Here is a 57,671-nt window from a genome sequence, read left to right as displayed (position 1 = left end):
TGAATCTAGAGAAAAAATATCAGTGAAAATACCTAGATTGAATGCAGAATTAAATTTAGGACATTATTTGTAATGGCAAACTGCGAGATGATACGGAAAGATAAAAATGCTATTTCGAGGTGTTTTAGTATAAAAAGTTGAAAATATTGCTTTAAAAACATTCAAGGGTTTAATAAAAATTCCGTTTTCAAAAAAGAATATAAAGTATCAAAAGTGCGGTGAAATTATAGATATTTCTGCATTTCAAAATCATACCGACTCACCTGCTCCGCGGTTAATATGCCTTGTTCCAGCAAGCGTTCGGCGACCCATTTCCAATCCACGTAAGGACGATGAAAACGACAAGGCACTTTTTGAATACCAAGTGCAATGTCGTCGATAATCAAATCGCCGTAAGCTTTCGGCGAATCGGTAAATTTATGCTGTTCCGGATTTACATTGACGCCGTATAGCGTAATTTGATTTTGCTTAAACCAATTTAACGCGCTTGCTAAATAACAACTTTCCGAGCGCATTGTGAATAAAATTAATCGATGCCCATTTGTGACGATGTCACGCAAAACTTGCGCTGCACCGACATCTTTTCCCACATAAGGGAATTCGTGCGTGACGCAAGTACCGTCAAAATCGATTAAAATATTCATTATGTCCTCTTTAAGCTAAAAGTCTGGCGCCATATTCATAAACTTGCTGCAATAACGCCAATTTTTCCGGATTATTTTGATATTCCTCGGCTAAATTCTGTAAACTTTGTTCAAATTGCACCGCACTTTGTGCCAGTTTACGTTGACGATATTTTTGCCATTTGATTTGTTCCGCGCGGTTCAACGTTTTATAAAAATATCTTGCTCGGTAATGAAATAACAAATCGGCAATGCGCGGGTCTTGGAAAGATAAGCCGTGTTCCGCTAATTTTTCCGCCGGTAAATCGCGCAAAATCGCCATATTATTTTTATCATTCGTGCTAAAAAAACCTTGATATAATTCGGTTTCGACATTATCACTCGGCTCGAATATTCGCTCTTCCGTAAAAATTTCAATGACTTTTTCACGAATATCTAAAGATTGACGTAATTTTTGCAGATTTTGTAGGCAAAATTCGCGATCTATGCCTAATCGTTCGGCATTTTCCGGTAATAAGGTTCTTGCCGGCGCAAGAATCGGACATTTATTGATATGCACTAATTTAAGCGGAACGGGTGAAATTCCCTGTTGTTCCAATTCGGTTTTCGGCGTATATAAAATTCGGCGCAATTCCACCGCACTTTTTGTCAATAAATCTTGCGTATCTTTCGCCAAATCGCATACGATAACGGCGTTTTGATTGGTAGGATGCCAAGCCAGCGGCGCAATCCAAGTGGTGTTACCGCGATAATTGCCCAACATTCCGGAAACGTGAACTAAAGGCGTCATCGCTGCCGTATCAATAAGTTGTTCAATGCTTTTTTTACCACGATTTTCAAAGAAATATTGAAATAATTTCGGTTGTTTTTGCTTAATGAGTTTTGCCATTTCGATGGTGGCATAAACGTCCGCCATTGCATCGTGCGCGTTGCTGTGCTCTATTCCATTGACTTGAGTGAGTTTTTCTAAACGGAACGACGGCATACCTTGGTCGTCATATGCCCAGTTGATCCCTTCCGGGCGCAAGGCATAACAGGCGCGCACCAAATCCAACAAATCCCAACGAGAATTGCCGTTTTTCCAGCTGTATTCGTAAGGATCGATAAAATTGCGATAAAAGGTATAACGTGTCATTTCATCGTCATAACGAATGTTATTAAAACCCATTACGCAAGTGTGCGGACGACTGAATTCTTGTAAAATTCGAGCGGCGAATTCCGGTTCCGGCAAGCCTTTTTCATTACATTCCTGCGGCGTAATCCCTGTGATAAGCACGGCTTCCGGCGACGGCAAATAATCGTTGGTTTGTTTACAATACAGCATTACCGGCTCGCCGATAATATTGAAATCGGCGTCCGTACGAATACCGGCGAATTGCGCCGGTCTGTCGCTTGCCGGATTAACGCCGAAACTTTCGTAATCGTAAATAAAAAAAGAAAAATCGTTTTGCATCGTTTTTATCCGAATAATTTATCGAAATAGAATAAACACAGAATGGATGAAATACCTAAACATACGCCCAATCCGTTGATTTTACTTATTTTTTCTTTAAAAAGTAATGCGCCGGTAATTGTGCCTAAACAAATCACGCCGACATTCATTCCGGCAAAGACTAAGGTCGGATTTTCGCTGAAACTTTGGTGCGCTTTGATATAGAACAAAATATTCATAAAATTCAATCCGCCCAACAAAATACCGCCTAATAAGCTCGGCGTCGTCCAGCGAGTTTTTTTGAACAGCAGATACATAAACATCACGCAAGCCGCTAGCACAAAGGAAATAAACAACGTGGTCGAAAATGCTGCGCCCATTTTTGCCGTTTGTTTAAATAAAATATCGATTACTCCGTAGCCGAGCCAAACCAATAATAAGCTGATAATGCCCTTGAATCTTCCCTGCTCCATTTGCTGTGTCGGTTTGCTGATAAGGCAAAACAAGGCGCTAAACGCCAAAATAATGCCGATTAAACGGGATTGGTTCAGTTGTTCGCCGAATAGCAAAAATGCCGCTAAAATCGGCAAAAATAAGGAAAGTCGTTGGGCAGCGTCGGAACGCACGATACCGGCATATTCAACGGCTTTCGACATAATAATAAACACCGTCGGCAATAAAATCCCTAAAGCAAAAAAGATCGGCGAATGTTCGCTTTGTACGATAAAATCGGTGAAACCCAGTCCGTTAAAGTTCGGTTTTAACAAAAAATAGGCCAAGGAAAGCGCCACGATATAATTAAAGGCGATGGCTTGTTCGATAAGAATATTTTTTTTGCGCGCAATTTTTAACAACACGGAAACCGCCACGCTACAAAAAACGGCAAGAAGTAGATAATGCATTATACTGCCCTGTTGACTTAAAATAAGTTGAATAAAGGGCGTATTTTCTACGCCCTATGACTACGATATTATTCCGTTGCGCCGAATCCGCGTAAGCCCACAACGTGAACTTGTTCTTGATTACCCGAAATTTTACGCACCAATTTATATGTCGTCCCTTTTTCCGGACTGATATTTTCCGGTGCGGCGATCAATAATTGCATATCCAAACGGGCGCAAAGTTCAAACAAGGTGGAAATGGATTTGGCATCCAAGCGCGCCGCTTCGTCGAGGAACAATAATCGACAAGGCACAATGTCTTTACCGCGAATACGACGACTTTCTTCTTCCCAACTTTGCACCACCATTAATAAAATCGACATCCCCGTACCGATGGCTTCACCGGTGGATAACGCCCCGCTTTCCGCGCGCAACCAGCCGTCCGCGCCGCGATACACTTCCACTTCCAGATCAAGATAATTGCGGTAATCCAACAATTCTTCACCGATGGTTTGCGCCGTGCGCTGCCCCATTTCGATATGCGGATTTAAGCGTTGATACAGTTTCGCCATTGCTTCCGAGAAGGTCATTCGATTATCGCTGAATAGATCTTGGTATTCCGCTTGATTGCCGGATAAGGCGTCAAGCAACATTGCGTGCGTATCGCGAATGTTCACCATTAAACGCACGGATTTCACCTGACCGAAGGCGATATTTTGCAAACCTTGGTTCAACATACGAATCCGGTTTTGTTCGCGCTGAATAGTTTTACGCATAATGTTCGCCACGCTTTCGGAACTGATCGCTAATTTTTTCTCGCGACCGGTTAATTCCTCGGTTAAGCGCGACAATTCGATTTCCATTTGCTCGATTGCATCGATCGGATCATCGGTTTTAATAATGTCTTGACGAATACGTTCGCGCAAATGTTGATATACCGCAATAAAGAACCGCACTTTGTTCTCCGGTTTACGGTTATCTTCGGAAAGTCGCAAAGCGTCGCGCAAATATTCGTTATCCGCCACTGCCGTGCGCAATGCGCCCAAGGCTTTATCCGACATCGAACGTAAATCATCGGCGGACAAATATGCCAATTCGCGGCGGTGCAGGCGTTTTTCCACATCGCTGTTACGCGACAGGCGCAACACTACGCACCAGCTTACTTTCGCCGCCACGATTAATTCGCGTTGGGTTTTATAATCGCGTTCCGCTTTACGAATACGGCGGCTTAAATTCTCGCTTTCGCTTTCGATTAAGGTTAATTGTTTTTCAATATAAGTTCTGCGTTGACGGCTGTTGGATAATTGTTGATAAAGCTCGTCGCGACGCTCGCGCGCACGTTCTTCCGCGCCATCATCCACGCGCACGCCCAACTGACTGATTTCCTCAATTAGTTCGTTCAACACTTTATTTTTTTCGTCAAACGCACTGCGTAATTCAATATAAACTTGGTTGAATTGGGCGAATTTGACTTGTTTTTGACGCAATAATTCGCGTTGTTGCTCGCGTTGTTTTTGTACCTGTTCCAAACGTGCGCGTAATTGTTCGTTCAATTCGGAGGTTTCCGCGCCGACGCTATCTTCATAGCCGAAGTGCGCTTTGCGCTGAACCACATCCGCCAAGGCGAACACGCGTTGCTGAATTTGTTTTTGTAAACCGACCTGTTGTTCGTAATCCGCTTTTAAGCGGTCGTAATTTTCCGGATCGCTTTGCAACGTTGAGGCAATCGGTTCCAACTGTGCCAACATTGCGCCGTATTGGCGAATGAAAATTTCATCTTGTTCCGCTGCATCTAATTGCTCGCGACATTCTTCCACGCGATCAATTAAGTTTTCATCCGCGATTAAACCGAATTGCGGCACCAATTTGTTTAATGACTGAATTTTTTCTTTCGCGTTATCTAATTGAATTCGTAGCTGTTGTTCATCGCTGACGAATTGATTTAACTCGCGTTCGATCTCATTACGTTCACGATTAATTTCTGCCATTAATTCTTCAGGATTCGGTTGGAACGCCAAGGCTAAATGCAAGCCGACGAATTGGCTGAAATGTTCGTGCAAACGTTGACATTTCTGCACATCGAAAGCTTTTTGCGCATATTGCTCGGCAACTTCGTCGCGTTGAATTTGTAAGTCTTCCAAATGTTTTTCTCGCGCCGCGCGACCGAATAACGGAATTTCAGGGAATTTCGAATAGCGCAATTCACGATCGGAAACTTGCACCACCACGCCCAAATTCAATTCTTGCGCCGATAATACGCTGTCATCAAAGGCACTCGGATCCCCTTCGATTAAATACAAATCGTCCGGACAATCTTCTAAGCCGTTCAGCTGTTCTTTCACCGCATTTAAATCGCGCACTACAATGGCGTAACGCGCCGGCCCGTATAAGGCGGAGAAATAAGGCGCATCTTCAATCGGCACATCGTCATAAAGTTCCGACAACAATACGCCGCCGAAACGTTCCGCCAACATATTTAAACGCGGATCTTCCGAGCCGTCCGGTTGGCTTAAGCGGGAAATTTGTTCGTCTAATTGACGACGTTGTTGTTCAAGCTGATCCCGTTGAATGGTAAATTCCCGCTCTTTCACCAACTGCGACTGCATAAAATTCATCACGTCTTGGCTATCGGAAAATCGCTCGCCGCTTTGTTCTTGTAAACGTTCCAAGGCGGATTGCGCGGTCAACCACGTCGGTGCTTTGCGCGCATTTTCATCGTAAAGTGCGGTTAATTGTTCGCGTTTTTGGCGCAATGCGGAACGTTGTTCCACTTGATCGGACAAGGATTCGCTTAACTGTTCGACCAAGGCTTCTTGTTCCGCGTAAAATTCTTCTAACTCCTCCGCCGTTTCAAAACTCAATCCGGCACGTTGATTAAAATCTTTTAATAAACGCACCGCACTTTGTTGTTGCGCATAGCGTTGTTCTAATTCGTGTAATTTCGCGCGAAGTTGCGGTGTTTGTTGCGCTTGCAATTTTTGCGTCGGATATTCGCGCAATAAGGCTTTTGCGCTTTCCCACGCGGCGGAACGCGGCATTTCGCCGGCAATTCGGCAGACTAATTGATAGGCTTTATCGAATTGCGATTTCGCCGCTTCGGAAACCGACATTTTTTGTTCTAAATCAAGCACTTTTTCCGTGATTTCTTGCGCTTGGGTTTCAAATTCCGCGTGATAATCTTCCGCATTTTTCACGGCTAAATCCGCCAAACCGCATAAATGTTTGGCTTTTTCCAAGGCTTGAATCGCTTGTTGATATTGCAACGCACGCGTTTGGCGCGCATCTAAGGCTTGCTGATAATCCGCCAGTTGATTACGCAACTGATCGGCTTCCTGTTCTATTTGTTCAAGATCACGTTGACCGGCTTCTTGCTGTTCGTTCGCCTCCTCGACCGCCATTTTTTGTTCTTCCAGTTTTTCACGCAAAGCAGCAACATCTTCGTGATAACGGGAAATTTTTTCTTGATGGCGTAACGCATTCAGCACTAAATTCAAATGATCCACAGCACTTTGGTGATCGATTTCCAGCGTTCGCTCGTTTTCGCCCAATTCGGCGGCTTCGCGGCTTAAATCGATTAAACGGTGTTGCGACAAGGTTTGTTCCGATTTGGCTTTATACCAATCGCGACGGAAGGAAAGTGCGGTTTGAATATTGCCCAAACGTTCATTGGCGTTGCGCATATAATCGGAGGCAACGTAATTGGTGGTTTCGGTAATTAAATGTTTAAACAAATCGCGATCCGCTTGCGTGACTTTAATCGCTTCAAGGGTCATTCGGTTTTCGCGCAAGGCGCTTTCCATATCCTGAAATGCTTTGCGCACGCCGAGATTTTCCGGCAATAAATAATCGCGTAACGAACGCGTGATTGCGCTGGAAATCCCGCCGTAAAGAGAGGCTTCGATCAGTTTGTAGAATTTACTGCGATCCGAAGAAGAACGTAAACGTTTCGGAATAATCCCCAAATCGAACATCATTCCGTGATAATCCGCAATGGAATGATATTGTTTGAATTGCGCGCCGAGATTTTCAATTTTGTCTTTTAATTCGTTTAAATTCAACACGCGCGCTTGGCGTTCGCCGACGGTTTCGGTGAACACGGCGGTGGGATTAAGCGATAAAGATAAGCCTTGTACGGAGAAGGTTTTGATATCGACTTTTTTATCTCGTCCGGCAATTTGTTGCAAACGCACGCCGACCAGCACGCGCTGATGACGCGAGTTGATCGTATCTAACGCGGCATAACACACGCCAGGACGCAATTTTCCGTGCAAGCCTTTATCGCGTGAACCGCCGGTGGAACCGGCTTCCGTGGTGTTACGGAAATGCAATAAGGTGAGATCAGGAATAAGTGCGGTAACAAATCCCGCCATTGTGGTGGATTTTCCCGCGCCGTTTCCGCCGGAAAGCGTTGTCACCAATTCGTCCAAATCGAACGTGCGGGCGAAAAAGCCGTTCCAGTTGATTAAGGTTAAAGAACGGAATTTACCGCGTTCGACGCCGTTATTAAGCGGCGCGAAATTCGCTGCCGGCTCGTCGGTTTCGTCCCGTTTGATATTCATTTCGTCATTTTCAAGGGATAAGGTTTCATTTTCCAATTCAAATACATCCGCCATTATTCTTCCCCTTCTTCTTGCATCATTTCGTCAAATTCTTCCGATTCTTGTTCTTTTTCCACCGCACTTTTTTCTAATTGTAAGGATTCCGGCGTGGCGGCTTCACCGTCGCGAATCAAGCGTAATTGCGCTTCACGCGGATCATCGCCCGAACGCACTTCCGCGCCGAAACGAAAGACGGATTCGGTGATGGTAAATTTTCCGCTGTTCGGTTCGCCCACGGTATAAATCATTCCTAAACGGCGTAAACGCCCTAATGCGGCACGCACTTTTTCCGCTAATTTTTGTTTATCCAAATCCGAGCCGGAAGAACGTTGATTCACCGCTTTTAATAATTTGCTTTCGTCGGCGAGATTCAACAATTCGTCATAAACTTCTTGCGTGGTGAAAATGCCCTGTTGCGCCAAACGTTCCGGACTTAAATATAAATAACACAACACTTTTCCTACCAACATTTCCAACTCGCTCAATACCGAACGAGCAATTAACGTCGTGGCTTTCGGGCGCAGATAGAAAAAGCCTTCCGGCGCGCGAATCAATTCGACGTTATAACGGCGATAAAAAAGATCCAGTTCGCTTTGAAAATCCATTAAAAAGGCGTGATTATCCAAATTTTCAATGCCGATATGTTTGCCCGAACGCAGCCGGCTGTCCACTTCGGGAAACAGCGGATTGGCAATCGCTGCGGCAAGTTTAACGGAAATTACATCTTGAAGATTGTCTGTCATTGGTTGTTCTCTTGTTATTTATATTCATCAATAATATGCGCCTGCACTTCTGCGCCGCGATGATTGATCGCTTCCCATTGCGGATATACGCCGGCTAAATCGGCGCTCGCCATTCCTAAACGCACGGCTTGATCCACGATAATGCGCGCCACGTCGAAATGGCGGGACAACGGATAATGTTCTAATTGTTCTTTTAATACTTGGCTGAGGTTAATCGGGCGATGATGCTCGCGATAATCGACTAATAAGGCTTGCATTCGTTCCACGATTTGATCGTGCAAATCGGTTAAACTTTCGTATTCCAAAGCCTCCGGCAATTCGCCCAAGGCATCTTCTTCGCGCAAGCTCGGTTCTTCGTCACGCAAATCGATTAAACGATCCGCTTGGGTCGTCCATAAGAACCAAGGTGCATCAAAATATTGATGAATGGAATTGCGCAAGCGTTGCGAAAAGACGCGATTTTTATCCATATCAATAGCGGTACGGATAAATTTATGAACGTGGCGATCGTAACCGATCCATAAATCAATGGCTTGTTGTCCCCAGCTGATAATGCGGTCGAGTTTTGCCTGCAAATCGGTAATTAATTGATCGATAAAATACAACTCGTCGCGCCCGATTACGCAATCTTGAATACGCAATAATTGCGCTTGTAATTTATCACCGGCGGCATTTAAGGTATCTTGTAATTCGCGTAAGTTGCCGGAAGTTTCGTCTAATAATTTTTCACAGCTGCTAATGGCAGCTTGCCAATCTTTGGTCAATAAATCCGCAATTTCGTCTTTAATGGTTTGTTGATTTTCATCCATTACGCGTTGGGAAAAATCGATACTGTCGAAAATTTCCGCCACGGAATATTTAAGTGGTGCAAACACGTTACGACGCCAATGATGTTCATCACCGTCCTCCTCCGCCGCTTCCGACGCGCGTTGAATTTCATCGGCGACAATGGAAAGCTGCACGGACAAACGCAAGGCGGAAAATTCGCGTTGGCGAATATAATAATCGGACACGCCCACACCCAAAGGTGTTAAACGATAAATCGCCAATCCTTCGGTAAATTCGCTGCTAAAACGGTTTAAAAAACGCTGTTTAACCAATTCGTTAATCGCATTATTGGCGCGCGTGGCAATGGTTTCTTGGGTTTGTTCAAAGGCTTGGGAAATATGACGGAAAATATCCACGAGATCCGTTTCCAACATCTCGCCGTCCAAGCGTTCGTTATTATAAATGGCAATCGCCAATAAAAAGGCTAATCGCTCCGTGGGCAAATTCAACGAAAACTCACGTTCTCTCGCCCAAGAGACTAATTCGGGAATGGTTTGTGATGTTTCAAGCATTAAAAAATCTCACCACGAAAAATAGACATAAAACTGCGGTCGATTATACAGGATTTTTGACGGATCTTGTAGAGTTGATTTTTTGGGGAAACGTTTGGAAAAATGACCGCACTTTTAAAGTGCGGTTATAATGGTATCTACGAATCGTGCTTTAATAAAAAATGGTTATTTTTTGCCAGTTAGTTTTACCGCTACAAAACCAAGTACTACACCAACAATACTTAAAATAATATTAATTAAAAAATTGCTCCATATAATTTCATAGGTATCTGTTCGATCTATAAAGAATTTTTCTTCAACTAAATAATCACAAATTACAGTAATGCCGATTACTCCAAAATACACTATTTTTGAATTTTTACTGCACCATCTTTGCATAAGAGTTAATATAACTATTGCTATAAATAATCCTAACAAGATTGAACCCAAAGGAGTTTTAGCAATTTCACAAAGATCATTTAATGTTTCCATAGTTTAAATTTCCTTCTGTGATTAAAAAAATTATTTAGATAAAGTCTGATAGGTTTTACAACCTATTTCACTACCAAAATCACAAGCCTGTTTAAAAAGCACTTTTGCTTTATCAATATCTTTATTCACACCTCGTCCATTCAAATACAACATACCTAAATTGGATTGAGCGTCGGGAACTCCTTGTTCAGCAGATTTTTCCCACCAATACTTAGCTTGTTTATAATCCGCTGAAACACCTAATCCTTTGACAAACATAAATCCTAAAAGATTCTGAGCATATCTATCTCCCTGTTCAGCCGACTTTTGAGTCCAATAAACGGCTTGTTTATAGTTTTGCTTAACTCCTTGCCCCTCGAAATACATAACACCTAAACTTCTTTGAGCTGTTGAATGACCTTGCTCAGCGGCTTTTTGATACCAGTAAAATGATTGTTTATAATCTTGAGTAATTCCTAATTTTGTTCCTGTTTTATATGCTAATCCCAATCTAAACTGAGCCTCTAGATGCCCTTGTTCAGCTGCTTTTTGATACCAATAAAGCGCTTGTTTATGATCCGGGTTATCTCCATAAAAATAATGCCCTCCTAAACGATATTGTGCTTTAGCATCCCCTTGTTCAGCTAGATATAAAAATCCTCTAAACGCCTTATCATATTGTTCAGCGTCGTAAGCCTTTACTGCCTCATCATAAGACATCGGCTCCACAGTTCCACTTGCCTGAACAACACCGCTAAAACACATCACCGCTAAAGCGGTTAAACGAAAAATACGAGAAAATTGCATAGAAAACTCCTGTTTAGATAAGATTAAAAAACAGGCTTATTTGAGCAAAAAAAAACAAATGTCGAGTGTTTTTTGTACGCCGATAGGAAAGGTTGGATAAAAAAGACTGTTTAAATAAACAGTCTTTTATGTTAGAATTTTTCGCGGTTGGTCGGGTGTTATATAGCTTTCCCGACTGGTACTCGGGTTAGCTATATCCTCCCAAATCTTACCGATCTAAGGAGGTGATTATAGGTGCGATATTTTAGAATTCTCTTAATCCTAATTATCATTCTGTTGCTAGCCGGCGATACCCCTATCATTAGATAGCAACCCAACCAAGGGTGGACATTTGTTCGCCCTTTCTTGTATTATAGGGTTTTCAAAAAGGTATTTCAACTCTTGATGGTATATGACACGGAGAACTACATTATAATCGGGTTAAAGCTGTGTTATACGCTTCGTTATCTTCTCGCTTTCCAACGGTTAAAAGCAAGATATAAATTTCATCATCATTAACTTGATAAACAAGGCGAACACCCGCTTTTCTTAATTTAATTTTGTAGCAATTATGTAATTCGCCACTTAAACGATTTTTAGGAATATGCGGATTTTCTATGACTTTATCCAATTTTTTACGCAACTGTTGTTTAATTGCCGGATCGAGTTTATTTAATTCTTCCACAAAATCATTATGAACTTTAATTGAATAAGCCATAAAATCTCCTATGAGAAAAGCTCATCAAGTGTCGTATTTTTGATTTTTTCCGGTTCGTTTAAGCGTTTTTTTACGATTTCATATAAATCGGCATCTTCTTCAGACACAATAATTTGCTTAATTGGCATTTTTCCGGTGTCCGCAACATAGGCTAAAAATGCACGAATAGCATCAGATGGTGTTATACCTAAGTTATCAAAAGCCAAAAATGCTTGTTGTTTGATTGCTTCATCAATACGAATATTTAAGTTTGCCATAGTTTCTCCTTAGAATTTAAATCTATTGTAAAACAAATGTAAAACACAGGCAATTATGATTAAGAAAAAACCGCACTTTCCGACATTTCTATTGGCAAAAATCTCATTAAGCCTTACTATACGCAGACTTTTATTTTATGGATTTTTACAATGACGGAAAATAGCAGCGTTCAAACCGCAAAAGAAAAAAAACAAACCTATAATTTCAATAAGTTACAAAAACGTTTACGCCGTAATGTGGGCAATGCCATTGCGGATTTTAATATGATTGAGGACGGCGATAAGGTGATGGTCTGTTTATCCGGCGGGAAAGACAGTTATACGTTACTTGATATTTTGTTAAATTTACGCCTCAATGCGCCGGTGCATTTTGATATTGTGGCGGTGAATTTGGATCAAAAACAACCGGGATTTCCGGAACATATTTTGCCGGAATATTTGGAAAGTATCGGCGTGGAATACAAAATCGTGGAAGAAAATACTTATGGTATCGTGAAAGAAAAAATTCCGGAAGGCAAAACCACTTGTTCTCTTTGCTCGCGTTTACGTCGCGGGATTTTATACCGCACCGCAACGGAACTCGGCGCGACAAAAATTGCCTTGGGACATCATCGTGACGATATGTTAGAAACGCTGTTCTTAAATATGTTTTACGGCGGCAAATTGAAATCGATGCCGCCGAAATTAATGAGCGATGACGGCAAGCAAATTGTGATTCGTCCGCTTGCCTATTGCAAAGAAAAGGACATTGAAAAATACGCGGCGGCAAAAGAATTTCCGATTATTCCTTGTAATTTATGCGGTTCTCAGCCGAATTTGCAGCGCCAAGTGGTCAAAGAAATGCTGCAAACGTGGGATCGCCTTTATCCGGGTAGAATCGAAACAATGTTCAGCGCGATGCAAAATATCGTGCCGTCGCATTTATGCGATAATCAACTATTTGATTTTAAAAACATTCGCCACGGACAAGCGCTTGACGGCGTGGAAGGCGATATCGCATTTGATAAAGCGGATCTGCCGACTGCGCCTTTATTGCTTGACGACGAAGATGATGCGCAGGATTTCAGTAATGCCGATTTGATTCAAATTAAAAAAGTGAATTAATTCGGGTCATAAACAAAGTGCGGTGAAAAAATCATAAGTTTATCACCGCACTTTTGTATTATTGTCACCTTAAATTCGTCTCGTTTGCCAATAGGCTTTTTGCCAATACGGGCTGTTCATCGAAGAATAAATCACCCCGCCTTTTGTGGATGCGTGTAAGAATTGATCGTTTTTAACATAAATGCCGACGTGATAACCGTTCGGCCCGCGTCCGGTTTTGAAGAAAACCAAATCTCCGGTTTGAATATCGCTTTTACTCACTTTTTGACCGTGATTAGCTTGTTCCGCGGTAGTTCTCGGCAGTCGAATACCGAAACGATCCATAAACGTCATTTGCACGAAACCCGAACAATCCACGCCGCGACGACTTTGCCCGCCTAAAACATAAGGCGTCCCCGCCCATTCGTATTGTTGTTCGCTTAATAAGGCGATAACCATTATGGGATCGTTTAATTGACCTTTGTATTTTATGGAAGAATAACGAGGACTTGACGAACACGCCGCTAAAAAAGCAATGCAGCTAATCGTGAATAGAATTTTCATTAAACGCATTGGCTTTCCCTCTTGGAATAGGAAAATAACCTTGTCCGCAAGACAGGTACGGACAAGGTTGATTCGGATAAGAAAATTAACCTTTTGGTTTGGTTTTCTCTACTCTGGCGCGTAATTTCTGACCCGGTTTGAACACAACCACGCGTCTGGCGGAAACGGGAACGATATCGCCGTTTTTCGGATTTCGTCCCGGACGGGAAGCTTTGTCGCGCAATTCGAAATTACCGAAACCCGATAATTTTACGTCTTCACCGTTTTCCAGCGCAATTCGAATTTCTTCAAAAAAACTCTCAACCAATACTTTGGCATCGCGTTTATTTAAATTGTGTTTCTCAATTAAGCTTCCGGCGAGTTCTACTTTGGTCAGTGTCATAATTTAATCTCTTAAGTATGCATTAAAACGTTGTTCTAACTCGGATAATACAACAGAAATTACCGCATTTATATCTTTTTCTTCCAGCGTTTTCTCAGTGTCTTGGATAGTTAAACTTAACGCTAAACTTTTCTTACCTTCCGGTAAATTCGCACCTTGATAAACGTCAAATAAGCTGACATTAATTAAACGTTGTCCGCCTGCGCGACGACAAGCTTCCAGCACGTCTCCCGCCGGTGTCGCACTATCCAATACCACGGCGATATCGCGTTTATTGGCAGGGAAACGGGAAATTTCTTTCGCCGCAGGTACATTGCGCTCAACAATGGCAGTCCACTCGATTTGGAACACAACCGGTTTACCTGATAAACCTAATTGTTGAACGACTTTCGGATGAACGGTACCGATAAAGCCGATTTCTTTGCCGTCGAGCATAATTGCTGCAGATTGCCCCGGATGCAACGCTGCATATGATTTTGCAACAAAACGGAGCTGATTTCCAGCTTTTGTTAAGGATAAAATACGCTCCAAGTCTCCTTTCAGATCGAAGAAGTCCGCATTTTCGCTCTTGTGTTCCCAATGCACCGGACGTTTATCCCCGACAATCGCCGCGCCGATAACGAATTCTTGACGCACGCCGCTTTCCGCTTGGCTATCCGGTACGAAACGTAATCCGCATTCAAACAAGCGCACGCGGCTTTGTTGGCGGTTTTGGTTATACGCTACGGTTGTTAATAAGCCCGGTAATAAAGATAAGCGCATTGCAGACATTTCGCGCGAGATCGGGTTTGGTAAAACTAAGGCTTCTTGCTCCGGATGTAGCAATTCTTGCACTTCCGGATCAACGAAACTATAAGAAACGATTTCTTGATAATCGCTGTCCACAAATGCAGTACGAACGCGCACCATATCTAACAATTTTTCCGGCAACTCTTTCATTTGCAAATGTGCCAACGGCGCATTGTTCGGAATGTCGTTGTAACCGTAAATTCGGGCGACTTCTTCGATTAAATCTTCCTCGATTTCAATATCAAAACGCCAACTTGCGGAAGTTACCGTCCAAACGTCATTTTCATAACTGACCGGTAAACCTAAACGGGTGAAAATATCCGTAACCGTTTCGGTTTCGATATGATGACCTAATAATTGATCCAATTTGTGACGGCGTAATGTTACTTGTTTCACTTTCGGTAAATGCGCTTCGCTGACCGCTTCACAAATTTCACCGGCTTCCCCACCGCAGATTTCTAATAAAAGTGCGGTCGCTCTTTCCATCGCTTTGTGTTGCAGCTCAAAATCGACCCCGCGCTCAAAACGGTGAGAAGCATCGGTATGTAAACCGTATTGTCTGGCTCTACCGGTAATGGCTAACGGTGCGAAAAACGCCGCTTCAAGAATTACGTCTTTGGTTTGCGCATTCACGCCGCTGGCTTCGCCGCCGAAAATTCCCGCCATTGCAAGCGGCCCTTTTTGATCGGCGATTAATAAAGTATTCGGTTGTAATTTTGCGGTGGAACCGTCTAATAAAACGAGTTCTTCCTCTTCTTTCGCCATACGCACTTGTACCGGCTGTGCGATTTTGTCCGCGTCAAAGGCGTGCATCGGTTGACCTAATTCCAACAAAATATAATTGGTAATATCCACAATCGGATCAATCGAACGAATATCGCAACGACGAAGTTTTTCTTTCATCCAAACCGGCGTCGGCGCATTGACATTGACGTTTTTGACTTTACGCAATAAATAACGCGGGCAAGCTTCCGGTGCGGAAACGTCGATTTCCACTTTATCGGCAATCGTTGCGTTAACTTTGTTGATTTGCGGTGCAATCACTTCCGCTTGGTTAACCACACCGATTTCGCGCGCAATACCTGCAATACTCAAACAATCGGCGCGGTTCGGCGTTAAGCTGATTTCGATACTCCGATCATCTAATTTTAAATAGTCACGCAAATCCGTACCGATAGGCGCATCGGTAGGAAGTTCGATAATGCCGCTGTGATCGTCGGAAATGCCTAATTCGCTGTAGGAACACAACATTCCTTCGGAAGGTTGTCCGCGCAATTTGGTTTTCTTAATTTTGAAATCGCCGGGTAATAACGCACCGTCCACGGCACAGGCGACTTTTAATCCTTGACGGCAATTCGGTGCGCCGCATACGATATCTAATAAACGATCCGCGCCGACATTCACTTTGGTCACGCGTAATTTATCCGCGTCGGGATGTTGCGCACATTCCACTACTTCGCCGACCACTACGCCGGAAAAATCGCCCGCGACTTTCTCAACGCCGTCCACTTCCAAGCCGAGCATTGTAATTTGTTCGCATAATTGTTCGGTGCTCACTGCCGGATTAACCCACTCACGCACCCATAATTCACTGAATTTCATTGATTATCTCTCTAAAAATGGTTGAATCTTATTTAAATTGTTTCAAGAAGCGTAAGTCATTCTCAAAAAACGAACGTAAATCCGTGACGTTGTAGCGTAACATTGTTAAACGCTCTACGCCCATACCGACGGCGAAACCGCTGTATTCTTCCGGATCAATGCCCACATTGCGTAATACGTTCGGGTGAACCATACCGCAGCCCAACACTTCCAACCATTTGCCGTTTTTCCCCATTACATCCACTTCGGCGGATGGTTCGGTAAACGGGAAATAAGACGGACGGAAACGCACTTGTAAATCTTCTTCGAAGAATGCGCGTAAAAAGTCGTGTAATAAGCCTTTTAATTCGGTGAAATTGGCTTTTTTATCCACATAAAGCAATTCGATTTGGTGGAACATCGGCGTATGGGTTTGATCGTAATCGTTACGATAAACACGACCCGGCGCCATAATACGAATCGGCGGGCGCATTTTTTCCATTGTCCGAATTTGAACGCCGGAGGTTTGCGTTCTTAATAAACGTTGTGCGTCAAACCAGAAAGTATCGTGATCAGCACGCGCAGGATGATGCGCCGGAATGTTTAAGGCATCGAAGTTGTAATAATCGGTTTCCACTTCCGGGCCGATTTCCACGGTAAAACCTAAATTAGAGAAGAATTTCACCACGCGTGCAATGGTGATGGAAACAGGATGCAAACCGCCCAATTCGGTTTTACGTCCGGGCAAACTGACATCGATGCTTTCTTTCGCTAATTGCGCGTTTAGAGCTTCTTGTTCCCATTCGGCTTTTTTCGCGTTTAAAATATCCAATACTGCTTGTTTGGCTTCGTTAATTTTCGCGCCGATAAGCGGACGTTCTTCCGCCGCCACGTCGCGTAAACCTTGCATTAATTGGGTGAAGTGCCCTTTTTTACCGAAATACTCGACGCGAACGGCATCCAGTGCTTCAAGGCTTTTATCGTGCAATTCAGCGATCGCCTTTTTCGCCTGTTCCGTAATTTCTGTTAGGTTTTGCATACCTGTCCTCTGTTGATTTCTGAAAATTCAATTCGTTCTTAAAAAATGTCATCAATAATAATACTAACTAGTTAAAAAATCACGTTTTTATTATAAAGTTTATTAAATATTATAGATTTATACGGATAAAATCCCCTGTATTACGGAATTTCGTTGAAAAAACTCACCGCACTTCGGCATTACGCGTAAAGAAATCGGTTCGTTTTGATATTGAAAGGTTAATTGATAAGCGTGCAAATAAGTGCGGTCGGATTTTTCCGCGTTTCCGCCGTATAATTCGTCGCCCAAAATCGGGCTGCCTAAATTTTTCATTGCAACGCGCAACTGATGCGTTTTGCCCGTTTGCGGTTTCAATACGAACAGACGCAAATTCGGTTCGCAACTGACGGAATGAAAACGCGTAATCGCCGGATTTTGTTTCGTCGGACACAATTTCCACGCACCGCGCCGTGCTTTTTCCATATCGCCGACAATCAAGCCTTGTTTCTTTTTCGGCTTGTGAACGGAAAGCGCGAGATAGGTCTTTTGAATCGAATGTTGCGCGAAAAGTTGCGATAAATAAGCGGCGGCATTTTCATTCAATGCTAAAATTAATAGCCCTGATGTGACCTTATCCAAGCGGTGAACCAGCCAAACTTGTGGTAAACTAAGTCGGTCGGCGACGAGCGTGGTTAAACCGATGTCTTGATCATCTTTATGTACGCTCATTCCGCAAGGTTTATCGATGACAATAAAATCCTTGTGGCGATAAACGATATCAATAGGTTGCATAGTCGGAACGTCTTTAAGTGCGGTTAAAAATCAATGAGTTTTACGATTGAACAAATTATAGCATACATTATTCCGGTCATTATTTGGATCTTGACCATTTCGATTACAATGCGGTTGATTGTCAAAAAACAATCGGTTTCCGCCACGTTATCTTGGTTGATGGTGATTTATTTAGTCCCGATTGTGGGAATTATCGCCTATTTGATTTTCGGCGAAATCAAATTAGGATCGCACCGTGCAGCGCGTTTTCGTGCCTTGCAGCCGAAATTCCTTCGCTGGTTCGAAGATTTTTCCCAATGCGATCATCTTATCAATACGCACAATACTCTACTTTATCGCCCGCTGTTCGATTTAGCCCAAAAGCGTTTACATATTCCTTGCATATTAGGCAATGAGTTGCATATTTTAGACACGCCGGAAAGCATTATCGCCGGTATCGTGAAAGATATTCAAGCCGCGCGCCGTTCCGTCAATATGGTGTTTTATATTTGGGCGAACGGCGGATTGGTTGATCAGGTGCAACAAGCGCTGATCGACGCACGTCGGCGCGGCGTCGAGGTAAATATTTTGCTGGACAGCGTCGGCAGCCGCCCGTTTTTCAAAAGCGCAAATTATCGCGAAATGACACAACAAGGCATTGCGATTACGGAAACTTTGCACGTTAATCTGCTGCGAATGTTTTTTAGCCGCATTGATTTACGTCAGCACCGAAAAATTATTGTGATCGATAATCAAATCGCTTATACGGGCAGTATGAATATGGTCGATCCGCAATATTTCAAACAAGACAGCCACGTCGGAAAATGGGTGGATATTATGGTGCGTATCGACGGGCCGGTTTCTTCCGTATTGAACGGTTTACACGCGTGGGATTGGGAAATCGAAACCAATCAAGCGCTACCGCTGCAACAGCCCGACTGCCCTTTGTTGCCGATCGAAACCAATAATTCTCACGCGGTACAAATTTTAGCGACCGGACCGGGGTTTCCCGACGATTTAATGGCACAATCGCTTTCACTGGCGATTTTTTCCGCGCGTAAAAGTATCACTATCACCTCGCCTTATTTCGTGCCGAGCCACAATATCGCCGAAGCCTTACGCCTTGCGGCGCTGCGCGGTGTCGAAGTCACTTTGATTCTGCCGAAGAAAAACGATTCCCTAATGGTCGGTTGGGCAAGTCGCACCTTTTTCGACGATTTACTCGCCGCCGGTGTGAAAATTTATAAATTCGAGAAAGGTTTGCTGCACACCAAAAGCGTTTTGGTGGATAATCGTTTGGCGTTGGTTGGCACGGTGAATATGGATATGCGCAGCTTTTTGCTGAATTTTGAAGTGACAATGGTGGTGGAAGATTTAGCGTTCGCCAATGAAATTACCCTATTACAAGAAAATTATTTAAACGGTTCGACACAATTAGACTATAAAACTTGGATCAAGCGTCCGGTTTATCATCGCGTCATCGAACGCTTATTCTTTTTGTTCAGTCCGTTACTATAAATGAGGAAAACAGGATGAAAAAACAACTCACTTTTTATTTAATTCGACACGGACGCACGCTGTGGAACGATCAACGTTTATTGCAAGGACGCGGTGATTCTCCCTTGTTGGAAGAAGGTATTCGCGGCGCGAAATTAACCGGCGAGGCATTAAAACATATCGATTTCACCGCCGCCTATTCCAGCGTATTGCAACGCACCATTGATACGGCAAAACATATTATCGGCACAAGAAACATTCCGCTGTTCCAACATTGCGGATTAAACGAACATTTTTTCGGCTCGTGGGAAGGAATGCTCGTCGATACCATTCGTCATACGCCGGAATTTCAACAAATGCTTAACGATCCTGCACGTTACACCGCAGAAATCAACGGCGGCGAAACATATGGCGAACTTGCCGAACGCGCGATGAACGCCATTCGCGATATTATCGCGGTTCATCATTCGGGTAATATTTTGATCGTTTCCCACGGTCATACATTACGCTTATTATTAGCGTTATTCGACGGTTCCACTTGGCAAAATCACCGCGAAAATCAACGTGTTCCGTCCTTATTAAATACGGCGATTAATGTCGTTCGTTATGAACAAAACGAAGGCGAAATCAACGGACGTTTTATATTAGATACCGTTAATTCGGCGGAACATTTGGCGCTTGAATCTAAGTAAAAATAAGCTCTAAAAAAAGTTCGGTTTTTTCACCGCACTTTTCCTCATTCTTCCGATAGCATTTCAAGAAATTCGCCGACCGTATGGAAGGAACCGAAAATTAAAATGCAATCTTGTTTCTTCGCTTGCGCAATCGCTGCTAACACGCCGTCTCGCACGCTATCTTGATTTTCCGTTTGAACGGCTTGGTGACAAGATTCGGCGACTTGGCGTAATTTAGCATTCAATTCGGCACCCGTTTGCCCGCGATAGCCGCCTAGCGTCACGCAATGCCAAGCATCTATCAGTGGCAATAATGGCGAAAGCACGCCTTCGGCATCTTTATCTTTCAAAATGCCGCACACAGCGTGGATTCTTCCTGCCGTTTCATCACGAAGTGCGGTGATTTTTTCCGCCAAATAACGCGCTGCTTGCGGATTATGTCCGACATCAATAATAATTTGCGGCAATTCCTCAACCGACTTGTGGCAACGCGCGGCTAATCGGGTTAATTTTTCCGTTTTAATCCGTTGAAAACGTCCGGTCAATTCCGCTTCTGTTAAGGATTGCACGATAATTTCATCGGAAATCGGAAAAGGTAAACAAGCAACTGCAGCAAGCGCGGTCGCCGCATTTGCCAACGGAATTTGCGGAATCGGTAAACTTTTCCACCGCACTTTTTCGTAATTAAACCAGCTCCAACTATCTTTTTGCGCGGAAAATTGCCAATCCTTATCACGACAAAAGACGCGACAATGTAGCTTTTTCGCGTGTTCTAACATTGAAACGGGCGCCGTCGGATCGCCGATAATCACAGGGCGTCCTTCGCGAAAAATGCCGGCTTTTTCAAAACCGATAGCTTCGCGCGTAGAACCTAAAAATTCCGTGTGATCAATATCAATACCGGTGATAATTGCCATATGGTTATCCACGATATTGGTGGCATCTAAACGTCCGCCGAGTCCGACCTCTAAAATCACTACGTCTAATTGCGCCTGTTTAAACAAATACAACGCCGCCAAGGTGCTATATTCAAAATAGGTCAAAGATTGTGTTTTTCGGCGTTCGATAAAATCAAACGCGTGACAATGTAACTCGTCATCAAGTTCTTGGTTTTGAATACGAACTCGTTCGTTATAACGAATCAAATGCGGTGAAGAATACACGCCGACGCGGTATCCTGCATTGATTAATAGGGTTTCCAGCAATTTGCAGGTCGTTCCCTTTCCGTTTGTGCCGCCTACCGTGATGATAAAAGAAGCAGGATGCAATAAATCCAATTCTTGCGCCACGGCTTTTATGCGATCTAAGCCTAAATCGATGGCTTTGAAATGACCGTTTTCTAAATAAGAAAGCCACTCCTCAAGCGAGGAAGTGGCTTGTAATTGAGTTGAGGAATTATTCATATTTCAATGTTTCTTCAACTAATTCCGCTTCAACAAAAGGTGAAGGTTTGTGGCAAAGTTTCGCAATTAAACTTGCTAAGGTATCACGCATATCGGCACGTTTTACAATCATATCGATAGCGCCTTTTTCCAATAAAAATTCGCTGCGTTGGAATCCTTCCGGTAATTTTTCGCGCACGGTTTGTTCGATCACGCGCGGGCCGGCAAAGCCGATAAGCGCTTTCGGTTCGGCGATATTAATGTCGCCGAGCATTGCGAAACTCGCCGATACACCGCCCAACGTCGGATCCGTTAACACGGAAATGAACGGTACGCCTTTTTCGCGCATTTTGGCTAATACCGCGCTAGTTTTCGCCATTTGCATTAATGAAATCAAAGCTTCTTGCATCCGCGCGCCGCCGCTTGCGGAGAAACAAACGAACGGGCAATTTTCTTCAATGGCTTTTTCTGCCGCTTTGACAAATTTTGCGCCGACCACAGATCCCATTGAACCGCCCATAAAGCTGAAATTAGACGCTGCAGTGACGACCGGCATTCCGTATAAGGTGCCGAATAAAGCAATCAATGCATCTTTTTCGCCGGTTTCTTTTTGTGCGGCGGAAAGGCGATCTTTATATTTTTTTAAATCTTTGAATTTTAAAACGTCTTTCGGTTCCAACTCTGCGGCGATTTCTTGTGCGCTGTCTTTATCCAATAACGCTAACAGGCGCACTCTGGCGTCAATACGCATATGATGTCCGCATTTCGGGCAGACTTCTAAATTGCGGGTTAATTCATCGCGATAAAGCACTTGTTCGCAAGACGTACATTTTGTCCACACACCTTCGGGAACATTCGCTTTACGCGAACCTGAGGAAGTGTTTTTACTAAAAATTCGATCAATCCAGCTCATTTTTAACCTTTTTTATCAACGGGAAAATTCCGAGTATTAGACCATAATTCGGCATAATATGCCAGCACTAAAGGTCTGACGTGCGTCGCCCGATTAATCTGCCAAAAACAGCGGGCCTAAATGATGAGACGGCAATGCGAAACGCTCCGGATAGATCACATCTACCAAGTATAATCCCTCCGGTTTTGCCGTCGGTGCCGCCAAAGTGCGGTCTTTTTTTGCCAATAACCACGCGATCCAATCCACCGGTTGATTGCCGTTTCCCACTTCCAGCAAACTGCCGACAATGTTACGCACCATATGATGCACAAAAGCATTCGCTTGAATATCGACGATAATGTAATTTCCTTGACGGCTGACATTTAAATGATGAACGTTGCGCCAAGGCGTATGCGATTGACACTGCGCCGCGCGAAAAGAAGAAAAATCGTTCTCCCCCAACAAAGCTTGCCCCGCTTGGTGCATTAATTCGTGATCCAAATCCAAATGATAATGCGTGATACCTTCCGATAAAATGGCGGAACGTAGTTTATTCGTGTAAAGGATATAACGGTAACGACGCGCCGTGGCGCTAAAACGTGCGTGAAAATCCGCGTCCACTTCTTTCACCCAAGTCACGGCAATATCATCCGGCAGATTGGCATTCACGCCAAAACTCCACGCTTTTTCCGGTCTAACCGCATTGGTTTCAAAATGAATCACTTGTCCGGTGGCGTGCACACCGGAATCCGTTCGTCCGGCACAGAAAATTTGACATTCTTCGTTCGCGACGCAAGAAATGGCTTTCTCTAATTCGGCTTGTACGCTCCTTACGCGCTCTTGGCGCTGCCAGCCAAAATAATTTTTTCCGTTATATTCTATTCCGAGTGCTATTTTCATTTCGCGTTCCTAATTGGTAAAATAACGCGTTATTATAGTGTAATTTTATGATTTATTGAATCGAACACCGATGATAAGCCTTATCGGAAGGAAGAAAGAATGAAAGTCGGCTTAGTAAAGGCGGTGCAATGCGCGGAATGTTCACCGCCGGCGTATTAGATGTATTTTTAGACGAACGACTTCCCGTTGACGGTATCGTCAGCGTTTCGGCGGGCACTTTATTCGGCGCGAATTTTCCGTCCGAACAGCGTGGACGAGCGATTCGTTATAACCTGAAATATTTGAACGATAAACGTTATCTCGGCTTGCGCAGCTGGCTGACGACCGGCACGTGAATAAAGATTTTGCCTTCTACACCATTCCGTTTAGCTTGGATCCTTTTGATAACGAAGCATTTAAAAATGCCGGTATCGATTTCTATGTAACATTAACGAATGTGGACAGCGGTCAAGCCGAATATGTGAAAATTACCGATGTTTTTGCGCAAATGGAAACCTTACGCGCTACTTCGGCAATGCCTTTCGTTTCAAAACCGGTGGAAATCAACGGACAAAAATATCTCGACAGCGGAATCGCCGACAGTATTCCGCTCGGTCAATGTCAAACCTTGGGCTATGATAAAATCATCGTTATTCTCACCCGCCCGTTGGATTATCGCAAAAAACCATCCGGCCATTTTTTGATTGATGCCTTTTATCGAAATAAACCTGCTTTGGCGAACAAATTGAAAAATCGTTATCTTGAATACAATCAACGAATTGAAGAAATTATCCGATTAAACGAACGACAAGAAATTTTCGTCATCCGCCCATCGAAAACATTGCCGATTCATCGTCTCGAAAAAGATCCGAATAAAATTCGAGCAATGTACGATTTAGGTATATCCGACGCAAAACAGGCTTTGGGTAAGTTAAGGGAATATTTATTAATAACATAAAATATCTGATAAGATTTTATCGGATATTAATTTATTATTTTATATAAGAGTTAATTTGCTCTACACCTAAATGGCCAGGAATAGTTTTAATTACATCTAAATTTTCATCTAAAATTAAACTTGAAGGATACCCTCTTATACCTGCAGTTTTTATAATTTCACCTTGTTCATCCAAAAGCACAGTAATATTTTTATATTCTAACCCGTTATACCATTCAATAAATTGTTCAGTCATTTTTTCCCCTTTATGCCCAGGAGATACAATAGTCACGACTTCAAATTTTTTGTTTTTGTCAATACTTAATTGCTCAATTTCATCCAAGCCAGCTAAACAAATCGGACACCAGGAAGCCCAAGCTTTAAGGTAAACTTTTTTTCCGTGATATTGATCGAGTGTTACAGTATCGTTATTCAGATCTTTAAGTTGAATTCCAGAAAGATTAATATTCTCTTTTGCAAAAGAAGTCATACTAAATAAAAGTATTATTGATATAAATAATTTTTTCATATCTGTTCTCCTATAAGATATTATATAAATAAATCAAATTTATTTGTCATTAATAAAAAACCCATAAAGATAATAAGAATCCCACCTATAATCTTAAATTTATTTAAGTGATTATTTAATTTTTTTGTTATTTTCAGAATATTCTCTGAAAGAAAGGAGAATAAAACAAAAGGTGTAGATAGACCTAATACATATACAAGCATCATTCCTGCACCATATAGTGCCGTCCCTTCATCTCCAGATAATGTTAACACCGTTGCTAGAATAGGTCCGATACAAGGCGTCCATCCAAGACTAAATGTTAATCCTAATACAAGAGATTGAATCGCCGAATTTCTATTATCCGTCTTGATTTCAATCAATTTTGTTCGCTCTAGCAACCCAATTTTAAAAATACCTAACTGTTGTACCCCCAATATAATAACAATAATACCGGCGATAATTCGAGTTGTATCATTAAATAATAGATTACCTAAGAGTCCAAAACTAAATCCTAAACTAATAAATGTTAATGATAATCCAAATATAAATAACAATGTATTTAAAGTTTTTTTACCATTTTTAGCTAAAATACTAAAATAAATTGGAATAATCGGAAAAATACAAGGCGATAAAAAAGACACTAAACCAGATAGAAAAACACTACTAACTAAGATATGTTGTTCAAACATTTATTTCCCTTCTACTAAATGAGTTAAATAACCATAATTTTCCTCTTCCATTTTATCTAACGGAATAAATTTAATTGAAGCACTATTAATACAATAACGTAAGCCACCTTTATCTTTTGGTCCATCTTCAAAAACGTGTCCTAAATGAGCTTTACCGCTACGGCTTAATACTTCTGTTCGAACCATATTAAAACTTGTATCATTACTATAATTCACGACTTCAGGGATTATCGGTTTGGTAAAACTCGGCCAGCCACAACCTGAGTCATATTTATCCGCAGAAGTAAACAATGGTTCGCCGGTCGTCACATCAACATAAATACCAGGCTGAAAATTATCCCAATATTCATTACTAAACGAATGTTCTGTATTTTTATTTTGTGTCACGCTATATTGTAGCGGTGTTAATTTCGCTTTTAATTCTGAGTCATCTGGTTTAGGGTAGTCGGCTGGATCAATAATAATTTGATCAGCCAAATTTAAATCAATATGACAATAACCATTAGGATTTTTCTTTAAATAATCTTGATGATATTCTTCCGCCGGAATATAGTTTTCTAATGATTGAACTTCTACTTGAATTTTTTCTTTATATTTTTCCTGTTGAAGCTTTATTGCTTGTAGAATAATATTTTTGTCGTGTTCATTTTGATAATAAATACCTGTGCGATACTGACGCCCACGATCATTACCTTGTTTATTAATGCTAGTAGGATCAATTATTCTAAAATAATATTTCAATAGCTTATCCAATGAAATTTTATTGGCATCATATACCACTTTCACTGTTTCTGCGTGATCTGTTTGTCCAATAATACGATAATTGGTCTGTGTAGTTTTACCATTAGCATACCCAGATTGTGCATCTTTGACACCATTTATTTTTTCCATATAGGCTTCGACACCCCAAAAACACCCACCTGCCAAATAAATTTCTTGTAGATTCTCTTGTGACTTATTCGTAATATTCATATTTTCTCCTCCTATAAACATATTATTTGCAACAGCAATATCTAGTGGATTAATCCCACCAAGTAGGCTCAAAATTAAAATTAATTTTCTATATTTCATATGATATCTCTTTTAGTTAAAAAATAACTATTATTTTTTTCTTAACGACAGCCATTTAAAGCTGTCGTTAACAAATCATAAGTTACATTTTATCCTTGCTTGTCTGCTCCATCATCATTCCTTTTTTCTTTTTCATCGGTTTGGAGTTCATATCATCCATTTTTTCCGCTTTCATATCAGATTTCATCATAGTACCTTTCTCCATATGTTCGTGTTTTATGCCGGAATCCATCATTTTCTTTTCGGACATATTTTCAACTTTCATTTCTGCCATTGCTACACTGGAAGTAAAAGTAGAAACTGCGACAGTAAGAAAAAATACTTTGAGTTTAGAATTTAAAGATTTCATTATGTTTTCCTTTTAGTTAAAATTAAATGTAAATTGCATTGTGTGAAAATACTCTTCACATTGTATTAGTCGTTGTAAGGCAAAAATTCTTACAAAATTTTTCACTTTTTTATACAAATCATAAAATGTCAAAAAATCAAATAAATTCTCTAGTTTCATCGGAACAACTTGCGGAAATCAGAGAACAAATGTTGAAGTTTGCACGTCTTCAATTACAAGATTCAGCTCAAGCAGAAGATATTGTGCAAGAAACTCTCTTGAGTGCGGTCAAAAATATTGATAAATTTAAACGTAAAGCTGCATTAAAAACGTGGTTTTTCGCAATTTTAAAAAATAAGCTTATTGATTTTCTTCGAAAGAAAGAACGATATATAGTAGAAAGTGAGCTGACATCTGAAGAGGATAATAATTTTTTTGATAGCCAAGGACATTGGAAAATGGAATATTCTCCTCTTGACTGGCAAGAAAATACTGTTTATTCAGATGAATTCTGGTTATTATTTGAAGCTTGTTTGACTAAATTACCAGCAAGACAAAGTCGAGTTTTTATGATGAGAGAATATTTAGATATATCTTCAGAAGAAATTTGTCGAACCATTGATATCAGCCGAGAAAATCTGCATACCCTACTATATAGAGCCAGATTACAACTGCAACAATGTCTATCAAAAATTTTAACAACCGGAGAATAAAATGAATTGTAAACAAGCAACCAAGCTTATTTCTGACTCAAAAGAGAGGAAACTAAATTTACAAGAAAAAGTCAGTCTCAAGACTCATTTAATAATCTGTCCATATTGTCGAAGTTTTCAGAAAAACTGCAACAAAATGACTCAATTAATGAAACAATTTACTGAATAAAAAACCGCACTTTAAAAGTGCGGTTTTTTATTCAGTAAATTTTAACGCTTACAAATTGCTAAAAACGCTACATCCAAATAGTCCGTAATACTTGCCACTGTATTAGCATTAATAACAAAAAAGTCAGAATAGTATGTTTTCGCCCTTTGTATGAGCCTCCTGTTGAACACGATATCGTAAAGGTCACGTTACCGGTGACCGAGCCGAAGGCTCAGCCTGAATGTACACTGCCGGAATAAAAATCCCCCCGCTTTTTACCCAATGCCGGAATGGACAAAAAAACTGCTTTAGACACAGTTTCAATTAAATGATGCAACATCCCTTGAGTTAACTTTAACTTATCCGCATTCGGTGCAAATTTTTGATAGACCAACGAAGTCGCACTTATCGCTTTCTCAATATTGTTTAGATATTGTGTTATACGTTCTGAAAATTGCCTTGTTTTTTATCGTGCACTATCAAAATTCACTTGAAACTGATGCGAGAAACGTTGTATTTGCTGTCCTAATTGTTCTAACGCTTGCTGAAATTTCACTTGCTCTAAGGTTAATTGAATATTTAACCTACCAAGTGAACCGGGCATAAATTCCTCCAGTAAAAAAGCCCGCAATAATGCGAGTCTCTCTTGATAATTTTGTTTTCAATTAATAATGACGTATTTTACACGGGCCTTCTCTTGCTCCGCCTTTTCTAACTCATCGTAATGCTTGTTGGATTGAATAACTATTCTTACTAAGCAAACGACGAAAATAAGCAAAAATGTGCTGAAAAATACGATGATATAGACAAAATCAACCGCAAATAACAAAAATAGCGTTCCCAATGCAATAAGCATCATAAAAAATAATTTTGTCCCAAATTGGATAAAATCACGCATATTCCATTCCTATATTTGTCACTATCTATACCTTGATTATATTGTCTAGCCATACACTACACAATCGCAATTAATCCGATGAAATGAACTGGTAACGCTCAAAATTGTTAGTCGCAAAATAATTTAAATCAAAACCCACTGATAAGTTATTTAGTCACAAAAAAACTCCTTTACTAAGGAGTAAGGGAGCTTTCTTGTCTATAAACACGCTCTGAAACCTATTTTTAACCCACTGATTTTTATGACTAGAAAATCGTAAAAAGCAGACTGAATTTCAGAATAAAAAACGCGTTAAATCAGCGTAAATACTGGATTAGATACGTTTGAAGTCAATGTGAACCAATTTCGGTTTGAACGGGTGACGTTGCATAGCTTGAACTTTCACCGCAACTTCTTTGCCGTCGATCACTAATGTGATAACGTCGGAATAGAATGCATCGTGCGCTTGTGCGTTGTTTAATTCATCGTGGTTTAAGATGATAGAAGCAGGCGCTTCGTTACCACCGTAAACGATAGCAGGAATTTGACCGTTATGACGCAGGCGGCGGCTCGCACCCTTACCTTGCGAAGAACGAACTTCAGCGTTAAATTTAAATGCCATTTTTATATTCTCTTGTATAAAAGTAAATGTAAAAAACCGCAGGCGACCCAGCGATTTCCCATAAATTATCCCAAAGACTAACTTTGAGACCGCGGATTATAATAAATTTGCACGATTAAATCAAATTAAATCACACGATTTTTGTTAACGATCGCGTTGTTTCAAGTGGCTTAAAGCGAAAAATAAATGTTAATTTAATCTGAGATTTATGTAATTTTTTATAGCTATTGCAAGGCGAAACAGGCTACAATACCAACGCAAACGAAATAACTATTTGAACGAATTATTGGATTTTAGGATGGAATTTTTAATTAATTTCTTTACGGATTACGGCTACTTTGCCGTTCTCTTTATTCTGATTATTTGTGGCTTCGGCGTACCGATTCCGGAAGATATTACCTTGGTTTCCGGCGGTGTGATTTCCGGTTTGGGTTATGCAAATCCGCATATTATGCTGGTTGTCAGTATGATCGGTGTGTTGCTCGGCGATAGCATAATGTATTGGTTAGGCAGAATTTACGGTGTAAAAATTTTGCGTTTTCGCCCGATCCGTAAAATCCTGACATTGAAACGCCTGAAAATGGTGCGGGAGAAATTCGATAAATATGGCAATCGCGTGCTATTTATCGCCCGTTTCTTACCCGGTTTACGCGCGCCGATTTATATGGTTTCCGGCATTACCCGTCGCGTCAGTTTCACCCGTTTCGTGTTATTGGATTTTTGTGCGGCGATTATTTCCGTGCCGGTTTGGGTTTATTTAGGGCATTTCGGCGCAAGTAATTTGGATTGGTTACACGCGCAAATTCAAAAAGGTCAAATCGTTATTTATATTTTAATTGCTGCGGTGGCGTTATTTTTACTTTGGAAATGGAAACGCAGCAAAATGCAGAAAAATTAATTTTATACGATAAAAAGTGCGGTCAAAAAATCTCAGAAATTTTGACCGCACTTTTTTATGCCTAAATACCTATTTGACTTGCATTTTCCGTTTTAGCAGTCAACAAAAAAGGTATCCGAAGATACCTTTTAATTTATCCGATTAAATTAGGATTATAATCTAATTTTAACGGTTCGATTTTCCAGATTTTATCCGCGTATTCGGCAATGGTTCGATCCGATGAGAAGAAGCTCATATTCACGATATTTTGCAATGCGCTATCAACCCAAGCAGATTGATCTTTGTATTTCTCATCCACTGCTTTTTGTGCTTCCACATAGCTGCGATAATCCGCGAAAGCTTGGTAATAATCGTGGTATCTTAACGAATTTAATAAGTCTTGATAACGATTCGGATCTTTCGGTGAGAAACGCCCTGCGGTGATTTGGTCAACCACGGTGCGCAACTGTTCATCCGATTGGTAAATATCAAACGGTTTGTAACCGTTACGACGTAACGCTTCGACTTGTTCCACGGTGTTACCGAAAATAAAGATATTGTCTTTGCCGACGTTATCTAAAATTTCAACGTTCGCACCGTCCAAAGTACCCAGTGTCAATGCGCCGTTTAAGGCGAATTTCATATTACTTGTACCTGAGGCTTCCGTTCCCGCTAAGGAAATTTGTTCGGAAATATCCGCTGCCGGAATAATAATTTGTGCAAGGCTAACGCTATAGTTCGGGATAAAGACCACTTTTAAACGGCCTTTCAAACGTTCGTCATTATTAATTACGTTCGCTACGTCGTTAATTAGGTTAATGGTTTGTTTCGCCGCGTAATATGCAGACGCCGCTTTACCGGCAAGAATAAACACGCGTGGTGTCCAATCTTTTTCCGGATGTTCGATCATTTCGTTATAACGCGTAATGATGTGTAACACATTCAAAATTTGACGTTTATATTCGTGAATACGTTTCACTTGTACGTCGAATAATGCGTTCGGATCAAGCTCGATGCCTGATTCTTTTTTCACATACTCCGCTAAACGTACTTTATTCGCACGTTTGATTTGCGGAATCGCTTGTTTTAATTCCGGATCTTGAATATGCGCTTTTAATTCGGTTAAACGACTTAAATCACGACGCCATTCTGCACCGATATATTTATCGAATAAGGCGGATAAATCAGGGTTCGCCACAGCAATCCAGCGACGCGGTGTGATACCGTTCGTGACGTTAGTAAAGCGTTCCGGATAAATGCGTGCGAAATCGGCGAATGTCGATGTCACCATTAAATCGGAATGAATGGCGGCAACACCGTTGATTTTGTGCGAACCGACGACGGATAACCAACCCATACGCACTTTGCGGAAATCGCCTTCTTCGATTAACGACACGCGGCGGATAAATTCTGCATCGGTGGTGACATAAGTGCGGACGTATTCTAAGAAATAATCGTTGATTTCAAAGATAATTTGTAAATGACGCGGTAAAATTTTCGCCATCATTTCCACCGGCCAAGTTTCCAAGGCTTCGGACATTAGGGTGTGACAAGTGTAAGAGAAAATGCGACGACACATATCCCAAGCGGTTTGCCACGCGTAGCCTTCTTGATCCACCAAGATAAACATTAATTCCGGAATCGCAAGCGCAGGATGGGTATCGTTCAAGTGAATCGCCACTTTATCCGCAAGGTTTGCCACCGTACCGTGCGTGCGTTTATGACGTTTGATAATATCTTGTAACGACGCGGAAACTAAGAAATATTCTTGACGTAAACGTAATTCGCGTCCCGCCCAAGTGGAATCGTCCGGATAAAGTACGCGAGATACGTTTTCGGATGAAGAACGGTTTTCGATCGCGCGGAAGTAATCGCCTTTATTAAAATCGGCAAGATTGAAACGATCGCCGGCGTGTGCACTCCACAAACGTAATGTTGCAGCTGAATTATTCGCATAACCCGGGATCATTTGGTCATAGGCAAGTGCGGTGATTTCTTCCGCATTTTCCCACACGCATTTTTTTCCTTCAAAATAAATATGTCCGCCGAAACGAATATTGAAACGTTTGGACGGGCGCATAAATTCCCAAGGCGCACCTTTTTCCAACCACGCATCCGGTTTTTCCACTTGATGTCCGTCTTCAATATGTTGTTGGAACATACCGTATTCATAACGAATACCGTAGCCCATTCCCGGAATACCTAAAGTTGCGATAGAATCCATAAAACACGCGGCTAAACGACCTAAACCGCCGTTTCCTAAGCCCGGATCCACTTCTTTTTCTAAAATCTCTTCCAAATCGACGTTTAATTCGGATAACGCGTCTTTGGCTAAACCGTACACGCCTTCGGCAATTAATGCGTTGGAAAGCGTGCGACCCATTAAGAATTCCATTGATAAGTAATACACGCGACGGGTTTCTTCGCCTCTCGATTGAGATGCCGTTGAAATCCAGCCTTCCGTGACTAAATCTTTAACCGCGTATAAGGTTGCGTTTAACCAATCGCGTTGACTTGCTTCCTGAGGTGAACGTCCGATTAAAAAAATTAACTTATATACAATCGCTTTTTTGAGCGATTCCGTCGTATGCTCCGGTTGGTTATAAGTAAATGGAAAATCAATGTTATCGATTACCATAATGTGTTTTGCTCCTAGTTATGATTAAATCGGCGTATTTTTATCCATTCGGAGTAAAAATACAACACTTAATTGTGAATAATTGACTATTATATAAATAAATGGAGAAAAAAGCTGATTTGTTTCAGCTCCTTTCTCCAAAAATACCTAAAACAAGTTATTCAGCCCAAATGTGATGATATAAATCACGATAACGCGCAGCGGAAATTTGCCAACTGAAATCTTGTTCCATTGCAACGGTTCTGACGCTAAACCATAAACGTTGTTTTTGCCATAAAGCAAACGCATTATGAATCGCGCCGCATAATGCTTCACGGGTTGCATCGTTGAAAACGAAACCGGTCGCAATACGCGCTTTAATGTTTTCCGATGTGCTGTTAACAACGGTATCCGCCAATCCGCCGGTGGCGCGAACCAACGGTAACGTACCGTATTTCAATCCGTATAACTGAGTCAAACCGCAAGGCTCGAAACGGCTAGGCACTAAAATGACATCGCCGCCGGCGATAATTAAATGCGACAAGGCTTCGTCATAGCCGATTTTAATACCGATATTTTCAGGATAACGCAGTGCCAAGGTTTTTAACGCGCCTTCCAAGTGCGGTGCGCCTGAGCCGAGAATTGCCAACTGCCCGCCCTGCTCGACGATTTGTTCTACGCTGTCAATAAGCAAATCCACGCCTTTTTGTTCGGTTAGGCGCGTTACCATTACGAACAACAAAGCATCCGGATTTTGCGGTAAATTGAAATATTCTTGCAATTTCTCTTTATTTTTGCGTTTTCCGGTCATCGCTTTCAATTTGTAATGATCGTCGATATAGGTGTCATTATTCGGATGCCAAATTTGATCATCCACGCCGTTTAAAATGCCGAATAATTTCCCTTCATTTTGCAATGTGCTAAGCAATCCTTGCAATCCGTAGGCAAATTCCGGCGTGGTGATTTCTTTTGCATAAGTCGGGCTGACGGCGGTTACGGCGTCGGAATAATATAATCCGGCTTTTAGGTAAGAAATTTGACCGTGTAATTCTAGCCCGTTAACGTGGAACATTCCTTCCGGTAGCCCGATTTCAAACAGGTGATGATAGGAAAACTGTCCTTGATACGCCAAATTATGAATGGTAAAAACGGATTTTGCCGGACGACCTTTGTTAAACAAATAAGCGCTGGTTAAACCGGCGTGCCAATCGTGCGCGTGAACCGTTTCTGCGCGCCACCAAGAATCCAATCCCGTTGCGAGCTCCGCACCGACCCATCCCAACAAAGCAAAGCGTTTGTAGTTGTCCGCGTAGTCATTATACCATTGATCGTGATACGGATTGCCTTCGCGCGCATATAAGTGCGGTGCGTCGATTAAATAAACGCCGACGCCTTTATATTCGCCGTAGCGTAACACAACGTGTCCGGCAAAATTATCGAATTCCGTCACAACCGCCGTTTCGCCGATACCCGCCGCAATCGCCGGATATGCGGGCAATAAAATCCGCGCGTCGATTCCGATTTCTTTTTGTGCGAACGGCAATGCGCCCATTACGTCCGCCAATCCGCCGGTTTTTAATAATGGATATAATTCGGAACAAATGTGCAATACTCTCATTTCGTCTTTTTTCCTTTATCGTCTAAAAATAAGGGAAAATGCGGCAAAAAATCACCGCACTTTCCGCTTAATATTATTAATCCAAATACTCTTCGGAGGCGACTTCTTCACCGTTGAGCTTTTTCAACATACTTGATGTGACCAAAACAATGCCGCCGCTACTTACACGGAAACGTTGGCTGTCCAATTCCAAATTCACACCGATTTCCATTCCGTCCGGAATCACGACGTGGCGATCGATAATACAACGTTTTAAGGTACAGTTTTTACCGACGGTCACTTGCGGCAAGACCACGCAATGATCGATCACGGAACCTTCGCTGACCTTGACTTGATCGAATAATACGGAATAGCTGATCGACGCGTCCGTAATAACGCAACCGCCGGAAATCAATGAATTATCCACCGGTTTGATATTGGTGTTTTTATAGAAGAATTTGGACGGATAGGTTTGAACCGGATTACCGCGAATCGGCCAATTTTTATCATAAATATCTAATTGCGGATTTTCGGAAACTAGGTCGATATTGGATTGCCAGAAGCTATCTAAGGTTCCCACATCGCGCCAGTAGATTTCGCCTTCCGTGTTGCGTCCCATACAAGAACGACTGAACGGATGGGCAAATAATACGCCTTCTTCCAACGCTTTAGGTAAAATATCTTTACCGAAATCGTGCGAGGTGTAAGGCGTTAACACTTCACGTTCCAACACGTCATACAAATATTGCGCGTCAAACACATAGATACCCATTGAAGCAAGGGAGGTGTTCGGCTTGCCGACCATTGCCGGCGGATCTTTCGGTTTTTCCACGAAGGATTTCACTTTCAGATTTTCATTCACCGCCATTACGCCGAATTCGGACGCTTTTTCACGTTCCACTTCAATACAGCCGACGGTACATTTTGCACCGCTGGAAACGTGATCCAACAACATTTGGCTATAATCTTGCTTATAAATGTGGTCGCCCGCTAAAATGAGGATATATTTCGGGCAATAGTGATCGCGAATAATCGCCATATTTTGATACACCGCATCCGCCGTTCCGCGATACCAAGTCGCATCGTCGATTTGTTGACGCGCCGGCAACATATCGATAAATTCGCCGCGTTCTTGCGGTAAGAACGACCAACCGGTTTGTAAATGACGGAGCAAGGAATGCGCCGCATATTGAGTTACCACGCCGATACGGTTCAAACCGGAGTTAATACAATTCGACAACGCAAAGTCGATAATTCGACGATTACCCCCGAAATAAAGCGCCGGTTTCGCCCGTTTATCGGTCAATTCGTAAAGTCGTGAGCCTCGACCTCCGGCGAGAATAAGAACTAAGGTTTCTTTAACAAGATCATATTTATTAGGTAATTTAGAAATGCTACTGTTCATAGTATTGCCTCTCATTCAGTTAACTCACAACGCTATCGATAAATATCGATTCCTCATTTCCGCGCAGAATGCAAAATGCCAAATCATCGACATAAAGCCGATTTTCCCGCACCATTGCCGTTGCCGCGCTATATACAATTTTCCAGTCCCCTTGCGGTAATTGAAACTCTTGTAATCCTGCTTTTGCATTAATGACTAATAACCACGTCTTATCCAAAAAGACTTGTAGTGCTTTCGTATCCCGATTATGCCAATCTTCAACCGACATTAAATCGCCGTTTGAATTCAGCCATTGCACGTCGTCATCTTTCCACCAAACGTCCCGTTGCAAAATTTGCATCCGTTTTCTTAAGGCGATCATCTGTTTAACGACAAAAAATAAATCTTTATTAAATTCGTTCCATTTTAACCAAGTTACCGCGTTATCCTGACAATAGGCGTTATTATTACCGTATTGCGTATTACCGAATTCGTCGCCCGCCAATAACATCGGCGTACCGTTAGATAGCAATAAACTTGTCAGCAAACCGCAGCAAGTGAGAAAGCGCTCGAATTCAACGGTCGGCGATGCATTTTCAGAGCCTTCGAACCCGTGGTTATAACTGTAGTTTTCATTACGACCGTCGCGATTATCCTCGCCGTTGGCAAAATTATGTTTATAGTTATAACTCACCAAATCGCGCAAGGTGAATCCGTCGTGTGCGGTAATAAAATTCACCGAATTATGCGGCAATCGTTCCGCCGATTTATACACATCGCCGGACCCTGCCAAGCGCTCGGCAAATGCGCCGACTTCCCCGCTTTTCCATAACCAAAAACGGCACATATCGTCACGGAAACGGTCATTCCATTCGGCAAAATAACTTGGGAAATTCCCCACTTGATAGCCGAAATCGCCGATATCCCAAGGTTCGGCAATTAATTTACAACGCTGTAAGCTCGGAATTTGCGCCATTTCTTGAAATAATAAAGCTTCTTGGCTGAATCCGTTTTTCTCGCGCCCTAATACCGTCGCCAAATCAAAACGGAATCCGTCGATATGACATTCTTCCACCCAATAGCGCAAGCAATCGATTACCCAACGGCGACTAATTTCATTGGATAAGTTCATCGTGTTGCCGCAACCCGTCCAATTTAAATATTCACCCGTGTCGTTCTGCCAATAATAGGTTTTATCATCAATACCGCGCTGGCTGAATGTCGGAAACTCTTTTTCCGATTCCACCGTATGATTAAACACCACGTCTAAAATCACTTCGATTCCCGCCTGATGTAAGGCTTTCACCATTGATTTAAATTCCGTCAACGGTGTGGTGTCTTGGCGTTTCGACCAATATTTCGGTTCCACCGCAAACATTGCCAACGGGCTGTAGCCCCAATAATTATGCAGTCCTTTTTCCTGTAAGTGCGGTTCGTCTAAATGATAATTTACCGGCAATAATTCCACGGCGGTAACGCCTAATTCTTTTAAATACGCAATCATTATCGGATGCGCTAAGCCGGCGTAAGTTCCGCGAATTTGTTCGGGTAAATCCTCTCTTAGTTGAGTAAATCCTTTAACGTGCACTTCGTAAATAATCGTTTCAGCCCACGGCGTTTCTAAAGGTTTATCGTTTTCCCAATTAAAATGTTCGTCGGTTACGACGGCTTTCGGCGCCAAATGGGCATTATCCCGATCATCGGTTAATAAAAACCACGCGCGTTTTTCCTCACTGCTTAAATCCGGCTTGCCTTGAACCGATTTAGCATAAGGGTCAAGCATAAGCTTGTTCGGGTTGCTCAGTGCGCTACCGTTATGATTATAAATACGAAAACCGTATTTCATTCCGTAATAAGCATCAGCCAACCAAATATGCCAAGTATCCGCGGTTCGGTGCATCGGCAAGCGAATTTCGATCTCGTCTTGCACACCGTCAAAAATACATAATTCGACCGCTAACGCTTGCGATGAAAAAATCGTAAAATTAAATCCCTTACGCCCGTTATAAAATTGTTGCGAACATCCCGGCGGGTAAGGTGTTCCTACAGCTATTCTTGTCATTGTTAATTTATTCGTCGTTTTATCGTTATATGGTGATTTATCGATCCTGCCGTTCAAAACGGGATCGATTTCACAAAATTAAGCCTTTAATTTCAAATATATCGTTGCCAAAGGCGGAATCACTAAATTAATTGATTGTTTTCTACCGTGGCTGGCAATCGGTTCGCTTTGCACCGAACCACCGTTACCTACATTCGAACCTTGATAGAATGAGGAATCCGAATTTAGAATTTCCTCATATTCGCCCGCTACATTGACCCCGATTCGGTAATCATAACGCGGCACCGGCGTAAAGTTACTCACCACGACGATACGCTCGCCTTTGCGGCTTTGTCTTTCGAAGGCGAAAACGGAATTTTGATAATCGTCCACCACTAACCAATCAAAGCCTTGCGGATCATTATCCAACTCATACAACGAGGCGTTGTCTTGATAAGTGCGGTTCAAATCTTTCACGAATTGTTGTACGCCTTTATGCCAGCCACCGCCGTGTTGTTCGTCCAATAGGAACCAATCCAAACTTTCTTCATAATTCCATTCGCGACCTTGAGCAAATTCGTTACCCATAAATAACAGTTTTTTGCCCGGATAGCCCCACATATAACCGTAATAAGCACGCAAGTTGGCAAATTTTTGCCAAGTGTCGCCCGGCATTTTATCTAACAAAGAAGATTTACCGTGCACCACTTCGTCGTGCGAAAGCGGTAAGACGAAATTTTCGCTGTATTGATAAACCATACCGAATGTCATTTGATTGTGATGATATTGACGATAAACCGGATCTTTTTGCATATAAGATAAAGTATCGTTCATCCAACCCATATTCCATTTGAAGTTGAAGCCTAAACCGTTATATTGCAACGGACGCGTAATCCCTTCGAAAGACGTAGATTCTTCCGCAACGGAAATCGCCCCCGGCATTTCTTGATTAATAATACGATTGGTTTGTTTCAAGAAATCGATGGCTTCTAAATTTTCACGTCCACCGTATTGGTTCGGAATCCATTGACCTTCGGCGCGGCTATAATCACGATAAATCATCGAAGCGACCGCATCGACGCGAATACCGTCCAAACCGAAACGTTCCAACCAATATAATGCGTTCGCAGACAAGAAGTTTCTCACTTCATTGCGTCCGTAGTTATAAATCAAGGTATTCCAATCTTGGTGATAACCTTCGCGCGGATCGGCGTGTTCATACAATGCCGTGCCGTCAAATGCGGCTAAACCGTGCGTATCGCTTGGGAAATGTCCCGGTACCCAGTCTAAAATCACATTTAAACCGGCATCGTGCGCTTTATCCACTAAACGACGGAAAGCTTCCGGCGAGCCGAAACGACTGGTCGGTGAATATAATCCGATCGGTTGATAACCCCAAGAGCCGTCAAACGGAAACTCCGAAAGCGGTAAAAATTCGATATGCGTAAAGCCCATTTCCTTCACATAAGGAATCAATTCATCGGCAATTTCATCGTAATTTAACCAGAAATTGTTTTCCAAATTTCGACGCCACGATCCCAAATGCACTTCATAAATCGAAATCGGTTGATCCTGTTGATTGGCTTTGCGACGTTTTTCACTCATTTCCACTACATCCGGTAGCGCGCTGATTTGTGACGCGGTATCCGGACGTAATTGAGAACTGAAGGCATAAGGGTCGGCTTTTAAGCGAAGTTGATCATAGCAATCAATCAATTCGAATTTATAGAGTTGTCCTAGTGCAACTTTCGGTAAAAACAGCTCCCATACGCCACACGCAGGATGAAAACGCATCGGATGACGACGACCATCCCAATAGTTGAAATCGCCGACCACGGAAACACGTTTGGCATTCGGCGCCCACAAACGGAAATTCACACCGGGTACGCCGTCACATTCCATAAAATGCGCACCTAATATTTCATAAGGACGTAAATGCGACCCTTCCGCTAACAACCAGTTATCCAAATCGCTAATCATCGGATGAAAACGGTACGGATCTTCTAAAATTTGCGAATCTTTGCCCCAGCAAACTTGTAAACGATAGGCAAAAAAGCTACGCGTATTCGGCACTACGGCGGCAAAAAAGCCACGTTCGTCAATGCGTTCCAATTCGCAAACTTGTTCTTGCTGATCGTTATACACAAAAACCTGACAGGCATCGGGATAAAGCGTTCGGATTTCAATACCGTTATCCGTTTCGTGCATCCCTAATACGGAAAACGGATCGGAATGGCGCCCATCGAAAAATGCGTTAATAACATCTTGTGAAACCAATTTAGTCATAGCGTAACCCCTCTTTGCCTATTTAGCTCGTGCTTGGCCGATTTCTGTTAAAAATGAGGTGATATATTCGTCATTAAATATATCTTCCAAATTACGCGCTAATTTCTTGCGCCAATTCGGATACTCGGAAGATGTTCCGGGTAAATTAAAAGAAACTTCTTGATTCAATAAATTTTCTAATTGAACACCGATTAAATTCGTGCGGCTTTCCGCCAAATAACGATGAATCATAAGATTCAAATTATCGTGCATTGCCATCGTCAAGGCATCGCCCCAATAATCGGAAGATAAATATTGATCGCGATGTAAGGTATTTAATAAGGCTTGTTTATCGATTACGCGCTGATCATATTTTTGTTTTAAAACATCGCCTTGTAACACGCCCAAATCACCGAATAATTGCAAATCGCGGCAATGCCAGAAACTTTGCAACGACGGCACATCGTGCGTGCCGACCGTAGCAAAAGCATTCAATGGAAAATCACCGCCCGCCGGATAATGATCCTGCTTGCGTTCAAAATACAACACGAAATAAGATAATATGGATAATTCGTTTAATTTCGACCGCACTTCGTTCGGCACAATACCTAAATCCTCGCCAACGACTAAACATTGATTGCGTTGACTTTCAATCGCTAAAACCGCCATTAACGCATCGAACGGATAATGAACATAAAGCCCATCGCTTGCATTTTTGCCTTCCGGAATCAGCCATAAACGGAATAATCCCATAATATGATCGATGCGTAACACACCGAAATTTTGCATATTCGCGCGTAATAAATCGACAAACGGCTGGAATCCGCGCGCTTTTAATACGCTTGGATTGTAAGGCGGAATGTTCCAATTCTGACCGACCGGCCCCAATGGATCCGGCGGCGCACCGACAGAAGCGTTGACGCAATATAATTCTTGATCAGACCATACGTCCGCACTACCGCGCGAACTGCTCACCGCCAAATCGCCATATATACCGAGTTTCATTCCCACTTCGGCACACAGATTTTGTAATTCCGCTAATTGCGTATAAGCAAGCCACTGCAACCACGCATAAAATTCGATTTTTTCTTTATGTTCTTTCAATAAAGTTTTACGCGTGTTCGCCGTTAAGTGTTGCCATTTTTCCCGCCAGCCCAACCAACCGATTCGATTTTCATCTTCCGGCATTTGATCGTGTTCTTCGTTATCCAACACTTCAAATAAACCTTGATAACGTAACGCATCGCCTTGTTGCTTCACAAAAGCCGCAAAAGCATTACGCCGAGCAATAATTTTTGCCGATTTACTGCGCAAGAAATAAGCGAATAATTGTTCAAGTGCGGTCATTTTTAAACGATTTACCGCCGCATAATCCACTTCATCGCGCGCACGCAAGGCACAAAGTTGCGCTTGAATTTCTTCGCGGTTAAACCAATTTTGCACGCTTTTGCACAATTTGAATTCCGGCAAGCTATCAATCGCCACATACAAATAATTCAACCAACGACGAGAAGAAGAACTATACGGACTCGCCCATTCCGGCACGGAAGAATACAATAAATGCAACGGGTTAATTCCGACGAAGTCATAACCGAATTGCGCACTTTTCTCGATTAAATAACGCAAATCGTCAAAATCGCCGATTCCCCAGTTTCGACTTGAACGCAAACTATATAATTGAACGTTTAATCCCCAAGATTTTTTCTGATTAAATAACGACGGTTGATAAGCCGTATGCGGCGCAACCAAAATGCGGATGCGATATAGGCGTTCGTTAAGGGTAAATTGCAAAGCATAATAGCCGTAAGGCAAAGGAGAAAGCGATAAAGACGGAGAAAAAGAGAAAGTTGATTCGGATAATGTGCGCTCGTTTTCATCAAGAACGACACAATGTAAAGACGACCAATCAGGTAAGTTTAAATTCGCTACATAATAAATTATCGGTTCGTTTTCTTTTACAACAATGACATCATCAAATAATTCGGATTTTCCGGCATTATTGGGCGGCTGTAACAATTCAGTGAAATAATCCAAGCTCTCCGGATTGGCATAAATTAAATGTCCGTCGATATCGTAATATGACGTCGCAATACCAAGCGTTTCCGCAGATTGCATTTGGTGTTCCTTAATACTCATTTTGTTCTTCCAACAACTCTAAAACAGGTACAAAAATAGAAGTTAAATTCATTATATATAACACCGACGTAAACACAATGTTTTTAGGTTGATTTAGTGATCTCCGTCAAGAATAATTATTTTCATTATAAGGGCTTTATCGGCGATTTATCCGGCTTTCGAGACGATAAAAAAAGCTTTACTTTTTGATTCGACAGGTTTTTATATTTACGAAATAAAACGTGACAGGGTTACTTATATAGAAATAACGTACCCCCTTTGATTTATAGATAATTAAATAATAATGCGATAATTTTTCTAAAAAAATCCCGTCGAAATGACGGGACAGTTTTTTTATTTAATCGGTATTGAGCAATATATTATATCGCTTACCTAATTCAACTAAAAAAGTTATAAATTCGACCGCACTTTGATCTTTTTATTCTTCAGATAAAATCGCATCCAATCTGGCTTGCACATCATCCAAAATAAAATCCGGTACGGATTCCTTGCGTTTGGCTTGACGGATCTTCCAATCCAAGGATTTAAGTTGATGACAATGGATTGCACCTTGAGTATGCGTTCCGCATCCCATCAATGTCACTAAGGTTCCGAGAGAACGCGCATACTGCGCATTTCCTTGAGAGATCGGACAAACGAACGCCAATCCCGAACGATTGAAATGATAATTACTCACCACAAGCGCATAATGTTCGCCTTGCATTTCTTGACCGCTCGCCGGATCGAACTGTAAATGGATAATATCTCCTCTATTCGGTACATTCATCTCATTAGCCTTCTTTGCCTACCGATTTCATTTCGTCCCAACCTTCTACTCTCGGTAAATCATCGCCCATTTCAGCCATTAAGGTTTGAATGGAATAGCGTTTTTTACTTTTCACCGGACGGAGCATTAATCCGTCGGGTTGCACTTCAAGATCAAAATGATCATTCTCACTTAAATGTAATTGCGCTAAAACAGCTTGAGGTAAGCGTACTGCCGCACTATTACCCCACTTTTTAATTTGTAATTGCATAAGTTCTCCTTTTGCCATATGTAGATATATTATATCTACATACATTTTAGGGCAAGATATTTTATTTGCCTTTCAAGGGCATTTCCTCATCAATAATAAATTCAAACCAATCGATTACATCGCGTTCGTGAATACCGTTTTTGATCGGAATATCGGCATTTTTGACCGAATCCGGTGTGCCGGAAATTAACGGATGCCAGTCGAAAAGCGGTTTATTTTCATACAACAAACGATAGGCGCAGGTTGTCGGCAGCCAGCTAAAATCCGGCAAATTTTTTGAGGTTAATTTCGTACAATCCGTTTCCAGCTTAAAACGATCGCGATAATTACCGCACTTTCCGCTTTCCACATCCAATAAATTACAGGCGATACGGGTGAAATACAGTTTTTGTTGCTTTCCGCGTCCTTCGATAAATTTGCGGTAGCAACATTTTCCGCAACCGTCACATAAGGCTTCCCATTCCTCGTCATTCATTTCCAGCAGGGATTTCGTTTCCCAAAATTTTGTTTCGAGTTTCATATTTTTCAGACGAAAAGTGCGGTCGATTTTTTTGAAAATTCCACCGCACTTTATGATAAAAACAATTTATGTTTGTTGATTAAAAGCCTTCTTTCAAGCTCACCGTTAAGTTGAACACCAAATGATCCGCGCGGCTGTCTTTGCTATCCGCACAATAATAACCTTCGCGTTCGAATTGATAAGCTTGCTCGGCTTGTGCGGAAGCCAAACTTTGTTCCACCACGCCGTGTTTGATCACTAAAGAATTCGGATTTAATACGTCGTTTAAATCTTCCGCCGCGCCCGGATTCGGTACGGTGAATAATTTATCGTACACGCGAAATTCTGCGTTTAAATAATCCGTGGCGGAAACCCATTGAATAACGCCTTTGACTTTGCGTCCGTCCGCCGGATTTTTGCCCAAAGTTTCCGGATCATAAGTACAATAAACCGTGGTGATATTGCCGTCCGCGTCTTTTTCTACACGTTCCGCTTTAATCACATAAGCGTTGCGCAAACGCACTTCTTTGCCGAGCACTAAACGTTTATATTGTTTATTGGCTTCTTCACGGAAATCCGCTTGATCGATATAAATTTCTTTGGTGAAAGGCAGTTGACGCGTACCCAATTCTTCGCGATTCGGATGATTCGGCGCGGTTAAAATTTCTTTCTCGCCGAAGTTTTCAATCACGATTTTTAACGGATTCAATACTGCCATTGCGCGCGGTGCGTTGGTATTTAAATCATCGCGAATACAACTTTCCAATGCGCTGTATTCTACGACGTTGTCTTGCTTAGTCACGCCGATACGACGACAAAATTCACGAATCGCCGCCGGCGTATAACCGCGACGACGTAAGCCGGAAATCGTCGGCATACGCGGATCGTTCCAGCCGTCCACGATTTTATCTTCCACTAATTTCAATAACTTACGTTTCGATGTTAAGGTATATTCCAAATTTAAACGGGAAAATTCATATTGATGCGGCAACGGGCGTTCAATGGAAATATTTTCCAAAACCCAATCATACAAACGACGGTTATCTTGGAACTCCAAGGTACATAAAGAATGTGTAATACGTTCAATGGCATCGGAAATGCAATGAGTGAAATCGTACATCGGATAAATGCACCATTTACTACCGGTTTGGTGATGATCGGCAAATTTAATCCGATATAACACAGGATCGCGCATTACCATAAACGGCGACGCCATATCGATTTTGGCACGAAGGCTGGCTTTTCCTTCGGCAAATTCGCCGTTTTTCATTTTCTCGAATAATGCTAAATTTTCTTCTACGCTACGATCACGATAAGGGCTGTTTTTTCCCGCTTCCGTTAAGGTGCCGCGATATTCGCGCATTTCTTCCGGCGACAATTCATCCACATACGCTAAACCTTTTTGAATTAATTCAATAGCATAGCCGTAAAGTTGATCGAAATAATCCGAGGCATAACGCGGTTCGCCTTGCCAATGAAAGCCCAACCATTCCACATCTTGTTTGATCGAATCCACATATTCCACGTCTTCTTTTACCGGATTGGTATCATCAAAACGCAAATTACATTTACCTTGATAATCTTGCGCAATGCCGAAATTCAAACAAATGGATTTTGCGTGTCCGATATGTAAATAGCCGTTCGGCTCAGGCGGGAAACGGGTGTAAACGTTTTGGTGTTTACCCGCCGCCAAATCTTCATCAATGATTTGACGAATAAAATTCGTCGGACGATTTTCCGTATTTTCCGCTACATCAATATGGCTCATTCTGACCTCAATTATTAACCTTTATTAATCAAAAAATTGCGTCTATTCTACAATGTTTATCGACATAATACAAAGTGCGGTTGATTTTACCCAAAGAAATGGTAAAATTCTTTCGCTCAAATGAACGAACGTTCATTCATTTTATTTTTATCTTAAGATTTTCTTAAGAAACGGATTTTAAAATTTGTTATAAATAACATCTTGTAACAAATTTTCGGAGTATTTATGACTAAAAAGTCTCTTTTCGTCTTAGCATTAGCCGCCGTTATCGGTTTCGGTGCGTATTACTATCTCGCCTCATCGAATAACACCAAAATCACCTATTTGACCGAAACGGTAAAACGCGGCGATTTACAAAAATCCGTGATCACCGGCGGCACGGTGCGCGCCTATAATCGCGTTGAAGTGGGCGCGCAGGCTTCCGGTAAAATCGAGAAAATTTACGTTACCTTGGGGCAAGAAATCAAACAAGGCGATTTAATTGCGGAAATCGATTCCAAAACGCAGGTGAATAATCTCAATATCGCCCAAGCGGAATTATTGTCTTACCAAGCGCAACTGAAAGCCAAGAAAGTGGCGTACGAGGTAGCAAAATCCGCTTATTCCAGAATGTCGGCGCTATATAACAAAAAATCCGCCAGCCTTGATGATTTAAACAACGCAAAAGATAATTTCGCCTCTGCCGAAGCGGCGATTGAGGAAATCGAAGCATCCATCAAAAAAGCGGAAATTGAAGTGGATTCGGCGAAAACGAATTTGGAATATACTAAAATTCACTCGCCGCTTGACGGCACGGTGATTTCCATTCCGGTGTCCGAAGGGCAAACCGTGAATGCCAATCAAACGACGCCGACCATCGTGCAAGTTGCCGATTTAAATAAAATTCTGATTAAACCGGAAATCTCCGAAGGCGATGTTACTAAAGTGAAAGCCGGTATGCCGGTGACATTCACTACGTTATCCGATCCCGATACGGTATATAAAAGCACGATCAGTTCCGTCGATCCGGCAATGAGCACCTTAACGGATAACGAATACAGCGAAAGCGTCTCCGACACCAACGCGGTGTATTATTACGCCAATGTGGTGGTGGACAACAAGGAAAATAAATTGCGCATCGGAATGAGCGTGCAAAATACCATTATCATCGCCGATGTCAAAGACACCTTATTAGTACCGACGATGACCTTGCATAAACAAAATAACAAAACCTTCGTTAACGTGTTAACCGCCGAAGATAAAGCCGAACAACGCGAAGTGAAAATCGGTTTAAATGATGACGTCAACACGCAAATCCTTGACGGCGTACAAGAAGGCGAAAAAGTGATTTCCTCACAAGTCGCCGACGGCGAAAAAGTCGGTAATTCCGCTCGCGGCCCAAGAATGTTCTAAAAGTGCGGTCAAAATTTATGAATATTATTGAAATTAAAAATATTAATAAATATTTCGGCGAAGGCGAAAATCGCACGCAGGTCTTAAAAGATATTAATCTTGAGATCAAAAAAGGCGATTTTATTGCGATTATCGGGCAATCCGGTTCGGGCAAATCCACCTTAATGAATATTATCGGCTGCTTGGATACGGCGACCTCCGGTTCCTATAAAATCGAAGAAACGGAAGTCAGCCGACTTAACGCCGATCAACTTTCCGATTTGCGTCGTAAAAAATTCGGTTTTATCTTCCAACGCTACAATCTGCTTTCTACATTAAGTGCGGTCGAAAATGTCGCCTTGCCTGCGATTTATGCCGGTGTCGATCAAAAAACACGCTTAGAACGCGCCGCACTTTTGCTGGAAAAACTCGGTTTAGCGGATCGTTTGCAAAATAAACCGAATCAACTTTCCGGCGGCCAACAACAACGCGTCAGTATTGCGCGAGCGCTAATGAACGGCGGCGATATTATTCTGGCGGACGAACCGACAGGCGCTTTGGACAGTCGCAGCGGCGAAACCGTAATGGAAATTTTGCAGCAATTACACCGCGAAGGTCATACGATTATTTTGGTCACGCACGATAAACAAGTGGCGGAGTTTGCCAATCGGATCATTGAAATCAAAGACGGTAAAATTATCGAAGATACGCGTAAATCCGATCTTATCGCGCAGAAGGAAGAAACCGCGGCGCCGCAAAAAAGCCGTTTCGGGTTTTATAAAGATCAATTCGCCGAGTCCTTTAAAATGTCGGTGAAAGCCATTATTGCGCACAAATTGCGCTCGTTGTTGACAATGCTCGGCATTATTATCGGCATTACTTCCGTGGTCTGCGTGGTGGCGCTGGGAAACGGTTCGCAACAAAAAATCCTTGCCAATATCAATTCGATGGGCACCAACACAATGGATATTTATAACGGTACGGGATTCGGTGATCGACGAGCGGACAAAATGCAAAATCTTACCGTCGGTGATTCCAATATTCTTGCCAAACAAAGTTATATTGAAAGTGCCACGCCGAACAGCAGCGTAAGCGGTACGTTGGTTTATCAAAATGAAAGTTTCACCGCGCAGGTAAAAGGTGTGGGCGATCAATATTTCAATGTGAAAGGATTAAGTTTAAAACAAGGTCAATTTTTTAACGACAATGATGTTAAACATAACGAGCAAGTCGCGGTGATTGATGAAAATACCTTAAAACAAGTGTTTAACAATCAAAATCCAATCGGACAGGTTTTGATGTTGAATAAAAAACCGTTGCGCGTGATCGGTGTGGCGGCGACTTCAAATAATATGGGAATGAACAGTTCAAGCCTGAATATTTATATTCCCTATTCCACGGCGATGAATAAAATTTCCGGCAATCAGAAGATTGATTCGATTACGGTAAAAGTGCGCAATGAGGTCAATTCCACCGTAGCGGAAAAAGATTTAACCAATTTATTGTTGGTTCGCCACGGCAAAAAAGATTTCTTCGTGATGAATACGGATACCATTAAACAAACCATTGAAAGCACCACCAATACAATGCGTTTATTGATTTCCTGTATCGCGCTGATTTCTCTTGTGGTGGGAGGTATCGGCGTAATGAATATTATGCTTGTTTCCGTAACGGAACGAACGAAAGAAATCGGCGTCAGAATGGCAATCGGCGCGCGACAATTCAATATTCTGCAACAATTTTTGATTGAAGCGGTGCTGATTTGTTTAATCGGCGGGTTAACCGGAATTACGCTGTCGATCCTGTTCGGAATGTTGTTTAACTTTTTTATGACGGATTTTACGATGGTGTTTTCAAGCGCTTCCATAATCTCCGCCGTACTCTGCTCCACGTTAATCGGTATTGTTTTCGGTTATATGCCGGCAAAAAATGCGGCGAAATTAAACCCGATTACGGCATTAGCCAGAGAATAGATTTTTTGATACAATTTTATACACACAAAAGTGCGGTAAAAATTACCGCACTTTCATACATTTAAAGGAAATTACAATGTTAAAACTTTCAAAAATAACCTTTGCCTTAGCCGCTTCAGTCACCGTAGTCGGTTGTGCCAATATTGATGATTCTTACAAAGCCTCTCAGCTTGAATATCAACAATATGAAGAATTAACCAAACAATATAATATTCAAGAAAACTGGTGGACATTATACGGCGATGCACAGCTAAATCGCCTAGTCGAACAAGCCTTAACCAACAATAAAAATCTCGCGAAAGCGGCTATCGCCGTCAACTCCGCGTTATATCAAGCGAATTTAGTCGGCGCGAATTTAGTGCCGGCATTCAGCGGTTCAACTTCATCTTCAGCGAGCAAAAATATTAAAGACGGCGGCAATTCCACAATTTCGCATAAAGGCGCATTAGAAGTCGGTTATACGGTGGATTTATGGCGCCGTTTGGCTGACGCCACCTCCGCCGCAGAATGGACGCACGCCGCAACGGAACAAGATTTGGAAGCCGCCAGAGTATCTTTAATTAACTCCGTAATTATCACTTATTACAATTTGGCTTATTTAAACGACGCCATTGCCGTCACCAACCAAACGATTGATTATTACTCACAAATCAATCGCATTATGCAAAATAAACTCAACCACGGCGTTGCCGACAGCGCCAGCACGGATCAAGCGCAACAAGCCGTCTTAACCGCCCGCAACACGCTGTTAACTTATCAAACACAGAAAAAAACCGCTGAAAGCACATTGCGTAATTTATTAAATTTAAAACCGAATGAAGTGCTAAACGTCAATTATCCACATATTCTCAGCGTGAAAAATGTCGGCGTAAATCTTAACGTTCCGCTTTCCACCATTGCCAATCGTCCGGATGTTAAAGGTTATCAATATCGCTTAAACAGCGCCTTTAAAAACGCCAAAGCGGTACAAAAAAGCTGGTTCCCTGAAGTCACTTTAGGCGGTAGCTTATCTTCCAGCGGTACTAAAGTCAGCAATGCGTTAAATACACCAATCGGCGCAGGCGTATTGGGCATCAGCTTGCCATTCTTAAGCTGGAACACGGTAAAATGGAATGTCAAAATCTCCGAAGCAGCTTATGAAACGGCATTGGTAAACTTTGAACAAAGTATTACATCCGCACTAAACGACGTGGATAAAAACTACTTCGCATATACCCAAGCTCGTCAAAGTTTAAGCAATTTACAACAAACCCACGCGTACAACACGAAAATTACGCAATATTACAAAAATCGTTACGATGCAGGTATCTCGGAGTTAAGAGAATGGCTCAACGCGGCAAATACGGAGAAAAGCTCACAGCTATCCATTTTGAACGCAAAATATAACGTCATCCAAACCGAAAACGCCGTATATAGCTCAATGGGCGGCTATTATTCAACAAAAACCAAATAATTTCCCAAAAAACAAAAGCGACTTAATACATTGATTTTTAAGTATTAGGTCGCTTTTAATATTCTCTTCTATTCGCCAGATTCTTCAGAAGATAGCAGGTAAATTAGTGCATTTTTAGCAACTATTTTTTATTACATTGATATATAAAAGACGCTGTAAACCGCTTTAATTGACTAAATCAAGTCATTCTTAAAGATGCGGCTCATACAGCGCCTTTTCATTATGTTATAAAATTAAATTACTTCACTTAACTTCACCGGACGACCTTCGTCTAAAGATTTTTTCGCTGCGATTGCGATTAATACCGGTTGTAAACCATCGTTGCCATTGACAAGTGTTGGTTTGTCATTCACAACGGAATCCACGAAGCACGCCATTTCATCTGCGAAAGATTGCATATAGCGTTCTAAGAAGAAGTATTTCGGTTTTTCTGCAATCACGCCGCTTGCGTTAGATAAAATTGCTGTGGACGGTGTATCATTGGCGGTTTGGATTGCGCCTTTAGAACCGAACACTTCCGCACGTTGGTCGTAACCGTAAACTGCTTTACGGCTATTGTCTATAACTGCGATTGCACCGTTAGCGAGTTTCAAAGTAATCACTGCAGTATCAATATCGCCAGCTTTACCGATTTCAGGGTTAACTAATACGCCGCCTGCTGCGTAAACTTCAGTTACTTCGCTACCGGATAAATAGCGCACCATATCAAAATCGTGAATAGTCATATCAAAGAACATTCCGCCTGATACTTTCACATATTCAATCGGTGGCGCATCTGGGTCACGCGAAGTCACACGAATAACGTGCGGTTCACCGATATCGCCGTTGACAACAGCATTTTTAATTGCTTTAAAGTTGTGATCAAAACGACGATTGAAACCCACTTGGAATTTCACGCCGGCTTTTGCCACTTCCGCTAATACTTCTTGAATACGACCTACATCCGCATCAATCGGTTTTTCACAGAAAATATGTTTACCGGCACGAGCCGCTTCAATAGAAATTGGTGCGTGAGTGTTGGTTGAAGAACAAACCAAAACAGCATCAATTTCAGGATCTTGCAAAATTTGTTTGTAATCTTCATAGACATTAGGAATACCCATACCTTTTGCCCATTCTTTTAATTCTTCTGTAACACGCACATCTGAAATGGCTTTAATTTCTGCACCTTTTACATATTTGGTGATACTTTCTGAATGTACACGACCGATACGGCCTGCACCAATAATACCGACTTTAATCATATTAAACTCCTGCTACTTCACGAATATATTTACGACCTTTGATTGCATATTCTAATGGGTTTGCAATCGCCGGATCCTGTTCTGCTTCTACAACCATCCAACCTTTGTAGTTGTGTTTGTCTAAGATTTCAAAAATTGGTTTGAAATCAATTACACCGTCGCCCGGTACGGTGAATGTGCCTTTTACCACACCTTCCAAGAAGCTTAAATCATTAGCTTTCACTTCCGCAACCACTTCATCACGCACGTCTTTTAAGTGAACGTGAACAACACGATCAATGTATTTTTCCAATACATCCAACATCACTTGTTGTGAACCTTCGGAATAGTACAAGTGACCTGAGTCGAATAATAAATACACGTCATCATTGGTGATTTCCATATATTTATCAATTTCCGCCGGAGTTTGGATACCGGTTCCCATATGGTGGTGAAGACAAACTTTCATACCTTTTTCAGCCGCTAACTTCGCTAATTCATTATAGCCTTCTGCCAGTAATTGCCATTCCGCTTCAGTGAAGACGGTTTTTTCTTTGAAAATTGCTTTTTCCTGACCTTGAATACTACGGCTTTGTTCAGAACAACCGATGACTTTTGCGCCCATCGCGTGCAAGAAATCACGGTGTTCAATAAAGCCTTTGATGGTTTCTTCTTTTTTACCATCTACAAAGAATGTGCTGAACCAAGCGTTACAAATTTGGATACCACGCAAATCTAATTTGCGTTTTAATACTTCTAAATCGCGCGGATATTTGCTGCCCACTTCACTTCCTGTGAAGCCGGCTAATGCCATTTCGCTCACACATTGTTCAAAGGTATTTTCTTTACCGATTTCAGGCAAATCATCGTTTGTCCAACCGATAGGTGCAATACCCAATTTTACGTTTTCAGCTTTCATATTGTCGTCCTTCTTAAAAAGAATGAATAAATTTGGATTTTGATTGATACGCTCTTTGAGCGTATCTAATTAATAACGTCTTGCTGCATCAATATGCTCCACCGCACTTATATAAGCTTCTTTGATTTCTACTTTGTTGGAAACTTCCGCCACACCAACGTGCCACCAGCTGTCATAGCCTTTTGCCATAGTTTTTGGTAAAACTTTCACATCAATGAGTGTAGAAACGCTTTGTTTTTTCGCATCAGCAAGGGCGGCACGCAATTCTTCTTCGTTAGTGACACGATAAGTTTTACAACCATAAGAAGCTGCATTCATCGCGAAATCTACCGGTACAAAACCGCCATCTAATTTATTGGTGTGTACATTTCTAAAACGGAATTCTGTAGCAAAACTATCCATACCGTGACCGATTTGCAGATTGTTGATACAACCATTGGTCATATTATCAAACAGTACAACGTTGATTTTTTTATTTTCTTGAATTGAAGTTACAAGTTCTGAATGCAACATCATATAAGAACCATCGCCTAATAAGGTATAGACCTCACGGTGCGGCTCAGCAATTTTTACTCCAAGAGCAGCATTAACTTCATAACCCATACAGGAATAGCCATATTCAAGATGATAAGTATTTTCCCCTTTAGATTGCCAAATGCGTTGTAAATCTCCCGGAAGACTACCCGCCGCTCCCACAATCACATCATTTTCACCCAAGGTTTCATTTAAGATGCCGAGTACGCGAGTTTGTGCAAGATTGGATTTGGTGAGTTCCATAAATTCTGCATAGACTTCGCCACGGTTTAAACGGTCATCAATTTCAGGCACAAAATCTTTGCCGGTGTAAGCTACGCTGCGGACACGAGCTAGTTCTTCCGCATAGGCTTGTTTTGCCTGCGCAACTTTCTCTCCCCATTGAGCTTGATAGCCTGTTGAGGCTAAAAGTGCGGTCAATTTTTCTAAAGTTTCTTTAGCATCCGCTGTGATTTGTACACCATCTAGTTTATAAGCGTCAAAACGAGCTACGTTGATATTTAAATATTTCACGTCAGGATTTTGGAAAATCCATTTTGATCCTGTGGTAAAGTCTGTATATCTTGTGCCGATACCAATAATTAAATCAGCTTCAGGTGCTAATAAATTTGCTGCTAATCCACCGGTTACGCCTACACCGCCTACATTCAAATAATGCTCAGAAACCACCGCACTTTTTCCGGCTTGGGTTTCTGCGAATGGAATCTTGTAAATTTCCGCAAAAGCTTTGAGTTGTTCCGCTGCTTCAGAATAACGCACCCCACCACCACAAATAATCAACGGTTTTTTCGCATTTTGAATTAACGTGACAGCATCACGCAACATCGGTTCGGTCGGTAACGGACGCTCAATACGATGAATACGTTTTTGTAAGAAATGTTCTGGGAAATCATAGGCTTCTACTTGGACATCTTGTGGCAGAGCAATAGTTACCGCCCCCGTTTCAGCCGGATCAGTCAGCACTCGCATTGCATTAATACAAGCAGTCATTAATTGTTCTGGGCGACTCACACGATCCCAATATTTGCTCACAGCACGAAATGCATCATTGGTGCTGATACTTAAATCATAAGATTGTTCAATTTGTTGTAATACGGGATCCGGTTGGCGAGTAGCAAATACATCGCCCGGTAATAATAACAGCGGAATGCGGTTTGCTGTCGCCGTTGCGGCCGCAGTAATCATATTCGCAGCCCCCGGTCCTACTGAAGATGTACAAGCATAAATTTGTTTACGTAATTTTTGTTTTGCAAATCCCATTGCGACGTGCGCCATACCTTGCTCATTGCGACCTTGACGAACAATTAATTCACCACTGTCTTGCTCCAAAGCTTGTCCCAGCCCTAACACATTTCCGTGACCAAAAATTCCGAAAATTCCTTCAACAAATTTTGTGACTTTACCGTCAAATTCCACATATTGATTATCAAGGAATCGTACTAACGCCTGTGCTACGGTTAATCTTACTGTTTTCATCTTCATCTCCTAAAAAGGCTCATTGAAATTTGTAACTATATAATCACAAATTTATTTCAAATAAAATAAAAATGAAAAATAAATTTCATTTTTGTGGGAGAGATCAAATTTTTCAACAAATCAATAGAAGATGTTTGAACTTACAAAAAACCAAGCGTTTCAAAAATAGCAATAGCATTAAAAATGATTGCTTAAAACGAATTTATAACAATCTGTAAACTGTAGTATTAGACTCGCTATTTTCTCTCCTGTATTGCTCCATTTTGTCAAATTTAAGCTATAATAAATCCATCGAAAACATTGAATGAAGATAGTAAAAGCTTATGGGCGACATTAATTATAATCAGGCAAGGTACGATTTTTTAACTTGGGTAAGAAAACAGATTATTGGTACAGAATGGTTACCTCATTCTGTTAAAAAACCTTATACAGAAAAAGAATTTTCAATTTCACCTTTTAGCCTTTTTGCGTCGGGTATTTTATTTCCGTTAGATTCCTCTCATAATGAATGTGAGAATGTTGATGAAGAAAGCGCGGATGATGAAAGAAAATATTCAGATATTGAAAATCGCTTTAAACTCCGCTTTACACCGTCCTCTTCTATCGGTTTTTCCTTTTTTATCCCAACGCTAGATTGGGAGATTGAACTCTGGTTTTCTGCAAGAATCTATTCTCAGCAAAATGGTAGAACACTCACTTTTGAGGAAAACTTTATTGGTGGTGATGAAGAAAGCTTTACCGCTCGTTCCGCCAAACGGAAGAAAATTTTTAACGGCAAAGCTACGATTGATATAAAAACCCGCCGCTATTTATCCGGTACCATTGTTACCGTATCCTTATTCAATACCCAAGATCTTCAACAATCTGATAGTGAAAATACAAACCAACAAGCAAAAGATTGGTTATACGAACGAACAATAAAATCTTTATTTGGCGTTCAACTACATTGTTTTGTGCGACAAGGTGACGTCGCCGATTATCCGACTGCAGAATACAGCACATTGAGTGAGGAAGAACAAGAGTTAGCTTTACAATATCGCCATAAAAAGGTTTATGCAATCGGACACGGTGTTTCGGCTAAATGGCAAAGTGAGAATGGTAAAGTAACGGCAATTTATGCGGATTTTATGCCTGTGGTTGAAGTACCGCAAGTCACTGCAGATACTGTTAATCAGTCTTCCGTACTTAATTTACATTTTCTTTCCCAATTTAAACAAAATAAATCTCAAACTATTCAGGCGTTATATCAATTTGTTGAAGACTATGCGAAATGGATTACGACACAAAAGTCCCAACTATCTGAATTAGGAGAAATGTCTGTTGCTGGGCAGCGTATTATACAACGTATGGAAATAGCGTTGTATAGAATGAAAAGTGGGATTCAATTACTTGCTAATAATGAAAATGCCGCAATCGCTTTTTCTCTGACTAATCAAGCGATGTTAAATCAAATGTTACAATCAGCAAAAAATAATAAAAAAAATACCGCACTTTCTCAATTTAACTGGCGTCCTTTCCAACTAGCATTTATCTTAACCACCCTTTCCTCATCCGTTAATCAAGAAGATGATTTTCGTGATATGTTTGATTTAATTTGGTTCCCGACCGGTGGCGGAAAAACGGAAGCCTATTTAGGGCTAGCCGCCTTCGTAATTTTATTCCGTCGATTGACTTATCCAAATTCAAGTGATGGAACAGCGGTTTTAATGCGTTATACTTTACGTTTGTTAACCGCCCAACAATTTCTCCGTGCCACTCGCTTAATTTGTGCATTAGAAATTTTACGTCAAGAAAATACCAGTTTACTTGGTGACAAACCAATTACTATTGGGCTTTGGGTAGGACAAGCGAGTACACCAAATCTATTCAGTGAAGCAAATGATATTGTTAGAGAGATTAAACAAGGCTCAACTCAAAAACAAAATGCCTTTGTGTTACAAGAATGTCCTTGGTGCAAAACACCTTTTTCAGACCAGAATTTTCGCGCTAAATATAATACCTTGACTAAAAAAGGAGAATTTCATTTTCATTGCTATTCTCCCCATTGCCACTTTGGACAATCTGAACAAGCATTACCTTGCCAAGTGGTTGATGAAGGATTGTATGAAACGCCTCCAACATTTTTAGTCGCAACCTTAGATAAATTTGCGCGCTTTCCTTGGGAGGAGCGAGCCACAAGTTTTTTAGGAAAAGGCACAAATCGCCCACCTGAGTTGATTATTCAAGATGAACTACACCTAATTGCCGGTGCACTCGGTTCGGTTTCTGGTGTCTATGAAGCGGCGCTTGATACCATTTTACGTATTAAAGGCATTTATCCAAAATATGTTGCTTCCACTGCCACAATTAGAATGGCAGATGAGCAAGTAAAAAAGTTATATGCAAGAGAAGTGAGCATTTTTCCATCGCAAGGCATTAATGCAGAAGATGCTTATTTTGCCAAAACAGTGCCGTTATCGAAGAAACCGGGACGTTGTTATATTGGTTATTTTGCGCCGCACTTAAGCCGACGCGATTCATTAGCGCCTTTAGCCACAGCATTATTAAGGGCACCTTCTGCGTTATTTAATCACTTAGAACAACGTGAAGAACTAATTGATGCTTGGTGGACACAAGTCATCTATCACGGCAGTTTAAAAGGTATCGGAGTATCCCATAATGCATTTAATGTAGATATATCAAAAACTTATCAACGCCTATATGAACAAGAGACCACCGGTGACAACGAAAAAGAAAATTATATCGAACCGATTGATCGCCAACATCCCAATATTAAGCAATTAACCAGCTTGTTGTCGGCAGCAGATAATACGGAAATATTTGCTAAACTGGAATTAAATTGGATGAAACCTAAGGAATGCATTGATGTGCTTTTAGCAACCAATATGATTTCTGTAGGGTTAGATGTCAGTCGCTTAGCATTAATGATAATTAACGGTCAGCCACTTACCACTGCAGAATACATCCAAGCAAGCAGCCGTGTTGGACGATCTACCGTGCCCGGTGTAGTCTTTGTTAATTATTATCGAGATCAAGCCCGAAGTTTGTCTCATTATGAAAATTTTCAGGCTTATCACGATGGTTTTTATCGCTTTGTCGAACCAACTAGCGTAACACCCTTTACTTATCAAGCAAGAAAGCGTGCCTTAGCGGCGGCATTGGTGATGGTAATGCGTCACAGTATTCCGAATCTATTAAATAATTCAGGCGCAGAACAATTTTCTTCCGTAGATGAAGATATAGCTAATGCATTAAGACAATTTGTACAACGTTGCGGCTTAGCCGA

The 57,671-nt window shown here is 41.6% G+C and carries 48 protein-coding genes and 1 pseudogene (1 of these 49 cut by a window edge); 11 read left to right on the top strand and 38 right to left on the bottom strand.

Annotated features, from left to right (window positions below; genetic code table 11):
• Positions 1–224 precede the first annotated feature (224 nt).
• The 10 genes from CVP04_RS01225 to CVP04_RS01180 form a co-directional block, all read right to left on the bottom strand.
• Positions 225–644 (bottom strand): HAD family hydrolase, encoded by a 420-nt coding sequence (locus tag CVP04_RS01225; protein ID WP_100295697.1) that lies wholly within the window; start codon positions 642–644, stop codon positions 225–227.
• 10 nt (positions 645–654) lie between these two features.
• A complete protein-coding gene (gene sbcB, locus CVP04_RS01220; protein WP_100295696.1) occupies positions 655–2,076 on the bottom strand; it encodes an exodeoxyribonuclease I in 1,422 nt (473 codons plus the stop codon).
• 5 nt (positions 2,077–2,081) lie between these two features.
• Positions 2,082–2,957, bottom strand: coding sequence for a hypothetical protein (locus CVP04_RS01215; protein WP_100295695.1), 876 nt, complete (start codon positions 2,955–2,957; stop codon positions 2,082–2,084).
• A gap of 68 nt (positions 2,958–3,025) precedes the next feature.
• Positions 3,026–7,549 (bottom strand): chromosome partition protein MukB, encoded by a 4,524-nt coding sequence (gene mukB, locus CVP04_RS01210; protein WP_100295694.1) that lies wholly within the window; start codon positions 7,547–7,549, stop codon positions 3,026–3,028.
• Complete coding sequence (mukE, locus tag CVP04_RS01205; protein WP_100295693.1) at positions 7,549–8,277, bottom strand: chromosome partition protein MukE; 729 nt, start codon at positions 8,275–8,277, stop codon at positions 7,549–7,551. The genes mukB and mukE overlap by 1 nt, the downstream gene beginning before the upstream one ends.
• A 14-nt stretch (positions 8,278–8,291) precedes the next feature.
• Positions 8,292–9,617 carry a chromosome partition protein MukF gene (gene mukF, locus CVP04_RS01200; protein WP_100295692.1) on the bottom strand — a complete coding sequence of 442 codons (1,326 nt, stop codon included), beginning with the start codon at positions 9,615–9,617 and terminating at the stop codon, positions 8,292–8,294.
• A 165-nt stretch (positions 9,618–9,782) separates the two neighbouring features.
• Positions 9,783–10,088 (bottom strand): hypothetical protein, encoded by a 306-nt coding sequence (locus CVP04_RS01195; protein WP_100295691.1) that lies wholly within the window; start codon positions 10,086–10,088, stop codon positions 9,783–9,785.
• A gap of 30 nt (positions 10,089–10,118) precedes the next feature.
• A complete protein-coding gene (locus CVP04_RS01190; RefSeq protein ID WP_100295690.1) occupies positions 10,119–10,874 on the bottom strand; it encodes a tetratricopeptide repeat protein in 756 nt (251 codons plus the stop codon).
• Between the two features lie 409 nt (positions 10,875–11,283).
• A complete protein-coding gene (locus CVP04_RS01185) occupies positions 11,284–11,571 on the bottom strand; it encodes a type II toxin-antitoxin system RelE family toxin (protein WP_100295689.1) in 288 nt (95 codons plus the stop codon).
• 8 nt (positions 11,572–11,579) lie between these two features.
• Positions 11,580–11,828: a type II toxin-antitoxin system RelB/DinJ family antitoxin gene (locus CVP04_RS01180; protein ID WP_100295688.1), complete on the bottom strand. Its 249-nt coding sequence runs from the start codon at positions 11,826–11,828 to the stop codon at positions 11,580–11,582.
• A 150-nt stretch (positions 11,829–11,978) separates the two neighbouring features.
• Here CVP04_RS01180 and ttcA point away from each other — a divergent pair, with 150 nt between their 5' ends.
• The gene (ttcA, locus tag CVP04_RS01175) at positions 11,979–12,932 is read left to right on the top strand and encodes a tRNA 2-thiocytidine(32) synthetase TtcA (RefSeq protein WP_100295687.1); all 954 of its coding nucleotides are present in this window, start codon (positions 11,979–11,981) and stop codon (positions 12,930–12,932) included.
• A 69-nt stretch (positions 12,933–13,001) separates the two neighbouring features.
• Here the strand turns inward: ttcA and CVP04_RS01170 are convergent, their stop codons facing one another.
• The 5 genes from CVP04_RS01170 to CVP04_RS01150 form a co-directional block, all read right to left on the bottom strand.
• The gene (locus CVP04_RS01170; RefSeq protein ID WP_100295686.1) at positions 13,002–13,484 is read right to left on the bottom strand and encodes a C40 family peptidase; all 483 of its coding nucleotides are present in this window, start codon (positions 13,482–13,484) and stop codon (positions 13,002–13,004) included.
• 76 nt (positions 13,485–13,560) lie between these two features.
• Positions 13,561–13,857 carry an integration host factor subunit alpha gene (locus tag CVP04_RS01165; RefSeq protein WP_100295685.1) on the bottom strand — a complete coding sequence of 99 codons (297 nt, stop codon included), beginning with the start codon at positions 13,855–13,857 and terminating at the stop codon, positions 13,561–13,563.
• A gap of 3 nt (positions 13,858–13,860) precedes the next feature.
• Positions 13,861–16,248 (bottom strand): phenylalanine--tRNA ligase subunit beta, encoded by a 2,388-nt coding sequence (pheT, locus tag CVP04_RS01160; protein ID WP_100295684.1) that lies wholly within the window; start codon positions 16,246–16,248, stop codon positions 13,861–13,863.
• A 28-nt stretch (positions 16,249–16,276) separates the two neighbouring features.
• Complete coding sequence (gene pheS, locus CVP04_RS01155) at positions 16,277–17,266, bottom strand: phenylalanine--tRNA ligase subunit alpha (RefSeq protein ID WP_100295683.1); 990 nt, start codon at positions 17,264–17,266, stop codon at positions 16,277–16,279.
• Positions 17,267–17,383: 117 nt separating this feature from the next.
• Complete coding sequence (locus CVP04_RS01150) at positions 17,384–18,037, bottom strand: TIGR01621 family pseudouridine synthase (protein WP_100295682.1); 654 nt, start codon at positions 18,035–18,037, stop codon at positions 17,384–17,386.
• 33 nt (positions 18,038–18,070) lie between these two features.
• Here CVP04_RS01150 and cls point away from each other — a divergent pair, with 33 nt between their 5' ends.
• Both cls and CVP04_RS01140 read left to right on the top strand, forming a co-directional pair.
• Positions 18,071–19,534 carry a cardiolipin synthase gene (gene cls, locus CVP04_RS01145; protein WP_100295681.1) on the top strand — a complete coding sequence of 488 codons (1,464 nt, stop codon included), beginning with the start codon at positions 18,071–18,073 and terminating at the stop codon, positions 19,532–19,534.
• A gap of 14 nt (positions 19,535–19,548) precedes the next feature.
• Positions 19,549–20,205 carry a histidine phosphatase family protein gene (locus CVP04_RS01140; protein ID WP_100295680.1) on the top strand — a complete coding sequence of 219 codons (657 nt, stop codon included), beginning with the start codon at positions 19,549–19,551 and terminating at the stop codon, positions 20,203–20,205.
• Positions 20,206–20,249: 44 nt separating this feature from the next.
• Here the strand turns inward: CVP04_RS01140 and folC are convergent, their stop codons facing one another.
• The 3 genes from folC to truA all read right to left on the bottom strand — a co-directional run bounded on the left by folC (position 20,250) and on the right by truA (position 23,361).
• Positions 20,250–21,590, bottom strand: coding sequence for a bifunctional tetrahydrofolate synthase/dihydrofolate synthase (gene folC, locus CVP04_RS01135; protein ID WP_100295679.1), 1,341 nt, complete (start codon positions 21,588–21,590; stop codon positions 20,250–20,252).
• Positions 21,583–22,482 (bottom strand): acetyl-CoA carboxylase, carboxyltransferase subunit beta, encoded by a 900-nt coding sequence (gene accD / locus CVP04_RS01130; RefSeq protein ID WP_100295678.1) that lies wholly within the window; start codon positions 22,480–22,482, stop codon positions 21,583–21,585. The genes folC and accD overlap by 8 nt, the downstream gene beginning before the upstream one ends.
• A gap of 93 nt (positions 22,483–22,575) precedes the next feature.
• Complete coding sequence (gene truA / locus CVP04_RS01125; protein WP_100295677.1) at positions 22,576–23,361, bottom strand: tRNA pseudouridine(38-40) synthase TruA; 786 nt, start codon at positions 23,359–23,361, stop codon at positions 22,576–22,578.
• Between the two features lie 128 nt (positions 23,362–23,489).
• On the opposite strand from truA, the pseudogene CVP04_RS01120 reads away from it, so the two are divergent.
• A pseudogene (locus CVP04_RS01120) lies at positions 23,490–24,298 on the top strand (patatin-like phospholipase family protein).
• Positions 24,299–24,332: 34 nt separating this feature from the next.
• Here the strand turns inward: CVP04_RS01120 and CVP04_RS01115 are convergent.
• The 4 genes from CVP04_RS01115 to CVP04_RS01100 form a co-directional block, all read right to left on the bottom strand.
• Positions 24,333–24,806, bottom strand: coding sequence for a redoxin family protein (locus CVP04_RS01115; RefSeq protein ID WP_100295676.1), 474 nt, complete (start codon positions 24,804–24,806; stop codon positions 24,333–24,335).
• 20 nt (positions 24,807–24,826) lie between these two features.
• Complete coding sequence (locus CVP04_RS01110; protein ID WP_100295675.1) at positions 24,827–25,477, bottom strand: cytochrome c biogenesis protein CcdA; 651 nt, start codon at positions 25,475–25,477, stop codon at positions 24,827–24,829.
• Complete coding sequence (msrB, locus tag CVP04_RS01105; RefSeq protein WP_100295723.1) at positions 25,478–26,470, bottom strand: peptide-methionine (R)-S-oxide reductase MsrB; 993 nt, start codon at positions 26,468–26,470, stop codon at positions 25,478–25,480.
• 160 nt (positions 26,471–26,630) lie between these two features.
• Positions 26,631–26,897 (bottom strand): hypothetical protein, encoded by a 267-nt coding sequence (locus CVP04_RS01100; RefSeq protein WP_100295674.1) that lies wholly within the window; start codon positions 26,895–26,897, stop codon positions 26,631–26,633.
• 125 nt (positions 26,898–27,022) lie between these two features.
• Between CVP04_RS01100 and CVP04_RS01095 the strand changes: the two genes are divergently transcribed.
• Together CVP04_RS01095 and CVP04_RS12340 are read left to right on the top strand one after the other, a co-directional pair.
• On the top strand, positions 27,023–27,589 hold the full coding sequence (locus CVP04_RS01095) for a sigma-70 family RNA polymerase sigma factor (protein WP_100295722.1): 567 nt from the start codon (positions 27,023–27,025) through the stop codon (positions 27,587–27,589).
• 1 nt (position 27,590) lies between these two features.
• The gene (locus tag CVP04_RS12340) at positions 27,591–27,758 is read left to right on the top strand and encodes a zf-HC2 domain-containing protein (RefSeq protein ID WP_100295673.1); all 168 of its coding nucleotides are present in this window, start codon (positions 27,591–27,593) and stop codon (positions 27,756–27,758) included.
• A 445-nt stretch (positions 27,759–28,203) separates the two neighbouring features.
• Here CVP04_RS12340 and CVP04_RS12185 read toward each other — a convergent pair whose 3' ends face one another.
• The 3 genes from CVP04_RS12185 to rplY all read right to left on the bottom strand — a co-directional run bounded on the left by CVP04_RS12185 (position 28,204) and on the right by rplY (position 29,236).
• Positions 28,204–28,341 (bottom strand): hypothetical protein, encoded by a 138-nt coding sequence (locus CVP04_RS12185; protein ID WP_165772753.1) that lies wholly within the window; start codon positions 28,339–28,341, stop codon positions 28,204–28,206.
• A 57-nt stretch (positions 28,342–28,398) separates the two neighbouring features.
• Positions 28,399–28,635 carry a hypothetical protein gene (locus tag CVP04_RS01085; RefSeq protein WP_207761601.1) on the bottom strand — a complete coding sequence of 79 codons (237 nt, stop codon included), beginning with the start codon at positions 28,633–28,635 and terminating at the stop codon, positions 28,399–28,401.
• A gap of 313 nt (positions 28,636–28,948) precedes the next feature.
• On the bottom strand, positions 28,949–29,236 hold the full coding sequence (gene rplY, locus CVP04_RS01080; RefSeq protein WP_100295672.1) for a 50S ribosomal protein L25: 288 nt from the start codon (positions 29,234–29,236) through the stop codon (positions 28,949–28,951).
• Between the two features lie 298 nt (positions 29,237–29,534).
• Here rplY and CVP04_RS01075 point away from each other — a divergent pair, with 298 nt between their 5' ends.
• The gene (locus CVP04_RS01075; RefSeq protein ID WP_100295671.1) at positions 29,535–30,134 is read left to right on the top strand and encodes a DedA family protein; all 600 of its coding nucleotides are present in this window, start codon (positions 29,535–29,537) and stop codon (positions 30,132–30,134) included.
• Positions 30,135–30,267: 133 nt separating this feature from the next.
• Here CVP04_RS01075 and CVP04_RS01070 read toward each other — a convergent pair whose 3' ends face one another.
• From CVP04_RS01070 to glnS, 10 genes are all read right to left on the bottom strand, one after another.
• Entirely contained in the window at positions 30,268–32,751 is a 2,484-nt protein-coding gene (locus CVP04_RS01070) for a glycogen/starch/alpha-glucan phosphorylase (protein ID WP_100295670.1), read from the bottom strand.
• A gap of 157 nt (positions 32,752–32,908) precedes the next feature.
• Positions 32,909–34,348 (bottom strand): glycogen synthase GlgA, encoded by a 1,440-nt coding sequence (gene glgA, locus CVP04_RS01065; protein ID WP_100295669.1) that lies wholly within the window; start codon positions 34,346–34,348, stop codon positions 32,909–32,911.
• Positions 34,349–34,424: 76 nt separating this feature from the next.
• A complete protein-coding gene (gene glgC, locus CVP04_RS01060; RefSeq protein WP_100295668.1) occupies positions 34,425–35,732 on the bottom strand; it encodes a glucose-1-phosphate adenylyltransferase in 1,308 nt (435 codons plus the stop codon).
• 19 nt (positions 35,733–35,751) lie between these two features.
• The gene (glgX, locus tag CVP04_RS01055; RefSeq protein ID WP_100295667.1) at positions 35,752–37,773 is read right to left on the bottom strand and encodes a glycogen debranching protein GlgX; all 2,022 of its coding nucleotides are present in this window, start codon (positions 37,771–37,773) and stop codon (positions 35,752–35,754) included.
• Between the two features lie 78 nt (positions 37,774–37,851).
• On the bottom strand, positions 37,852–40,038 hold the full coding sequence (glgB, locus tag CVP04_RS01050) for a 1,4-alpha-glucan branching protein GlgB (protein ID WP_100295666.1): 2,187 nt from the start codon (positions 40,036–40,038) through the stop codon (positions 37,852–37,854).
• Between the two features lie 18 nt (positions 40,039–40,056).
• Positions 40,057–42,153 carry a 4-alpha-glucanotransferase gene (malQ, locus tag CVP04_RS01045; protein WP_100295665.1) on the bottom strand — a complete coding sequence of 699 codons (2,097 nt, stop codon included), beginning with the start codon at positions 42,151–42,153 and terminating at the stop codon, positions 40,057–40,059.
• Between the two features lie 418 nt (positions 42,154–42,571).
• A complete protein-coding gene (locus CVP04_RS01040) occupies positions 42,572–42,919 on the bottom strand; it encodes a type II toxin-antitoxin system PemK/MazF family toxin (protein ID WP_100295664.1) in 348 nt (115 codons plus the stop codon).
• Between the two features lie 4 nt (positions 42,920–42,923).
• Positions 42,924–43,169, bottom strand: a complete 246-nt coding sequence (locus tag CVP04_RS01035; RefSeq protein ID WP_165772752.1) for an AbrB/MazE/SpoVT family DNA-binding domain-containing protein — start codon at positions 43,167–43,169, stop codon at positions 42,924–42,926.
• Between the two features lie 61 nt (positions 43,170–43,230).
• Entirely contained in the window at positions 43,231–43,689 is a 459-nt protein-coding gene (locus CVP04_RS01030; RefSeq protein WP_100295662.1) for a YcgN family cysteine cluster protein, read from the bottom strand.
• A gap of 79 nt (positions 43,690–43,768) precedes the next feature.
• A complete protein-coding gene (gene glnS, locus CVP04_RS01025) occupies positions 43,769–45,436 on the bottom strand; it encodes a glutamine--tRNA ligase (RefSeq protein WP_100295661.1) in 1,668 nt (555 codons plus the stop codon).
• A gap of 225 nt (positions 45,437–45,661) precedes the next feature.
• Here glnS and CVP04_RS01020 point away from each other — a divergent pair, with 225 nt between their 5' ends.
• From CVP04_RS01020 to tdeA, 3 genes are all read left to right on the top strand, one after another.
• The gene (locus CVP04_RS01020) at positions 45,662–46,828 is read left to right on the top strand and encodes an efflux RND transporter periplasmic adaptor subunit (RefSeq protein WP_100295660.1); all 1,167 of its coding nucleotides are present in this window, start codon (positions 45,662–45,664) and stop codon (positions 46,826–46,828) included.
• A gap of 17 nt (positions 46,829–46,845) precedes the next feature.
• Positions 46,846–48,780, top strand: a complete 1,935-nt coding sequence (locus CVP04_RS01015; RefSeq protein WP_100295659.1) for a MacB family efflux pump subunit — start codon at positions 46,846–46,848, stop codon at positions 48,778–48,780.
• Positions 48,781–48,856: 76 nt separating this feature from the next.
• Positions 48,857–50,233 carry a toxin/drug exporter TdeA gene (gene tdeA, locus CVP04_RS01010; protein ID WP_100295658.1) on the top strand — a complete coding sequence of 459 codons (1,377 nt, stop codon included), beginning with the start codon at positions 48,857–48,859 and terminating at the stop codon, positions 50,231–50,233.
• Positions 50,234–50,466: 233 nt separating this feature from the next.
• Here the strand turns inward: tdeA and iolG are convergent, their stop codons facing one another.
• The 3 genes from iolG to iolD all read right to left on the bottom strand — a co-directional run bounded on the left by iolG (position 50,467) and on the right by iolD (position 54,385).
• Complete coding sequence (iolG, locus tag CVP04_RS01005) at positions 50,467–51,477, bottom strand: inositol 2-dehydrogenase (RefSeq protein WP_100295657.1); 1,011 nt, start codon at positions 51,475–51,477, stop codon at positions 50,467–50,469.
• A 1-nt stretch (position 51,478) separates the two neighbouring features.
• The gene (gene iolE / locus CVP04_RS01000; protein WP_100295656.1) at positions 51,479–52,375 is read right to left on the bottom strand and encodes a myo-inosose-2 dehydratase; all 897 of its coding nucleotides are present in this window, start codon (positions 52,373–52,375) and stop codon (positions 51,479–51,481) included.
• A gap of 69 nt (positions 52,376–52,444) precedes the next feature.
• Positions 52,445–54,385, bottom strand: coding sequence for a 3D-(3,5/4)-trihydroxycyclohexane-1,2-dione acylhydrolase (decyclizing) (gene iolD / locus CVP04_RS00995; protein ID WP_100295655.1), 1,941 nt, complete (start codon positions 54,383–54,385; stop codon positions 52,445–52,447).
• Positions 54,386–54,708: 323 nt separating this feature from the next.
• Between iolD and CVP04_RS00990 the strand changes: the two genes are divergently transcribed.
• Positions 54,709–57,671, top strand: the 5' portion of a protein-coding gene (locus CVP04_RS00990; RefSeq protein WP_207761600.1) for a helicase-related protein. Its footprint extends 232 nt past the window's final position; the window shows 2,963 of its 3,195 coding nt (coding positions 1–2,963); its start codon is at positions 54,709–54,711; its stop codon lies off the right edge, out of view.

This window comes from Caviibacterium pharyngocola, assembly GCF_002795405.1.
Taxonomy (GTDB): Bacteria; Pseudomonadota; Gammaproteobacteria; order Enterobacterales; family Pasteurellaceae; genus Caviibacterium; species Caviibacterium pharyngocola.
Note: the sequence above shows the minus strand (reverse complement) of the source record. Positions and strands in the feature narration are given on the sequence as shown.

Excerpts from the sequence above, each read along its gene's own strand:
- CVP04_RS01035 (WP_165772752.1), bottom strand. The coding sequence starts at position 43,169 with ATGCAATTACAAATTAAAAAGTGGGGTAATAGTGCGGCAGTACGCTTA.
- glgB (WP_100295666.1), bottom strand. The coding sequence starts at position 40,038 with ATGACTAAATTGGTTTCACAAGATGTTATTAACGCATTTTTCGATGGG.
- CVP04_RS01085 (WP_207761601.1), bottom strand. The coding sequence starts at position 28,635 with ATGCGTGATTTTATCCAATTTGGGACAAAATTATTTTTTATGATGCTT.
- CVP04_RS12185 (WP_165772753.1), bottom strand. The coding sequence starts at position 28,341 with ATGCCCGGTTCACTTGGTAGGTTAAATATTCAATTAACCTTAGAGCAA.
- msrB (WP_100295723.1), bottom strand. The coding sequence starts at position 26,470 with ATGTTTATAGGAGGAGAAAATATGAATATTACGAATAAGTCACAAGAG.
- glgX (WP_100295667.1), bottom strand. The coding sequence starts at position 37,773 with ATGACAAGAATAGCTGTAGGAACACCTTACCCGCCGGGATGTTCGCAA.
- CVP04_RS01100 (WP_100295674.1), bottom strand. The coding sequence starts at position 26,897 with ATGAAATCTTTAAATTCTAAACTCAAAGTATTTTTTCTTACTGTCGCA.
- cls (WP_100295681.1), top strand. The coding sequence starts at position 18,071 with ATGAGTTTTACGATTGAACAAATTATAGCATACATTATTCCGGTCATT.
- CVP04_RS01185 (WP_100295689.1), bottom strand. The coding sequence starts at position 11,571 with ATGGCTTATTCAATTAAAGTTCATAATGATTTTGTGGAAGAATTAAAT.
- CVP04_RS01030 (WP_100295662.1), bottom strand. The coding sequence starts at position 43,689 with ATGAAACTCGAAACAAAATTTTGGGAAACGAAATCCCTGCTGGAAATG.
- iolG (WP_100295657.1), bottom strand. The coding sequence starts at position 51,477 with ATGATTAAAGTCGGTATTATTGGTGCAGGCCGTATCGGTCGTGTACAT.
- rplY (WP_100295672.1), bottom strand. The coding sequence starts at position 29,236 with ATGGCATTTAAATTTAACGCTGAAGTTCGTTCTTCGCAAGGTAAGGGT.
- mukE (WP_100295693.1), bottom strand. The coding sequence starts at position 8,277 with ATGACAGACAATCTTCAAGATGTAATTTCCGTTAAACTTGCCGCAGCG.
- glgA (WP_100295669.1), bottom strand. The coding sequence starts at position 34,348 with ATGAGAGTATTGCACATTTGTTCCGAATTATATCCATTATTAAAAACC.
- CVP04_RS01110 (WP_100295675.1), bottom strand. The coding sequence starts at position 25,477 with ATGTTTGAACAACATATCTTAGTTAGTAGTGTTTTTCTATCTGGTTTA.
- mukF (WP_100295692.1), bottom strand. The coding sequence starts at position 9,617 with ATGCTTGAAACATCACAAACCATTCCCGAATTAGTCTCTTGGGCGAGA.
- CVP04_RS01165 (WP_100295685.1), bottom strand. The coding sequence starts at position 13,857 with ATGACACTGACCAAAGTAGAACTCGCCGGAAGCTTAATTGAGAAACAC.
- CVP04_RS01040 (WP_100295664.1), bottom strand. The coding sequence starts at position 42,919 with ATGAATGTACCGAATAGAGGAGATATTATCCATTTACAGTTCGATCCG.
- sbcB (WP_100295696.1), bottom strand. The coding sequence starts at position 2,076 with ATGCAAAACGATTTTTCTTTTTTTATTTACGATTACGAAAGTTTCGGC.
- tdeA (WP_100295658.1), top strand. The coding sequence starts at position 48,857 with ATGTTAAAACTTTCAAAAATAACCTTTGCCTTAGCCGCTTCAGTCACC.
- CVP04_RS01190 (WP_100295690.1), bottom strand. The coding sequence starts at position 10,874 with ATGCAATTTTCTCGTATTTTTCGTTTAACCGCTTTAGCGGTGATGTGT.
- CVP04_RS01015 (WP_100295659.1), top strand. The coding sequence starts at position 46,846 with ATGAATATTATTGAAATTAAAAATATTAATAAATATTTCGGCGAAGGC.
- CVP04_RS12340 (WP_100295673.1), top strand. The coding sequence starts at position 27,591 with ATGAATTGTAAACAAGCAACCAAGCTTATTTCTGACTCAAAAGAGAGG.
- CVP04_RS01115 (WP_100295676.1), bottom strand. The coding sequence starts at position 24,806 with ATGAAAAAATTATTTATATCAATAATACTTTTATTTAGTATGACTTCT.
- glnS (WP_100295661.1), bottom strand. The coding sequence starts at position 45,436 with ATGAGCCATATTGATGTAGCGGAAAATACGGAAAATCGTCCGACGAAT.
- ttcA (WP_100295687.1), top strand. The coding sequence starts at position 11,979 with ATGACGGAAAATAGCAGCGTTCAAACCGCAAAAGAAAAAAAACAAACC.
- CVP04_RS01140 (WP_100295680.1), top strand. The coding sequence starts at position 19,549 with ATGAAAAAACAACTCACTTTTTATTTAATTCGACACGGACGCACGCTG.
- CVP04_RS01180 (WP_100295688.1), bottom strand. The coding sequence starts at position 11,828 with ATGGCAAACTTAAATATTCGTATTGATGAAGCAATCAAACAACAAGCA.
- CVP04_RS01225 (WP_100295697.1), bottom strand. The coding sequence starts at position 644 with ATGAATATTTTAATCGATTTTGACGGTACTTGCGTCACGCACGAATTC.
- folC (WP_100295679.1), bottom strand. The coding sequence starts at position 21,590 with ATGAATAATTCCTCAACTCAATTACAAGCCACTTCCTCGCTTGAGGAG.
- CVP04_RS01150 (WP_100295682.1), bottom strand. The coding sequence starts at position 18,037 with ATGCAACCTATTGATATCGTTTATCGCCACAAGGATTTTATTGTCATC.
- CVP04_RS01170 (WP_100295686.1), bottom strand. The coding sequence starts at position 13,484 with ATGCGTTTAATGAAAATTCTATTCACGATTAGCTGCATTGCTTTTTTA.
- accD (WP_100295678.1), bottom strand. The coding sequence starts at position 22,482 with ATGAGCTGGATTGATCGAATTTTTAGTAAAAACACTTCCTCAGGTTCG.
- iolE (WP_100295656.1), bottom strand. The coding sequence starts at position 52,375 with ATGAAAGCTGAAAACGTAAAATTGGGTATTGCACCTATCGGTTGGACA.
- iolD (WP_100295655.1), bottom strand. The coding sequence starts at position 54,385 with ATGAAAACAGTAAGATTAACCGTAGCACAGGCGTTAGTACGATTCCTT.
- malQ (WP_100295665.1), bottom strand. The coding sequence starts at position 42,153 with ATGAGTATTAAGGAACACCAAATGCAATCTGCGGAAACGCTTGGTATT.
- CVP04_RS01095 (WP_100295722.1), top strand. The coding sequence starts at position 27,023 with ATGTCAAAAAATCAAATAAATTCTCTAGTTTCATCGGAACAACTTGCG.
- truA (WP_100295677.1), bottom strand. The coding sequence starts at position 23,361 with ATGAAAATAGCACTCGGAATAGAATATAACGGAAAAAATTATTTTGGC.
- pheS (WP_100295683.1), bottom strand. The coding sequence starts at position 17,266 with ATGCAAAACCTAACAGAAATTACGGAACAGGCGAAAAAGGCGATCGCT.
- CVP04_RS01020 (WP_100295660.1), top strand. The coding sequence starts at position 45,662 with ATGACTAAAAAGTCTCTTTTCGTCTTAGCATTAGCCGCCGTTATCGGT.
- pheT (WP_100295684.1), bottom strand. The coding sequence starts at position 16,248 with ATGAAATTCAGTGAATTATGGGTGCGTGAGTGGGTTAATCCGGCAGTG.
- CVP04_RS01070 (WP_100295670.1), bottom strand. The coding sequence starts at position 32,751 with ATGGTAATCGATAACATTGATTTTCCATTTACTTATAACCAACCGGAG.
- CVP04_RS01075 (WP_100295671.1), top strand. The coding sequence starts at position 29,535 with ATGGAATTTTTAATTAATTTCTTTACGGATTACGGCTACTTTGCCGTT.
- glgC (WP_100295668.1), bottom strand. The coding sequence starts at position 35,732 with ATGAACAGTAGCATTTCTAAATTACCTAATAAATATGATCTTGTTAAA.
- CVP04_RS01215 (WP_100295695.1), bottom strand. The coding sequence starts at position 2,957 with ATGCATTATCTACTTCTTGCCGTTTTTTGTAGCGTGGCGGTTTCCGTG.
- mukB (WP_100295694.1), bottom strand. The coding sequence starts at position 7,549 with ATGGCGGATGTATTTGAATTGGAAAATGAAACCTTATCCCTTGAAAAT.
- CVP04_RS01195 (WP_100295691.1), bottom strand. The coding sequence starts at position 10,088 with ATGGAAACATTAAATGATCTTTGTGAAATTGCTAAAACTCCTTTGGGT.